Consider the following 56646-nt stretch of genomic DNA (forward strand, 5'->3'; position numbering starts at 1 on the left):
CAGCGTGCTGGCTGCCTCGGCCGGGGCGGCGACGGCGAGCGTGGTGCCGGCGATGAGCGCGGCGGCGGCCGCGGCGAAGGGGGCTCTCCACCAGCGGGATGGTCGGGACCGGTGACGCGACGGGACGGTAGTGATCATTTGGGGACTGCCTTCGGGAGCGGGGATGGGGCCGACGTGCGGCCCGGTGGACGAGACCGGGCCGCACGACGCACGGGGTTTACGGGGCTGTCAGGTCGAACCGGTTGACGGTGACCGAGCCGCCGAGGGCCTGCGTGGCGTAGTTGAAGATGCCGAAGCGGTAGCCCATGAAGAACTGCCAGTTGTTGTTCAGGGTGAAGGCCGGGCCGAGGTTGGTGAACGTGCTGCCGTCGGTGCTGTACGAGAAGGTGGCCGTACGCCCGGCCCCGGGTTGGATGTTGGCCGTGGCCCGCAGCCAGACCGTGCCGCCGGAGACCGTCGCGCCGGCGGCCTCGGCGCCGGTGCCCGTGGTGGTCCAGCCGGTGGTGGACATGGACAGCCCGTTGGTCATCGAGACCCGGGTGACGCCGTTGTCCTTGCGGATGCCGATCCACGCCGACTGATCGCGCAACATGGCCAGCCCGGACCGGTCGCCGTTGGCCATCGCCGAGTAGTTCAGCTGGATGGTGGCCGTGGACGACGGGCCCTGGATGCGGTGCGTCAGCGTGTTGCGGGCGTTGTACAGGTCGTTGGTGACGGTGGCGGTGGACAGCCGCAGCCCGTTGCCGACGCTGAACTTCGAGGTGTCCGGGTTGTGGTTCCACTCCCAGCGGTGGCCCAGCGTGGGACCGGTGAACGTGTCCGGCCCGATCATCGACTGCACGGTCTTGGTCGTACTGATGTTGGGCTTCGGGTAGGTGGCACCCCAGCGACCGTTGACGGTCTGCAGCACCGGCCAGCCGTCGCCGCTCCAGGTGATCGGGGCCAGGGTGGGCATCCGGCCGCCGGGATAGGCGTCGGTGAAGGCCATGTACCACCAGTCGCCGTTCTGCGTCTGCACCAGGCCGCCCTGGTGCGGGACGCCGCCGCCGGAGATCGGGCCGGGCAGGTCCAGCAGGACCTGGCGCTGCTCGTACGGGCCCCACGGGCTGGTCGAGCGCAGCACGTACTGGCCGTTGGCGGGGCGGGTCAGCCAGATGTAGTAGTAGTTGCCGCGCTTGTACATCCGGGCGCCTTCGAGGGTGCCGATACTCGACGGGGTCTGGTAGACCGTCTGCGCGCGGACCTGCGAGGTGAGGTCGCCGGAGAGCTGCGCGACGCTGATGGTGCCGTTGCCGTAGGCGACGTACGGGGTGTCGTTGTCGAACATCAGGCCGGCGTCGTAATAGCAGTTGTTGATCCGGGCCTTCTTGGACCAGGTGCCGTCGACCGAGGCGGCGGTGTAGACGTAGGTCCGGTTGAACTCGGTGCAGCCCAGCCAGTAGTAGGTGCTGTTGCTGGGACGGTAGTTCAACGTCGACGCCCAGATGCCCTTCACGTACGCCCGGCCACCGTTGAGGTCGTAGGCGTTGGAGTCGAAGTCCAGCCGTGGCACCGAGTGCCCGGCGTACTCCCAGTTGACCAGGTCGTACGAGCGCAGGATGGGCGCGCCGGGCGAGTAGTGCATGGTCGACGCCGAGTAGTAGTAGGCGTCACCGACGCGGATGATGTCGCCGTCGGCGAAGTCCTGCCACACCACCGGGTTGGTGAAGGTCCCGGTCGGCGGCGGCGTGGTCGGGCCCGTTCCCCCGCCGACCCGGACCAGCTGCCACTGCTGGTTGGTGCCGTTCCAGTCGGCGTACTGCACGACGTTGCCGCCGTCGGCGGTCGAGGCGCCCTGCACCTCCACCGCCTTACCGCTGTTGCGGTTGATCAACTGGATGTGACCGTCGATGTCCTGCATGCTGAACTGCTGGTTGGCGGCGTTGTTGTCCGACCACTGCACGATCGCGCCGCCGTCCGCGGTGGAGGCGCCGGAGACGTCCAGCACCTTGCCCGACAGCCGCGACTTGAGCCGGTAGAAGCCACCACCGGAGTCCACGAACTGCCACTGCTGCTGGTTCCCGTCGTTGCGGGCCCACTGGGTGATCCGGGCCCCGTCGGTGGTGGCCAGGTTGTAGACGTCGAGCGCTTTCCCGCTGTTGCGGTTGACCAGGACGTACCAGGCATTCGGGTCCACGACGGCGGCCGAGGCCGAGGGGGCGGCGACCACCGTGACGGCAATACCGGTCAGCAGTGCCAGTACGGCGGTAATCGCCAGATACCCGCGTCGCCAACGCTTGTTGAGGGGTGTGCCGCGTGCGCGCATTCGCCGCTCCTCGCCGTTGTCTTCCCGAAGAAGTTAACGTTCACATCTTATCGATGACGGATGCCACCCAGCCGAGCAGGAAGGGGCGTAGACATCAGACATTCAAGGATGGCAATGTTGCCAGAGTGTTTCGCCAGGCTCAAGGGCGACAGCCGCCGAAAGTTCTCCGATCCGACGTTTTGCCTGGTGAGAACGCTGCATTTGGATCCGGCGGGCCGATTGCGACGGGGTGCCGGTGACGACTGAACCGCCTCTCGGCGTCACTGATCCACCTCGGGAGGTCCGTCGTAACACTTTTTCCGTGCCATTCTCCGGGCTCCGGAGTGTCGATTTGCACGGATGACGACCGGGAAATCGTGGGCGACCATTCGGCGACCACCGTTCCCGGACCCATTCGGGCAGCCGCCGGGCCCGCCCGGAAAATTGCGTACGGAATGGCGGCCGCAACGGATCGGGCCCGGTGATGAGTTTTCCCGCCCGCACCCGTCACACCTACGACACGACCGGACGAGGCGGAGGATGACGTGATGGGTACGGACACACGGTTGGAGGAGCTCGGCGTGAGCGGTCTGGGTGAGGTCGATGAGCCGGCGTTCTCGGGGCTGGCGGAGCGGCACCGGCGGGAGCTGCACGTGCACTGCTACCGGATGCTCGGGTCGTTCGAGGACGCCGAGGACGCCGTGCAGGAGACGTTCCTGCGGGCCTGGCGGCGGCGGGAGACCTTCGAGGGGCGGTCGACGTTCCGGGCCTGGCTGTACCGGATCGCCACCAACACCTGTCTGGACCTGCTGGCCAAGCACCGCCCGGAGCCCGCGACCGGCGGCGAGGTGCGGTGGCTGCAGCCGTACCCGGACCGGTTGCTCGACGAGCTGCCCGCGGGCGATGCGGACGAGCCGGAGACCGTCGCCGTGGCGCGCGAGACGATCGAGCTGGCGTACCTGGTAGCGGTCCAGCACCTGGCGCCGCGCCCGCGGGCCGTGCTGATCCTGCGGGACGTGCTCGGCTGGCCGGCCAAGGAAGTCGCGGAGCTGCTCGGGGACTCCGTCAACTCGGTGAACAGCGCGCTGCAGCGGGCCCGCGCCGGCATGCGGGAGCACCTGCCCGCCGAGCGGCAGGACTGGACCGGTGGGCAGCAGGATGCCGAGCTGCGTGAACTGCTGCGTCGTTTCACCGACGCCAGCGTGGCCGCGGACATCCCGACGCTCACCACGATGCTGCGCGACGACATCCGCTACTCGATGCCGCCCACGCCGGGTGTGTACGTCGGCCTCGACGCGGTCGTGAACAGCTGGATCGAGGACGGCTACGAGGGCATGCAGGGCCTGCGCCCCGTTCCCACCTCCGTGAACCGGCAGCCCGCCGTCGCCTACTACCACTGGCGGGCGGAGGAGGGCGCGTACCTGCCGCTGGCGATCGACGTTCTGCGCATCAGCGGCGGGGCGATCACCGAGGTCTTCATCTTCGACGCCGACCAGTTCCCGCGGCTCGGGCTGCCGGAACGCCTGCCGGCGGACGGCACGGAGTAGTCCCGGTGCGCACGATCGCACTGCGCGGTGGCGCGCGGTTCGCGGTGGTCGCGGCGGAGTGGCACGACGCGTTCGCCGTCGTCACCCGCGGACGCGTGCAGCTGGAGCTGCGCGACGGCGGACCGGGGCCGGTCCTCGGGCGCGACGCCGGGTTCTGGCTCCGCGGCACCGGCGTCCGCGCCCTGCGCAACCCCGGCCGCCGCACGGCCACGGTGCGCATCGTCACCCGCACACCGGAGACCTCACCGATGGAGGAAAGACACGACCAGCATGGATGACACCGGGCGCGCACGGCACCGGGCGGTGATGATCCCCGCCCCGGCGCGCGGTCTGCGCGCCCGGGCCGGTTGAACGTCCGGCCGGAGCAGCAACCGCTGCTCCGGCCGGACGGGCACTGCACCGGTCAGGCGGGCAGGGTGACCCGGCCCGGGACCGGACGCTGGGTGGTCGTGGTGTCGCCCAGCTGCCCGTTGGCGTTGTTGCCCCAGCACCACAGGCTGTCGTCGGCGCGGAAGCCGCAGATGTGGTAGCCGGGTGCGAAGTCGCCCGTCCACGTGGTGACGGCATCGACCCGGGTGGGGGTGTTGCGGTGGGTCGTGGTCCCGTCGCCGAGCTGGCCCGTCGAGTTGTTGCCCCAGCACCACAGCGAACTGTCGGTGCGGACCGCGCACGCCGTGTCGAAGCCCGCCCGTACCGTGCTCCAGCTGGTGGCGTTGCCGACCTGGACCGGGGTGGTCTGGTGGGTTCCGCTGACGCCGAGCTGGCCGTACCCGTTCTCACCCCAGCACCACAGGGTGCCCTCGGCGCGGACGGCGCAGCTGTAGGCGTAGCCGGCGGTCACGCCGGTCCACGTGGTCGCGGTGCCGACCTGCGTCGGCGTGTCCCGGTAGCTCAGACCGCCGACACCGAGCTGTCCGTCCGTGTTGTTGCCCCAGCACCACAGGGTGCCTTCGGTGCGGACGGCGCAGGTGTGCGCGTAGCCGGTCGCGACATCCGCCCAGGTGGTGGCCGTGCCGACCCGCAGCGGCGCGGTCGCGAGGTAGGTGTCCGAGCTCATGCCCAGCTGCGCGAACCGGTTGAAGCCCCAGCACCACAGGCTGCCGTCGGTGCGGGTGGCGCAGGTGTGGCTGTCGCCGGCACTGACGCTGGCCCAGGTGGTGGCGTCGCCGACCTGCACCGGGGCGGTCCGCCTCGTGGTGGTGCCGTCACCGAGCTGGCCCCGGAAGTTGTTGCCCCAGCACCACAGGGTGCCGTCGGTGCGGATCCCACAGGTGTAGCTGGTGCCGGCGTCGAGGCTGGCCCAGCTGGCGGCGGTGCCGATCTGCACCGGGGCCGTCCGGGCCGTGGTGGTGCCGTCGCCCAGCTCGCCGAAGAAGTTGCTGCCCCAGCACCACAGTGTGGCGTCGGTGCGGACCGCGCAGGTGTGTCCGTACCCGGCGGCGACCTCGGAGACCGCCGCGGCGCTCAGCGCGGCCGGGGCCACGCTCGCGGAGGCCGGGGCGGCGAGGCCGGCGATGCTCAGCGCGGCGATGCCGGTGGCCGTGGCGACCATGGCGAGGATCCCGCGCAGGCGGCCGCGGGGTCCCGCCGCCGGATCCCGGGGCGCGTGCTGGGGCACCGCGCTGTGCGCGGCGCCGGTTCGGAGACGCCCGAAAGTGAAGCGGCGTTTCATGTGGACTCCTTGAGCCGGCTGAGGACCCGTCGGCAGGGGATGCCGGGGTCGACGAGGAGACGACCCCGCGCCGGAACTCGCCCGGAGCGTCACCGTCACGCGCCCTTGCATCGCTGCCGGACCGGGCTGAGGACACGAGATGCGGCGACAGCGGTGACGCCTGATCCGGAGATTGCCAGAATGTTTCGAGACATTCAAGAGTTTCCGTGGAAGCGCTCCCATGGACTTTGCCGGAGGGCCCGGCATAACGTCTCCGAGCTGGCGTTCCCGGTCCGAAACTATCGATCGGCATTGCCGGCGATCGATCGTCGCCGACGCTCAACCGGCCGGTGTGGAGGATCGCTGTCGGCGGGCGGCGGCCAGGATGAGGTAGCTGCTTGCCGTCCAGGTGTAGGCGCGGTCCCGCAGCCCGGTGCCGGTCTCGGCGTCGAAGTTCTCCGCGAAGCCGGACTTCTCGCACAGGGCCCGGAACTGCCGGCTGATGGTGTCGGCGAGCTCCAGCCGGCCGGCCCGGCGCAGGCCGTCCTCGATGAGGACGGTCGACGGGGCCCAGATGGGTCCGCGCCAGTAACCGTCGGCGTGGTAGTCCGGTGAGTCGGGAGGCTCGGTGGCCAGGCCGTGGTCGGTGAGATGCCCGGCGATGCGGGTGGCCAGCGCGTCGCTGACCTCGGCGGGCAGGTCGTCGCCGAGGACGATGGGCATCAGGTCGAGCAGGCTGGTGCTGAGGCGTACCCGTCCGGACAGCGGGGCGCGCGAGACGAAGCGTCCGTCCTGCCAGAGTTCGCGCAGCAGAGCCGCCCTGAGCGTGTCGGCGGCCTCCCTCCAGCCCCGGGCGTCGTCCGGGCGGCCGAGATCGCCGGCGAGTACCGCCAGCTCCCGCAGCTGCAGCACGAGGAAGGCGGACAGGTCGGCGGTCTCGATGACCCGGTCCTGGTCGAAGGTGGTGGCGTTGTCCCAGCCGCTGTCGTTGCCGTGGTGGTAGTGCGGCAGCTCGTGGCCGGGCGCCCGCCGGTGGTCGAGCCAGAACCGGGTCCAGGCCGACAGCCGGGCGTACGCCTGCGTCAGTTGCGCCTCGTCGAGGGCCAGGTGCCGCCGCAGCCGGTGCAGTGCCCAGCCGTGGATGGGCGGCTTGACGAAGTTGTGCAGCACCTCGGAGTGGGCGACCGAGTCGGGCAGCGCGCCGGCCGGGTCCTGGTGGTCGAACGGCAGCTGGAACTGGTCCCAGGCCAGCCCGGGAACACCGGCGGCGAGGGCCAGGGCGTTGAAGCAGTGGTCCCAGCTCCAGACCTTGTCCATCCAGTGCTTGGACATCAGCACGCCCGGCCGGGTGAGGAAGCCGGCCGGGTCCACGGTGGCCGACCACAGCACGTACGCGGCCAGCTCGGCGGCGGGCGTCTCGGCGCTGCGCCACGGCGCCACCGCGTCCACGAAGGCGGCGAAGTGGCGCCGCGCCGCCTCGGCGGTGGCGGCGAAGGAGGACCCGGTGAACGGGGGGCGGCCGGTCCGGTACTCCTCGATCGCTATCTCCCAGTCCGGGGCCGGGGAGAGGGTCAGCCCGCGGTCGCCCGAGCCCAGCGCCTCGACCCCGGTGGCGTCGCCGACGGTTCCGGTGAGCACGGTGATCCGGTAACGGCGCCCGGTCTCGTACGAGGTGAGCACGTGAGCGCCGGTGACCGGGTCCCGGTAGAGGTAGGCGCCACTGAACGGGGTGAGCGTGCCGGCGGCGACCAGCAGGCGCAGGCCCAGGCCGGTGCCGCGGATCCGGACCGTGTCGGCGTTCTGGAAGGCCAGCTCGATCCGGCCGGTGGTCTCCGGATCGCTGTCGTCCCGCCAGGTCAGCAACGACGGTGTGGCGATGACGGTTGTCGCGGCCCGCGCCCCGCCCCGCAGCGGCACCAGGCGCAGGACGGGGTGCAGACCGGTCTGATGCGAGACCAGATGCAGGTCGTCGGCGTAGGTCTGCTCGGCGATCAGCGGGGAGATGTTCAACCACGATCCGCGGTACGAGAACGGGATGTCGCGGACGGCGAAGGTGGGGCCCTGCACGGTGCCTGCTTTCTCCGATACGGGTGCCGGTCAGTCCTTGACGGCACCGGCGGTGACCCCGGCCGCGACGTACCGCTGCGCGATGACGAGCAGGATCGTGGCGGGGACGGAGGCGATCACGGCGGTGGCCATGATCGCGTTCCATTGCTGGTTGTTGTTGCCGATGTAGTGGTAGATGCCGAGGGTGACGGGCTGATGGGCGCCGCCGCCGGCCAGCGTGCTGGCGAAGATGAAGTCCGACCAGGCCCAGAGGAAGGCGAACAGGCTGACGGTGACCACGGCGTTGCGGCTGACCGGCATGACCACCGAGACGAAGGTCCGCCATCGCGACGCGCCGTCGATGGCGGCGGCCTGGAGCAGCTCGTCGGGCAGGCCGGCCATGAAGGCGGTGAAGATCAGGACCCCGAACGGGACCGCGATCGTCGAGTCGGCCAGGATCAGCCCGGGCAGGGTGTTGAGCACCCCGGCCTTGAGATAGATCGCGTAGAAACCCATCGCCATGATGATGCCCGGGATCATCTGCGCGATCAGCAGGACGAAGGTGATCGCCGGCCGGCCCGCCGGCCGGAGCTTGGCCAGGGAGTATCCGGCCGGAGCGGCCAGCACGACGGTGAGCAGGACGGTGCCGAGCCCGACGAGCAGGCTGGTGCCCAGGTACGGCAGCTGCTGGTCGAGCACGGCCCGGTAGCCCTCGAGGGTGCCGTCGACCGGGAACAGGTGCGGCGGGCTGGCCCGCATGTCGGTGTCGCGGGTGAACGACACGTTGATCATCCAGTAGACCGGGAACAGCATGATCGCCGTCAGCACGACCCCGATGCCGGTCCTGAGGTGCCGGGTCATGCCTGCCTCCGCTGGATCCGGAGGTAGATCAACCCGCAGATCAGCGCCATCACGATGAGCAGATTGCCGACCGCGGCGCCGGGTCCGAACTGCGGCAGCAGATTGCCGAAGCTCAACCGGTACGACCAGGTGGCCAGCGTGGTGGACGAGTCCACCGGCCCACCCCTGGTCATGATCCAGATGATGTCGAAGACCTTGAGCGTGTAGACCAGCCCGAGCAGCAGGGTGATGGCCGAGACCGGGCGCAACAGCGGAAACGTGATCCGCCGGAAGGCCGACCAGCCCGACGCGCCGTCCAGCGCCGCCGCCTCGTAGATCTCGCCCGGGATCGTCCGCAGTCCGCTGTAGAGCACCACCAGGTTGAACGGCACGCCGATCCAGATGTTGGCGATGATCACCGAGACCAGCGACCACCGCGGCGAGGTGAGCCAGTTGACCGGGTCCACCCCGGCCAGCCCGAGAGTCCAGTTGACGATGCCCGAGTCGCTGTTGAGCATCCAGGACCAGGTGGAGGCCGAGACGATCAACGGCAACAGCCACGGTACGAGGAACAGCGCCCGCAGCGTCGCCGACAACCGGAAGTTCTGGGCGAAGAACACGGCCAGGGCCATCCCGATCGCGAACTGGAAGACCAGCGAGACGCCGGTGAACACGACGGTGTGCAGCAACGCCGGCCCGAAGCTGGGATCGGCGAAGATGGTGCGGTAGTTGTCCAGCCCGCTGAACGGGGCGTCACCCCGCACGAACGAACGCACCGTGTAGTGCCGCAGGCTCAGGTCCAGGTTGCGGTAGAGCGGATAGGCGTAGAAGGCCAGCAGGTACACCACGACCGGGGCGAGGAAGCCCCAGGCCGCCAGCTGCCGCGCGCGCCGGACCGACGTCATGACCAGGTCACTTGGTGGCGGAGGCGGCGGTCGCCTGGGCCGCGGTCAGGGCGTCCCCGGGTGACTTCGATCCGCTCAGCGCGGCCTGCACGGCGGTCCAGAGCGGCTCGGAGATCTTCGGGTACCGGGTGCCCAGGTTGTCGCCGGTACGGCCCTTGGCCGCCTTGACCGCGTCCACCCACACTTGCAGCGCGGGGTTCTGGGCGACCTGTTGCTGCTGCACGGCGGCGGTGGGCGCGACGTAGGACAGGGTGGTGTCGGTGGCCAGCAGGTTCTCGCTGCCGGTCAGGCACGCGACGATCTTCGCGGCGGTGGCGTACCGGCCGGTCTCGCTCTGGACCGGGATCGAGACGAACTCGCCGCCGGTGGGCGCGGGCGCGGTGCCACCCGCGCGGGCGGGGACGGGGATGATGCCGTACTCGAAGCCGGCCTTCGCGGCGTTGGCCAGCTGCCAGGTGCCGTTCTCGGCGAACGCGTAGTCGCCGGTGGCGAACTCCTGCCAGCTGGTGGTCTGGGTGTTGTTGATGACCGAGTTGGGCGCGTAACCCTGCTCGAGCCAGTCGGTCCACAGCGTCAGCGCCGAGACGGCCTGCGGGGAGTCGAGCTGGGTCAGCTGGGCCCCGGAGCCCCAGAACCAGGGCAGGAACTGGAAGCTGCCCTCCTCCGTACCGATCGCGGAGAAGGTGATGCCCTTCTTGCCGGCCGCTTTGACCTTGCCGAGCGCGGCGGTCAGCCCGGCCCAGTCGGTGATGGTGGCCGGATCGACCTCGGCGGCGGCCAGGACCTTCTTGTTGTAGTACAGGGCCAGGGTGTTGGCGCCGATCGGCACGCCGTAGGCCCGGCCGCCGACCTGGCCGGCGCTGAGCAGGTTGGGCAGCATCGCGGAGGTGTCGAGCCCGGTGTCCCCGGCGGCCGCCAGGGCCCCGGCCTCGGCCAGCGTGGAGATCACCGGGTTGTCGACGATCAGCACGTCCGGGGAGTTGTCCTGCTGGGCGGCGAGCAGGGCCTTGTTGGTCAGATCGGAGGTGTCGTAGCCGGTGCGCCGCACCGTCACCCCGGCGCCGGCGCCGCACGAGGTCAGCAGCTTCACCCACGCCGACGAGTCGTCGAACTGCGGGTACGGATCCCAGATCTGGTACGTGCCGCCCGCGCCGTCCCCCGAGCCGCCGGAACCGGGCGAGTCGGATGAACACGCGGACAAGGTGATGGTCAGAACGACGGTCAGCGCGCCGGCCGCCGCCCGTCGTCCCCGGCGGGAGATGTCCATGAGGGGCCCCTTTACGGTGGGAGCAGCGAATCGGTTCGACGAATCGATTCGCCGAGACAGTAGAACGCCGCCGGGCATGCGTCAACGCTTGCGTCACGGACTGCTCATACGCCTGAAACGGTATTGACATCTTTCACTCGCTCCGCCTACCTTGGCGGCGAATCGGTTCGACGAACCACCGGCTCGGACCTTTCCGTCATGATGTCCGGGACGTGGGCGGGAGCCCGCACGTCGAGCGCGCAGGAGGCCGCAGATGAACATCGGTGAGATCGCCCGGCGGGCCGGCGTCTCCCGCAGCACCGTGTCCTACGCGCTGAGCGGCAAGCGGCCGGTCACCGAGCAGACCCGGCAGCGGATCCAGGCGGTGATCGACGAGCTCGACTACCGGCCCAACGCCGCGGCCCGGGCGCTCAAGGAAGGACGCACCCGGACGCTGGGCCTGGTCATTCCGCCGGCCAGCCAGCGCCTGACCGACATGCAGCTGAGCTTCGTCGCCAGCGTCGTGGAGGCGGCCGCCCGCGCCGACCTCGACGTGCTGCTGTCCCCCTCCGGCGGCGACCACGACCGGTCCTTCGAACGCGTCGTGTCCGGCCGGCGCGTGGACGGCGTGATCCTCATGGAGATTCGGCTGGAGGACGAACGCGTCGCCCGCCTGCACCAGACCGGCCTGCCGTTCGTCACCATCGGGCACACCGCCAACCCGCACGGCACCTGCTGGGTCGACGTCGACTACGGCACGCTCATCGCCCGCTGCGTGCACCACCTGGCCGACCTGGGCCACCGCGACGTCGCTCTGATCAACCGGTCGGCGGAGCTCGTCGCCGCCGGCTACGGCCCGGCCCACCGGGCCCTCGAGGGCTTCACCGAGGCCGTCACCCAGCGCGGCCTGACCAGCATCATCCTCACCTGCGGCGACGACGCGCCGGCGGGCGAGGAGTGCATCGAACGACTCCGGGCGGACCACCCCGACATCACCGCGGCCGTCACCGTGAACGAGGCGGCGCTGCCGGGGATCCAGCGCGCCCTGGAACGGGCCGGCGTGGTCGTCCCCCGCGACTTCTCCCTCGCCGGGGTGGCCGCGCGCCACTGGGCGGAGGACTTCCGCCCGCCCCTCACCGCCGCCGACGTGCCGACCCTGGAGATGGGCGCGAGCGCGGTGGAGCTGCTCCTCGAACGCATCGCGGCACCCGACGCACCCGTACGGCACCTCCTGCTGACTCCCCCGATCTCCCTGCGCGCCAGCACCGGGCCCGCGCCCGCCCGCTGACCGCGCATCCCCCGATTCCGGGACGAGCCACCGGCTCGCCCCGCGATGGCCGCTGCCGTCCTCGCACCCCGAACAGGAGAACCCCGTGTCCCGACTCCATCGCCTCGCCGCCGGACTGATGGCCGGCGCCCTGCTCCTGGGCTTCCCCGCTCCCGCGCACGCCGCCGACGAGAGCATCAGCGTCGACTTCTCCGTCGCCGGCGGCGTCCCCGCCCAGCGCGCCTCCGGCTGGATCTACGGCATGACCGAGAACGCCGCCGGGCCCGCCGACCACTTCTACACCGACCTCAAGTTCAAGGCGATGCGCGCCGGTGGCGCCCAGCTCGACCAGCCGGGCGGCTGGGTCTCCGGCAAGTACGACCGGCGGTGGAACTCGACCCGGGCCCAGCTGGTGCGGACGGCGGCCCTGGGCGGGACGTTCGTGTTGCTGCCGCACGACCTGTGGGGTGCCGACGGCTACCCCATCACCCGTTTCCCCGGTGACAACGGCGACTGGAGCGACTACGACAGGTTCCTCACCCGCCTGATCGCCGACGTCCGCGCCACCGGCGTGCCGGTGCAGTGGGACATCTGGAACGAGCCCAACCTCGGCCTGTTCTGGAACCGGCCGCAGGCGCAGTACTTCGAACTGTGGCGCCGCACCTACCAGCGGCTGCGTACCGAGATGCCGGGCACGGCGATCGTCGGACCCAGCCTCGCCGGCGTGCCGTCGACCAGTGGCTGGTGGACGCAGTACCTGGACTTCGTCAAGGCCGGCAACGTGGTGCCCGACATCTTCAGCTGGCACAGCCTGCCCAGCGACCCCGTGGTCAACGTGGCCGACGCCAACCGCACCCTCGACGCCCGGGGCATCGCCCATCCGCGCCCGTACCAGATCAACGAGTACGGCGCCCCGGCCGAGCAGAACCCGGGTGACGGTTCCTGGTACATCGCCCGGCTCGAACGGGCCGGCGCCGACGGCCTGCGCGCCAACTGGGCGAGCACCGGCAACCTGCACAACGACCTGGCCACCCTGCTGGTCCGCAACTCCGCCGGACAGCATCTGCCCAAGGGCGAGTGGTGGGTGTACCGCTACTACGCCGGCCAGACCGGCGTGATCGCGTCCACCACGCCCAGCGCCTCCTACGACGCGTTCGCCACCAAGGACACCGGCGTCGCCCGGATTCTCGTCGGCGGCGGTGGCACCACCGGCAACGTCGCGGTGCGCCTCAACCGCATCGACGCCACCAGCGGCATCGTGGCCGGCAACCAGGTCCGCGTACGGGTGCAACGCATCCCCTACAACGCCGGCGCGGCCGTGGCCGGTCCCGTCACCGTGTCCGACTCCACCGTCACCCTCTCCGGCAATGCGACCACGGTGAACCTCCCGCACAGCAACGCCGACGACACCTTCACCGTCACGGTGCTGCCCCCGGCCGACCGGAGCTTCCAGACGGTCGCGGTCGCCCAGCACAGCCAGCAGTGCCTGGACAACACCGGCCTGGGCACCGCTGACGGCAACCGGCAGCAGCAGTTCTTCTGCGAGGGCGGCGACCAGCAGCTGTGGAACTTCCGGCCGGTCGCCGGGGTGGCCGACACCTACACCGTGGTGAACCAGCAGAGCGGCAAGTGCCTCGACGTCAGCGCCGCCGGCACCGCGGACGGCACCGCCGTGCAGCAGTGGACCTGCCTGAACGGGGCGGCGAACCAGCAGTTCACCCTGCGCAAGGTCACCTACAGCGGCAACGACGCGCACGACTACCAGCTCGTCGCCCGGCACAGCGGCAAATGCGTCGACGTCAGCGCGATCTCCACCGCGGCGCAGGCGCTCGTCCACCAGTGGGCCTGCAACGCGGCCGGCCAGGGCAACCCGCGCAACCAGACGTGGCGCCTGCTGGGCCGTTGATCATCACGGTCACCCGGCGAGCCGGCCGTCGCTGTTCTCGACGGGGACGGCCGGCTCCCCGGGCTGGTGCACTGTCCCCGTCCGGCCGGGTCCGGCCTCCGGCCGGCGCTGCCGAGGGATCCGGGGCGCCAGCACCGCGGTGCGGCCGGCCCCGGCGGCGGGCCGCAGCACGGTCAGGACGGCCGGCAGCATGGCCGCGGCGGCCAGGGCATAGCCGTCGGCGGAGGGATGGAAGCGGTCCGTTCCGAACAGCCGGTCCGGATCGGCCCGGAACGCGGGATTGAGCAGCTCCGCGAGCGAGACGACGGTCCCGCCCGCACGCTCGACCTCCTCGCGCTGGGCGGTGGCCAGCCGGTGGCTCAGCCACCGCGCCAGCCAGCTCAGGGGTGGCCGGCAGTGCGGCAGCGCGCTCAGGTCGGGGCAGGTGCCGACCACGACCTCGCAGCCCGCGCGACGCAGCTTCCGGACGGCCGCTCCGAGCAGCCGGGCCGGCTCGCGATGGTCCGACAGCTGGGTGACGTCGTTACCACCGATGAAGATGACCGCGAGGTCGGGTGCCAGCGGCAGCGCCTCGTCGACCTGGTGGCGCAGGTCGGTGCTCTCGGCGCCGACGACCGCCAGGACCGACAGCCGCACCCGGCGGCGCAGCCGGCGCGCGACCCCGGCGGCCAGCAGGCCCCCCGTGGTCTCGCTGGACCGGGCGACGCCGTAGCCGGCCGCGAAGGAGTCGCCCAGGACGACCATGGTGAAAGGGTCACGCCGGGACCGGGGCCCGTAGGCCATCTCACCGCGCGGCGGCGGCCCCTGCGGTACGGGAATGCTCCGCCGGGCGGTGATCATCTGTGCCGCCAGCAACCCGGCGGCAGCCGCCGGCAGCCCGAGCAGAACGGAACCGGCGATCCGTTTCGCCGGGGTCAGCCGGGCACGACCCCTGCCTATGGCATTCGGCAAAGCCACTCTCCTCCTGGTGGAAACCTGTCGGCCTCGTGGGGGAAACCTGTCGGCCACGTCCGTCGGCGATTATCCGGCCAACGGTCCACCGGCGTTGTCCCGTCGCACTGCGTGACGGCGCCGACGGGTGCCCGCATCGCCTCACGAAACTCGCCGCGGTGGCGATAGGAAGGGTGTGGCCCCGAGCGTGAGGGATCGGTAATGGTGCGGAAGCTGGCGGTCTGCTTCGCCGTGTGCCTGAGCGTCGCCCTGGTCGGCGCCGTCGGCTACTACCTCGCGGACACCGTTGCCGCCTCGCGGGTGAAGATCCTCGACGAGTTCAGCCTGCGTCCCTCGGACGGCGCCAGAACGATCGCCGGCACCCTCGGGGCCAGCGACGCCAAGACCCGGGCGGCCGCCGGCGCCGCCTTCTCCGGTTCGCGCGCCGAGCTACGCCGCCAGGGCGTGGCCCTCCAGCAGCAGCTCGGCACGCCGTGGCACGCCGTGCTCGGCGCCGACGGCGCGCAGCTGGCCACCTTCCCCTCGTCCCATGACGCGATCATGCGACGCCTGCCGGCCAGTTCCGGGCTCCGCATCGCGAAACAGACCGGGACGCTCTCTTTCGGCGACGTCCTGACGGCCCCGAGCGGTGTGAGCGTGCCCGCCTTCCAACCGTTCGAGGCGCCTGACGGGCGCCGCATGCTGGTGATTCCCATCGCGGTCGACGAGCTGTCGATCCTGGTCTCCAGCGCGTTGAGCCAGCCGCACGCGGGCTCCTTCCTGCTCGACGGGGCCGGAACCGTGATCACCTCGACCGGCCCGGCCGGCTCCGCCGCCACTCCGGATGCCGCCCTGGTGGCGGCGATGCGGACCCGGGACGAGGGCGTCATCGGGGACACGTACTTCTCCTCCGCACCGGTGCCCGGCACGAGTTGGCGGGTGCTCATGACCACGTCGCAGTCGGCCCTGCTGGCTCCGGTCCAGTCGACCGGCCGCGTCGCCTGGCAGATCTTCGGCGCCTTCAGCGTGGCCATGATCGTGATCCTGGTGATCGGGGCCGCCGCGCTCGTCAGCTCCTCCCGGCTGGCCCGGGCCCGCCTGCACGACACGCTCACCGGGCTGCCGACCCGGGCGCTGTTCATGGAGCGGGCCGAGACGGCCGTGCTCGACTGGCGACGCCGGCGGCAGAACGGGGCGGACGGCTGTCTGGCCGCGCTCTTCCTCGACCTCGACGGCTTCAAGCCCGTCAACGACACGTACGGCCATGCCATCGGTGACGAGCTGCTCAAGCAGGTCGCTCTGCGGCTGGCCGACGCCACTCGTCCCGACGACTACGTCGGCCGCTTCGGCGGCGACGAGTTCGTGGTGCTGTGCCACGGTCTGCGCACCGCCGACGACGCGTACGCCGTCGCCGAGCGCATCACCACCTACCTGGCCGACCCGTTCATCATCGGCGACCACACCGTCACGATCGGTGTCTCCATCGGCATCGCCTCCCTCGACGACCTGGACCAGGAGGCCGCCGCGCTGCTGCACCACGCGGATCTCGCCCTGTACCGCGCCAAGGGGAACGGCCGGGGACGGGTGGAACGCTTCACGCCCGACATGGCCGATCAGCGCCCCTGAGCCCACGCCCGCGCACCCCGCCGCTTTTTTGGCGAGTCTCGCCACCCGGCAAGCCGGGGTATGATATGCGACACTCGCAGCAAGATCAGCGCCGCGGAAGATCCAGACTGTGGGTCACGAGTCCGCGCGACGGCCAGGAGGGATCACGATGCGATCTCTGGCAGGCCGCTACCGGGTCGAGCAGGCGGTCGGCCACGGTGGCAGCGCCGTCGTGCACAGCGGCTACGACCGTACGCTCAAGCGTCGCGTCGCGATCAAGCTGTTCTCGCCGTACCGGCCCGACAGCAGCGCGCCGTCCGCCGACGTGCTGCGCGAGGCGCGGGCCGCCGCGGCGCTCAACCACCCGAACGTCGCCCGCGTCTACGACTACGGCGAGGCCACCGACGACGCCGATCAGCGGGTCCCGTACCTGGTGATGGAGTTCCTCGACGGTGACACCCTGGCCGACCGGATCGCCGCGACCGGCGCGTTCGCCTGGTCCCGCGCCGCCGAGATCTGCGCCGACGTCGCCGCGGCCCTGGCTGCCGCGCACGCCCGCGACCTGGTGCACCGCGACGTGAAGCCCCGCAACGTCATGCTCACCCCGGCCGGCGTGAAGGTCCTCGACTTCGGCATCGCGGCCATGGCCGGTCAGCACAGCTTCGACGCCCACGGGCAGCTCTGGGGCACTCCGGCCACTCTCGCGCCCGAGCAGTTGCGCGGCGAGCCGACGTACCCCGCGGCCGACGTCTACGCCCTCGGCCTGCTGCTGTTCGAATGCCTCACCGGCACCCGGGCCTGGCCGGGCACCAGCGTCGGCGACATTCTCGCCGCCCGCTACCAGCAGCGGGCGCCGCGGCTGCCCGGCATCGCCGGGCTGCCCCGCGACCTCGTCCGGCTGTACGAGGCGTGCATCGACGACGACCCGGCCCGGCGCCCGGCCGCGGCCGAGGTCGCCGAGATCCTGCGGCGGGCCGCCGGCAAGGCCCCGACCGTACGCCCGGCAGCCGCCCTCACCCGCACCATCGCGCCGGTTCGGCGGAAACGCTCCCGCAGCCGCACCGCCATCACCGCCTCGATAGCCGTGGCCGCGGCCTTCGTCAGCGTCATCGGCCTGCAGGTCGCCAACGGGTATTCGACGCCGGGCGGGCGTGAGGCGGAGGCGGCCGTCGACGGCGCCCCCGTGCCCCGGGCGCCGCAGCCCGCTCCCAAGCCCACGGTGACCTCGACCCAGCCTGTCCCCGACGTCCCGGCGGACGCCGAGCGCCCGGTGCGCCGGATCACCGACACCTGGACCCGCGAGGCCACGGCACCGCCGCAGCAACCGAAGCCCAAGCCGAAGCCGAAACCGTCGAGCCAGGCACCGACCGCGGCGCCGACGACCCCACCGGCCGGACCCGGTCAGACGCCGAGTGACCCGCCGCCGACCACGACGGAGCCGGACCCGGAGCCGGAGCCGACCGTTCCCCCGGCCACCACCGAGCCCCCCGTCGACCCGACGGATCCCCCGGAGGATCCGGAGCCGGAGGACCCGCCGCCGGGCGACGGACAGCCGGTGCGGGACGTCGTGCTCGCCGAGTCCTGAGGCGCGTTCAGCCCCGGCGGGCTGTGACGATCCAGGCCCGGGAGTCGAAGTACACACCGCTGTCCGTGGCGTGGGCGTCGAGCGTGGCGCGCAGCCGCGCGCGGGCCTGCTCGGCAGCCTCGGCGTCGAGGCCGGCGAGCAGGTCCTGGGATTCCCACAGGCCCAGCACGGCAGCGAGGGCGGTCGCGCTGTCCCGGCCGTAGTAGACGGGCTCGTGCACGTCGGTGAAGCCGGCGTCCGTGAAGCCGGCCGCGGCCAGGATGCCCTCCGTGACGGCCGGGTCGGCCAGGGAGAACGGATCCGGGCCGCGGGTCGGCACGGCGGCCGGGGTGAGCGCCCGGCGGATCGCGGTCGCCCACTCGTTGCGGTCGCGGTCCTGCCAGACCAGCAGCACCAGGCGCGCGCCGGGGCGCAGGGCGCGCCCGATGTTGGTGAACGCGGCGACCGGGTCGGCGAAGAACATCGTGCCGAACCGGCTGATGCAAAGGTCGAAATGCGCCGGCGGGAAAGGGTGGATCTGGGCGTCCGCCTGCTGGAACGTGATGGTGCGCAGCCCCTGCTCGTCGCTGAGCCGGCGGGCCCGCTCCAGCATCTGCGCGGAGACGTCGACGCCGGTCACGCTTCCGTGGACGGCGGCGCGGGCGGCCTCGCGAGTGGTCTGCCCGGTCCCACAGCCGATGTCGAGCACCCGGTCGTGAGCGCCGACGCGGGCGGCGGCCCGGAAGACCTCGTTGTGCAGGCGCAGTTCAGCGTCGTAGTCGAATATCTCGGACATCACCGTCACCGGATCCTCTCGGGGCTCAGCGGTGACGTTAGAGCCGCAGGCACATCGAGAAAAGCGATTGTTCGCGATCAAGTCGATCGCGCTCAGCGATGGCTCGCCTGCTGGACCAGATCAGCCGCGGCCTCGACAGCGATCTCGATGGTCCGTGCCGCCAGCGGTGAGTGGCTGCGACCGGCCTGCCAGAGCAGGAACACCTCGCGGGGCGCGAGTGCGGGCCGCAGCTCGTGCACGCTGAGCCGATCGTCGAACCGGACGCCGGAGCCGTGCACGGCCAGCCAGGGCAGCACCGCCGAGCCCATCCCGGCCCGCACCATCGACAGGATCGTGTCGTCACCGGCGCTGCGGAAGACGATCCGCGGGCGGGCGCCACCCCGCGCCAGCGCCAGCTCCAGCCTGGGCTGGTCGCACACCGGCGGGTACGCCACCAGGGGCGCACCGTCGAGCTGCCCGACCCGGACCGGGCCGGCGGGGAAGTCACCCGGGCGGGCGACGAGCACGTACGGATCGTCGAGCAGCTTGACGTGATCGACGTCGCCGTCGAGCCGCCCGTCGTAGAAGAGCAGGTCGAGATCGTCGATCCGGGGCTGCTGCCCCGGCACCTCCTCGGTCATTCTGATGTCGCAGTCCGGGTGCTCCTCGCGCAGCCGGCGCACGACGGTCGGCACCATCACGTTGGACACGCTCTGAAAGGTGCCGATGTCGATCCGGCCGTCCCCGGCCCGGAACCGCTCGACGGCTCCGGTCAGCGCGTCCGCCCCGGCCAGCAGGTCACGCCCGTGCTCGAGCACGACGGCGCCGAGCGGGGTGATCCGGACCGGCCGGGGACCGCCGGGCCGGTCGAACACCGGGCCCCCGACCGCCTTCTCCAGCGCGGCGACATGCTGGCTGATGGTCGACTGGGTGTAACCGAGCCGGGTGGCCGCCCGCCCGAAAGAGCCCTCCTCGGCAATCGCCGCCATGGTGGCGAGATGCCGCAACTCGATGGCGCTCACGGCGACGACTGCTTCGGAGTGTGAGACGGCACCCGCCGAGCATGGCACCTGGAGCGAGCTCACTCCAGCATGCCCACCGTGACCCGGCCGCCGGAACCCGACCGACTTCTGCCGTCAGAGACAAAAGTTCGAGGGATCACACCAGAACGCTTGACGACATGTCCCGACACAAGTAAACAATCCTTATCATTCATCGGGGGATGTCGATGGGGGAACTCGTGAACACAATCGCCGCAGCCCTGGTGGCTCTGCTCGTAGCGCCGGCCTTCTCCGCACCCCCTGCCTACTCGACCGCGGAGGCCGGCAACCCCTTCGTCGACGGCCGGTACGCCGATCCCGACGTCGCCGTCTACAACGACCGCTACTGGGTGTTCCCCACCGCCTCCCGCCCCTACGCCGAGCAGACCTATCTGGACGCCTTCTCCTCCGCCGACCTGGTCACCTGGACCAAGCACCCGAACGTGCTGACCACCGCGAACGTCTCCTGGGCCAGGTACGCGGTCTGGGCCCCCGCGCCGATCCAGCGCAACGGCCGGTACTACCTCTACTTCGCCGCGAACGACATCCAGAACAACAACCAGCTCGGCGGCATCGGCGTCGCGGTGGCGGACCGCCCCGAGGGCCCCTACGTGGACGCCATCGGCCGGCCGCTCATCGACCGGTTCGTCAACGGCGCGCAGCCGATCGACCAGGACGTGTTCATCGACGACGACGGGCAGGCCTACATCTACTACGGCGGTCACGGCCACGCCAACGTCGCCCGGCTCAACAGCGACATGACCAGCCTGGGCACGTTCGCCGACGGCACCGTGTTCAAGGAGATCACCCCGGCCGGGTACGTCGAGGGCCCGCAGATGCTCAAGCGCAACGGCAAGTACTACCTGATGTGGTCCGAGGGCGGCTGGACCGGCCCGGACTACTCCGTCGCGTACGCCATGTCGGACTCACCCACCGGCCCGTTCCAGCGCCTCGACAAGATCCTGGCGCAGGACGCCGCGGTCGCGCGCGGCGCCGGCCACAACTCGGTCCTGAACATCCCGGGCACCGACACCTGGTACACGTTCTACCACCGCCGGCCGCTGGGCGAGACCGACGGCAACGCCCGCTACCTGGCCTACGACCGGATGAACTTCCATGCCGACGGCACCGTCCAGCGGGTCAAGATGCTGGTCAAGGACAACTTCGACGACAACAACGCGATCGGCTGGAAGACGTACGGCGGCTCGTGGACGGCCACCGGCGGGCAGTACCGGGCCCAGCACTCGTACGGCGGCAAGTCGCTGCTGACCGACAACCACACGAACGCGGTCTACGACGCCGACGTCACGGTCACCTCCGGCGGGGGCGACGCCGGCCTGGTCTTCCGGGCCACCTCCCCCGCCGTCGGCACCGACAGCTACCGCGGCTACTACGCGGGTATCAGCCCGGCGGGCCAGGTCGTCCTGGGCAAGGCGGACAACAACTGGACCCGGCTCGGCGCCGCACCCCTGTCCGTCGCCGTGGGCACGCGCTACCACCTGCGGGTCGAAGCGGTGGGCACGACCCTGAAGGTGTTCGTGAACGACATGGCCAGCCCGAGGATCACCGTCACCGACGGTACGTACGCCGCGGGCTCCTCGGGGGTGCGCGTCTACAACGCCGCGGCGGCCTTCGACAACCTCGCGGTCACGAACCGGTGAGGCCGGCGATGCGGTAGCCGACCCCGGCCTGGGTGGTGATGATCGGCGGCTCGCCGAGCTTGCGGCGCAGCCGCCCGATCGTCACCGTGACGGTGTTGGTGAACGGGTCGGCGTTCTCGTCCCAGACCTGCTCCAGCAGCGACTCCGCGCTCAGGAACGCCGGCGCCGCCCGCAGCAGGGCCTCCAGCAGGGCGAACTCCTTGACCGACAGGTCCAGCCGGCGGCCGTCGCGGGTGGCGGTGCGCCGGGCCGGGTCGAGCTCCAGGCCGGCCGCGCGCAGCGTCCTCGGCCGCGCCGACGGGCGGCGGCGGGCCAGGGCGCGGACCCGCAGCACCAGCTCGGGGAAGTGGAACGGCTTGGCCAGGTAGTCGTCGGCGCCGAGGGTCAGGCCGGTGACCCGGTCGCCGGGCGCGTCGGCCGCGGTCAGCATCAGGACCATCGGGCGCTCGTCCCGCTCAGTGATCATCTGGCACAGCATGTCGCCGTGCAGGCCGGGCAGGTCGCGGTCGAGGACCACCACCTCGTACGGGGCGAGCTCCAGTTTCCCGGCCGCGGTCAGACCGTCCAGCGCGACGTCGACGGCCATCCCCTGGTCGCGCAGGCCCTCGGCGATCACCTCGGCCAGCGCTCGCGCGTCCTCGACCACCAGCACCCTCACGCGGCGCCCGCCGGCATCAGCGGCAGCCGGATGGCCACGTGCAGGCCGCCCTCGGGCCGGGCCCGCAGCACCAGCGTGCCTCCGTGCGCCGCCGCGACGGCCGCCACGATGGACAGTCCCAGTCCGGCGCCGGCGCCGGCGGTCCGCTCCACCCCGAGCCGCTGGAACGGCCGGCCGAGCCGGGCGACCTGATCCGGGTCCAGCGGCGGGCCGCCGGTCTCGACGGCCAGCAGCGCGGTGCCGGCCTCGGCCGCGGCGACCACCCGGATCCAGCCGTCCGGCACGTTGTGGGTGATCGCGTTGTCGATCACGTTGCCGGTCATCCGGGCGAGCAGCACGGCATTGCCGTGGGTCCAGGCGTCCGGCCGCACGTCGACCCGCACCGTCAGCCGCTCGGCCGCGATGTCGGCGGCGCGGGCGGACAGCACCTCGGTGACCAGCTCGCCCAGCGAGACCGGCGCCCGGTCGGCGAGCGCGCCGTGCTGGGTGCGGGCCAGCGTGAGGAAGCCGTCGAGCAGCCCGTCGACCCGGTCCAGCTCGGTGCGCAGCCGGTCGGCGAGTGCCACCGTCTGCGGCGGCACCGGCCCGGGTTTCGCGACCGCGACGTCCAGCGAGGCCCGCATCGTGGCCAGCGGGGTACGCAGCTCGTGGGAGGCGTTGGCGACGAACCGGCGCTGCGCCGCGAACGCCTGCTCCAGCCGTTCGAGCAGCTCGTCGATGGTGTCGGCGAGCGCCTTGACCTCGTCGTCGGGGCCCGGCGCGGCGAGCCGCCGGTGCAGGTTGTCGGCGGTGATCGCCCGGGTGGCGGCGGTGATCGTCCGCAGTGGCCGCAGCACCCGCCCGGCGACCGACCGGCCGAGCAGCACCGAGGCCACTGCCATCACGGTCAGCGCGATCACCGAACCGGCGAGCAGCTGCCGCGCCTGGTCCTGGTGCACGGCCTGCAGCTGGGCCTCCAGCTCGGCGATCCGCCCGGCGGCGGAGCCGGTCGGCTGCTGCGGCGCGGGCCCGGCCGGGGTGCTGGTCCGGGAGATGGTGATGAAGCCGGTCAGGCCGAGCAGCGCGACGCCGGACAGCATGAACAGCACCACGTACATGATCGTGAACTGCCGCCGAGCCGTCCGCATACCGTTCCCCCTGCCGCGCCGCCGACCGGCACGGGACCAGCATGCCGGTCCGCACCTAACAGCGGAATGACGGTGCGCGTTCGGCCGCCGTTACGGCGCGCTCCGTAGAACCGGGGCCATGGAACCCACGATCGAGGTCACCGGCCTCCGCAAACGGTACGGGCGCACGGTCGCCCTGGACGGCATGTCCTGCACGGTACGGCCGGGACACGTCACCGGCTTCGTCGGCCCGAACGGCGCCGGCAAGTCCACCACCATGCGGGTGGTTCTCGGCCTCGCCGCCCCGGACGCCGGGACCGCGCTCGTCGGCGGCGTGCCGTACCGGACGTTGCGCCGGCCGCTGACCCACGTGGGGGCGCTGCTCGACGCCGGGGCCCTGCAGCCGAGCCGTTCCGCCCGCAACCACCTGCTCTGGCTGGCCCGGTCGCAGGGCTTCGCCGCCCGGCGGGTCGACGAGGTGCTGGAGCAGACCGGCCTGGGCGGGGCCGGCCGCCGCCGGGCCGGTGGCTTCTCGCTGGGTATGCGCCAGCGGCTCGGGATCGCCGCCGCACTGCTCGGCGATCCACCGGTGCTGATGCTGGACGAGCCGTTCAACGGCCTGGACCCGGAGGGGATCGTGTGGATGCGCGGGTTGCTGGGGACCCTGGCCGCGCAGGGGCGGGCCGTGCTGGTCTCCAGCCACCTGATGAGCGAGTTGCAGCACATAGCCGCGCACGTGGTCATCATCGGCCGGGGCCGGGTGCTGGCCGACACCACCGTGTCCGAGCTGCTGGCGGCGGCACCGTCGCTCGAGGAGGCCTACTTCGCGCTGACCCGCGACGCGGTCGACTTCCGCGGGGAGGCGGCCCGATGAGCGACTTCGGACGGCTCGTACGGGCCGAATGGACCAAGTTCCGGACGGTCCGCGGCTGGGTGCTCGGCACGGTGGCCGCGGCCCTGGTGACCGTGCTGCTGGGGTTGTTCGTCGCGTCGAACAGCATCTCGTCCTGCTCGAACGGGACGGTGGACATCGAGTGCCCGGCCCTGCCGCTGGGGCCGGACGGCCAGCCGGTCCGCGACAAGTTCTTCTTCGTGCACCGCACGCTGGCCGGCGACGGCGCCATCACCGTACGGGTGACCTCGATGCAAGGCGTGATCACCTACCCGCCGCCGGACCACGACAAGATCGTCCCGGGTCTGGTGGAGTGGTCCAAGGCCGGCGTCATCGCCAAGGTCGGCACCGCCGAGGGTTCCCGCTACGTGGCCCTGATGGTCACCGCGGAACACGGCGTCCGGATGCAGCACGACTTCGTCCACGACACCGCGGGCCGGCCCGGCGCTGTCTCCGCGGGCACCCCGCGCTGGCTGCGACTGACCCGTGCCGGGGACAGGGTCACCGGCGAGGAGTCGGCCGACGGCGCCGCCTGGACGGAGGTCGGCACCGCGACGTTGGCCGGCCCCGTCGAGCTCGGGCTCTTCGTCACCTCACCGAGCGACCTCACCGTCAACAACGGTGCCGGCGGCGGCAGTGTCCAGGCCCGGCTGGCCACGGCGACCGCCACCTTCGACAACGTCACCGCCACCGGCACCCCGCCCGGCGACGACTGGCGGCGCGACGACGTCGGCGCCGAGCTGAACCCGGACGGCACCCTGCACCACCCGGGCGGCGTCGAACAGGCGGGCGGGGTCCTGACGGTGTCGGGCAACGGTGACATCGCACCGCTGGCCGGCGAGTCCGGGCCCGGGGTCCAGCTGGTGCTGATCGGACTGGTCGTCGGCCTGATCGTGGTGATCGTGGTGGCCGCCGTCAACGGCTCCGGCGAACTCCGGCGCGGCCTGATCGGGGTGACGCTGCTGGCCAGTCCGCGGCGAGGCCGCGTGGTGGCGGCCAAGGCCGTCGTGCTCGGCGCCGTCGCGTTCGTCACCGGTACGGCGGCCGCCGCGCTGGTCATCCCGCTCGCCTGGGCGGTACTGACGGACAACGGCTTCCGGCAGCCGGGGTTGCCGCTGCCCACCCTGGTTCGGGTGGCCGTCGGAACCGGTCTGCTCGTCGCCGGCACGGCACTGCTGGCACTGGGGCTGGGGCTGCTGCTCCGGCGGGGACTGGCCGCGGTCGGCCTCGCCGTGGCGGTGGTCGTGCTCCCGTACCTGATGGCGGTGATCGGCGGCCTGCCGCCCGCGGCCGCGGAGTGGCTGCTGCGGCTGACCCCGGCCGCGGCCTTCGCGATCCAGCAGGTCGTGCCCGAGTACGCGCACGTGCTGGCCGGTTACACGCCCGCGTCCGGCTACTACCCGCTACCGGCGTGGGCCGGCCTGGCCGTCCTGGCCGGGTACGCCGCCCTGGCCCTGGGCCTGGCGACCGCGCGGCTGCGCCGGAGCGACGTGTGAGCCGGGTGCTGTACGCGGAGTGGACGAAGCTGCGGACCGAACCGGCGGCCCTGTGGCTGGTGCCGTGCTTCGTGGTGGTGACCGTGCTGATGAGCCTGTTCGCGGTCGCGTCGGCGAGCTGCGGCCAGGGCGGATGTGGCATCGATCCGGCGGTGCTGAGCCTGGCCGGGGTGCAGCTCGGCCAGGCTCTGGTCGTGCTGCCGGCCGTGCTGACGATCGGCGGCGAGCACAGCACGGGCCTGCTCCGCACGACTTTGACCGCCACGCCCCGCCGGATCGTCGTCCTGGCCGCGAAGGCGGTCCTGACCGGCGGGCTGGCCCTGGTCGCCGGGACGGCGGCCGTGCTGGGCTGCGTGGCCGTCGGCCGGGCGGTGCTGCCCGGCAACGGCATCGCAGCGCTGTCCCTGACCGACGGCCCGATGCTGCGGGCCACCGCCGGGTCGGTGCTCTACCTGGTGCTGATCGGGCTCCTGGCGCTCGGCGTCGCCGCCGTGATCCGGGACGCGGCGGCGTCGGCGGGAGCGGTGCTGGCCCTGCTCTACGCCGTACCGCTGATCGCGGCGGTGATCAACGATCCGGAGCTGCAACGCACGCTGCGCCGCTTCGCGCCGATGACCGCAGGTCTCGCCGTCCAGGCCACCACCGACCTGCAACGCCAGCCGATCGGACCCTGGGCGGGCCTCGCCGTCCTGGCCGCCTGGTCCGCCGCAGCCCTGCTCTGCGGCGGACTGGCGTTCCGGCTCCGCGACCCCTGACCGGGCCGGCCGCTCAGGTGCGTTGCCGGGCCATCCACTGCCAGATGCGGGTGCCGTCGATGCGCGGGTCGTTGCGGGCCACGTAGATCCACGACCAGTGGCCGGGGAACTGGTGGCCGTCCCAGACGACGCGGTCGTACAGCGACAGCAGGGAGCCGTCGATGAGCTCGTGGGCGTGGACGGTGTTGGGCTCCGGCGGCACCGTGTCGTCGTCGCGGGAGGTGACCAGCCAGGTCGGTGTCCGGATGGCCCGCAGCTCGGCGTCGGTGATCATGGTGGGGCCGCCGGGCTGCAGGGACTCGACGACGCCGCAGATGGGCACGGACGCCGCGAACAGGTCCGGGTAGACCGTGGTCATCTTCAGGCTCATGTAGCCGCCGTTGCTGGCGCCGACCACGTGGATCCGCTCGCGGTCGATCGGGTGCCGGCGCGCGACCTCGCGGACGATCTGGCGGATCAGGGGTGCGAAGCGGTCGCCGTCCTCGAGCCAGAAGGAGGTGCTCTGCGGGGCCACGACGTAGGCGCCGGAGAAGATCCGCTGAGCTTCCGGGGTGGCGAAGCCCAGCGCACCGCGGTTAGCGCGCAGCGTGGTCTCGTTGTCGTAGTAGTTGTCGGGCAGGGAGGCGCCCTCGCCCCCGCCGTGCAGCCAGACGACGAGCGGGCGCCGGCCGCGACCGGCGTAGCGGCGGGACGGTTGGTACAGCCGGTACTTCATCCCCGAGGCGGAGACGCGGTGACCGAACGCGTCCACCTCGGGGTTGGACAGCCGGCCCTGGACGAACTCGGTGAGGGTGACCGGGCGGCGTCCCCGTACGGTGAAGGGGGCGTGCTGGGTGATCGTGTAGGTGAGGTCGAGCCGCACGTTGCGGCCCCGGCTCAGGATGTAGCCGAGGGTGCCGCCGCCGGTCTGACCTTCGGCGTAGGCCAGGTCGAGCACGATGTTGCCGTGGTGGTCGAGCCGGACGGCGGTCACCGCCCGGTCCAGGTCGTACTCGCTGAAGATCTGGTCGCCCGGCGCGATCGGGATCGGGCTGGTCGCCGTGGCGTGCACGGTGAAGGTGCCGGTGGTCAAACTGGCCGGATCGATGCGGCCGAGCCCGGCAGTGGCGATGGTGAGCGACGTGACCTGCTCGCCGCCGTCCAGGGTCTGGGCGTTGAGGGTGAATCGCGCTCTGGTGGCCGGGTGGCCGCCGGCCTGCGCGGCCGCACCCGGCACCGCCAGCCCCACGGCGGCGCCGGCCCCGGCGGCCAGGACGGATCGACGGCTGATCGACGTGGCCATACGGCCTCCCTGTTTCGATCGCGTGACGTTCGTTGCAGTGACATCGGTCTATCACGGTCGCCGCACCGAGCGGAAGACTGCCGGAGAGCTCCTCATCGCTCGGTGGGAACGGCCAGCCGGCGCAGCGCCACCTTGGCGAACTTGCCTGTCGCGGTCTTCGGGATCTCCGCCACGAAGCGGAACTCGTCGGGCACCCACCACGAGGCCACCCGGCCGGCGAGGTGCGCCCGCAGGTCCTCGGCGGTGAGCGCCCGTCCCGGTGCGAGGACCACGCAGGCGAGCGGGCGCTCACCCCAGCGCTGATCGGGTACGGCGACGACGGCGGCCTCGAGCACGTCCGGGTGCGCCATGATCTCGTTCTCCAGGGTGACCGACGAGATCCACTCCCCGCCCGACTTGACGAGGTCCTTGGTGCGGTCGACGATCCGCAGGTAGCCGTCGGCGTCCATCGTGGCGATGTCGCCGGTACGCAACCAGCCGTCCGCGGTGAGGTTCGCCTCGCCGGCACCGGCGCCGAAATAGCCGGCCGCGATGGTCGGCCCGCTGACCTGCACCTCTCCGGGAGTGCTGCCGTCGTGGGCCACGATCGCGCCCTCCTCGCCGACGAGCCGCACCTCCGTCAGCGGGACCGGCCGGCCGGGCGAGCACAGCACCTCGCGCCGCGCGGTGGCGTCGAGCCCGTCGTGGACCGTCGCGAGCCGCGCGCAGGTGACCAGCGGGCTGGTCTCGGTCATCCCCCACGAACTGCTCAGGGTGACCCCGGCGGTCTCCTCGTACTCCCGGGCCAGCGAGACCGGCAGGGCGCTGCCGCCGCTGACGGTCATCCGCAGCGCGGAAAGGTCGAGGCCCGGCAGCAGCGGCTCGAGCGCGCGCCAGATCGCGGGCACGGCGGCGGTGAACGTGACGCGGTGCCGGGTCAGCTGCGACGCGAGCGCGTCCGGGCTCATCCGCGGGCCCGGCAGCACCAGCTCGGCACCGGCCATCGCGGCGGCGTACGGCAGTCCCCAGGCGTTGACGTGGAACATCGGCACGATCGGCAGGACCACGTCCCGCTCGCTGATCGCGAAGCTGTCGGCCGCGAGCAGGGCCAGCGTGTGCAGCACGATGGACCGGTGGCTGTAGAGCACGCCCTTGGGCCGTCCGGTCGTGCCGGAGGTGTAGCACAGGCCGGCGGCGTCGTCCTCGGCGACGACGGCCGGGGCCACCGGCTGCGGCACCCGGGCGAGCAGCTCCTCGTAGTCGAGCACCCGGGCGTCGTCCGGGATCGGCTCGTCGCCGCCGTCGTCCATGACCACGACGTGGCGCACGGTGGGCGCCGGCCCGATCACCGGCCACACCGTGGGCAGCAGGGACCGGTCGACGAAGAGCACGTCGTCGGCCGCGTCGGCGATGATGCCGGTCAGCTCGGCGGCGAAGAGGCGATGGTTGAGCGTGTGCAGCACCCGCCCCGCGCTCGGCACCGCGAAGTAGAGCTCCAGGTGACGCTGGGAGTTCCACCCGAAGGTCCCGATCCGGGCGCCGGGCGGCACCTCGAGCAGGTCGAGCATGCCGGCCAGCCGCCGGGCCCGGGCGACGACCTCCCCCCAGGTGGCGGTGACCTCGCCGGCCGCGGTGGCGGTGACCACCCGTTTGCGGGCGAACAGTCCCTCGGCGCGGCGCATCAGCATGCCGACGTCGAGGGCCCGGTCCTGCATCAGGCCGCGCATGGCTCAGGCAGCCGGGACGTCGACGCGGATGGCGAGCAGGCGGGCCTCGGTCGCGGCCTTGCGGGCCTCGTCGTGGAAGTCCGGGGCGGCGCACGCGTACAGGGTGCGTCCGTCGGCGCCGCCCAGGCCGCAGGCGTAGACCGGGGTGCCGGGGCGGATCTCGTCGGTGATCGTGCCGCCCTCGGTCACCCGGATCAGGCGGCTGCCGGTCGCGTCGGCGATCCACAGCGCCCCCTCGGCGTCGAGGCAGGCGCCGTCCCCGGCGACGGTCAGCGCCGGCAACGTCTTCTCCAGCGAGCGGTCGGTGGGCAGCGGCCCGAACTCGGCCCAGACCCGGCGGTTGATGAGCCGGCCGTCATCGGTGAGGTCGAAGGCGCTGACCCGGTCGCCGAAGGTCTCCACGACCAGCAGGACACCGTCGGCCGTGATCGCGCTGCCGTTGGGGAACCAGAGGTCGTCGGCGACCTCGGTGACGGCGCCGTCGGGGTCGACGCGGTGCAGCGACGTCGGCTCGATCGGGGCGCCGGCCATCAGATCGAACCCGAAATTGCCCACGTACGCGCGGCCCTGCGCGTCGACGCACATGTCGTTGGCGAGCCCCTTGGCGTACGGGGACAGATCGGCGTGCGTGACCAGCGTGCCGTCCGGCTCGCGGCGCAGCACCCGGCGCTCGGTCATGGCCACGACCAGCAGCCGGCCGTCGGGCAGCCAGCCCAGCCCGGACGGCTGCCCCGGCACCTCGGCCTCCACCCGCAGGTCGGAGCCGTCCGCACGGGCCGAGGAGACGCGGTAGCCGTAGAAGTCGGAGAACCAGATCCGGCCCTCGTGCCAGCGGGGCGCCTCCAGGAAGTGGGCGTCCGAGACGACAGTGGTGGGTGAGTCACTCATGGTGTCCTCCTTCGAGCGTGGGTCACAGGGACAGGCCGCCGTCGACCGCGAGGACGGCGCCGGTGATGTAGGACGCCTCGTCGGAGGCCAGGAACGCCACGGCGGCGGCCATCTCGGAGGTGTCGGCGAAGCGGCCCATCGGGATCGCCGCGGTCAGTTCGGCGAGCTTGCCGGGCGGGACCGAGTCGATCATCCGGGTCCGCGCGTTCGGTGAGATCGCGTTGACGGTCGTACCGAAACGCGCCAGCTCCTTCGCGGTCGTCTTGGTGAATCCGATGATCCCGGCCTTGGCCATCGCGTAGTTGGACTGGCCCGGATTGCCGCGCAGTCCCGTGTACGAGGTCACGTTGATGATCCGCCCCCGGTGCTGCCGGCGGAAGTGCGGCACGGCCGCCCGGGTGAACCGGAAGGTGCCGCCCGCGTGCACCGCCATCACGGCCTCGTAGTCGCTGTCGCTGAGCTTCCACACCACGCCGTCGCGCAGGATCCCGGCGTTGTTGACGAGCACGTCGATCCGGCCGGTCTCGGCCACCACCCGGGCGACGACGGCGTCGACCTGCGCGCTGTCGCTGACGTCGGCGGCCAGCGCGACCGCCCCGATCTCGCCCGCGGTCGCCGTGACGACCTCGGGCTCGACGTCCACGAGATAGACCGCGGCGCCCGCGGCCCGGAAGTGCTCGCCGATCGCGCGGCCCACGCCGCGGGCGCCACCGGTGACGAGCACCGTACGACCGGAGAAGTCGAAGCTGAGGTTCCCCATCACGCCTCCACCGGCCGGGTCCGGGCCCGGACGCGTTCCAGTGCCCGCCGCAGGCCCGGTGAGTCGATGGCGACGACCACGGCGAGCAGCGCCGCGTAGAACAGCTGGGTCGAGTAGTCCGGCAGGTAGGCGACGGCCACGATCTGCGCGAGCAGCGCCACCGACAGCGCACCGGCCAGCAGCCCGGTCGCGGTGCCGCGCCCGCCGGCCAGCGACGCCCCGCCGAGCAGCGCGGCCACGGCGGCGATGAGCAGCGGCCGGAGCCCGGGATCGGGATTGGCCGAGGCGAAGCTGAAGCTCAGCAGCGCGCCGCCGAGGGCCGCGAGCGTGCCCGAGGTGGTGAACAGCAGCACCAGCTTGCGCTCCACCCGGACCCCGGCGACCCGGCTGGCCCGGCGGTCGCCGCCGATCGCGCGCAGTTCCGCACCCAGCCGGGTGCCGCCGAGCACGACCGCCACCAGCACGAAGGCGGCCAGCGTGAGCAGACTTCGCGGGGAGAAGACGCCGGCCACCGTCTGGTCGACCCACAGGGTCGCGTCGCGGTTGGTGAAGGTGACGCTGAGACCGCCGGAGATCGCGTACGCGAGCCCGAGCAGCGCGATGTACGCCGCGAGCGTCACCGGCACCGACGGCACCCGCAGCCACGCGATCAGCGCGCCCTGCACGGCTCCGACGGCAGCGCCGACGGCCACCGCGACCAGCAGTCCGAGCACCGCCGAGGACTGGCCGGCCTGCACCGCGATCATCCCGCCCACGGCGTAGGTCCCCACCACCGACAGGTCGAACTCCCCGGCGATCATCGTGAGGCCGACGGCCAGCGCGAGCAGCCCGATCTGGGCGAAGCCCTGCAGGGCGTTGTAGACGTCGAAGGTGGTCAGCGGTGACCCGGTGCCGAGCGGCGTGAGCACGAAGGCGACCACCACCAGCAGCAGCGCCGCGGCGGGAACCAGTCGCTCCTGCCTGATCGCCGCCCTCATCGCCGGCCCCGCAGATGGACGAGGACCACGACAGCGAGCACGAGAAGTCCCTTCACCAGGATCTGCACCCCGGTCTCATAGCCGCGCAGGAGCAGGACGTCGGAGATGACCGAGATCAGCAGGGCGCCGCCGAGGGTGCGCAGCGCGGAACCCTTCCCGCCGGCGATGGCGGTGCCGCCGACCAGGACCGCGGCGATGGCGTCGAGGGTGAGCGTGCCGGCGAGGTTGGTGGTCGCGCTGGTGTTGAACGACGCCAGGAAGACCCCGGTGACGGCCAGGCACAGGCCGAAGAACGCCCAGGCCACGACCGTCACCCGGCCCACCGGCAGGCCGGCCGCGCGGGCCGCGGCGCGGTTCTCCCCGACCAGGTACAGCTGCCGTCCGGCGGTGGTGCGCCGCAGGATCCACTCGGCCAGCACGGCCAGCACCAGCAGGACGTAGACCGCGAGCGGCAGTCCCAGCGGCGTCGCGTTGAGGATCTCGTAGCCGCCGGCCGCGGCGCTCACCGGTGTCCCGCCGCTGAACCAGATCGCGCCGCCGCCGATGGCGAACCCCGCGGCGATGGTCAGCACGATCGGGTTGGCCTCCCAGTAGCCGACCGCGAGGCCCTGCACGGCGGTGACGACCACCCCGGTGAGCAGGGCGAGCAGCGTGGCCACGGTCAGCCCGCGGTCCAGGGTCGCGAGGAAGACCATGGCGACGACCGTCGCCGTCTGCGAGGCCGCCATGGAGACCGCCGATCCGGCGATCATCACCAGCGTCGCCCCGATCGCGGTGATGCCGACCAGCGCGGCCGAGGCCAGGATGGCGCGGGCGTTGCCGAGGGTGAGGAAGCGTTCCGTGGTGACGGCGACCGGCAGCAGCACCACCACGAGGACGGCCAGAGCCACGGCCAGCCGGCCCGGCCGGGCCCGTCGCGCGCGCACCGCGGCGGCCGGTGGCGCCGTCAGCAGGCTCATCATGCCGCGTCCTTCCCTTCGGTCATGTCCCGCATGAGAACCGCGCCGTCCGCCCCGCCCGGGTAGGTGTCGACCACCCGGCCGTCGCGCATGGTGAGGATGACGTCGCCGAGTTCCAGCAGCTCCTCGAGCTCGGTGGAGGCGAAGACGACCACCAGGCCCGCCTCGGCGGCGTCGCGCAGCAGCCGGTGGATGGCGGCCCGGCCGCCGATGTCGACGCCGCGGGTCGGCTCGTCCAGCAGCAGCACGTGGACGTCCGGCCGGCCCAGCGACCGGCCGACGAACACCTTCTGCTGGTTGCCGCCGCTGAGCGTGAGCACCGGGTCGGCGAGCCGGTCCGGCGGCAGGCCGGCCAGCTCGGCCAGGGACCGGGCGGTACGCCGTTCCCGGCCGGCGGCGACGAGCGGGCCCCGGCCCAGCCGGTCCAGCCGGGTGGCCACGAGGTTGCCCGCCACCGGCTTGTCCAGGAACAGGCCCTCACCCTTGCGGTCGTTGGACACGAAGGCGATCCCCGCGCGGGCCGCACCGACCGGACTGCGGAACGCGACAGCGCGGTCGCGCAGCTGCACACTGCCGGTCGCCCGGGCGTGCAGGCCCGCGAGGGCCCGCAGCACGTCCGACGCGCCGCTGCCGAGTTGCCCGGCCAGCGCGTAGATCCGGCCCGCGCGGGCGGTCAGCGTGAAGTCCGCGAGCCGTCCCGGCACCCGCAGGTGCTCGATCCGCAGGGCGTGGGTGAGGTCCGGGTCGGGCCGCCGGGAGGTCTCCAGGCGGTGCGGCGTCTCGCCGAGCATGTGCACGATGAGGCGGTCCACGGTCAGGTCGGCGGCCGGGGCGGTGACCACCCGCCGGCCGTCGCGCAGCACCGTGACGGTGTCACAGAGCTCCAGGACCTCGGGCAGCCGGTGCGAGACGAAGATGACGGCACAGCCGCGAGCGGCCACCCGGCGTACCGCGGCGAAGACCCGCCTGCTCTCCGCCTCGCTGAGCGTGGCGGTCGGCTCGTCCAGGATCACCACCCGCGCGCGCTGGCTGAGGGCCTTGGCGATCTCGACGAGCTGGCGTTCGCCCATGCTCAGCGTGGCGACGAGCTGACCGGGCCGGAGCCGGTCGAGACCCATCTCGTCGAGCAGCTCCCGGCAGCGGCGCACCGCGGCCCGGCGGCGGGTGACCAGCGGGGCGTCGATGTCGCCGAGGGTCATGTTCTCCAGCACGGTCAGCGCGGGGACCACGCTGAGCTCCTGGTCGACCAGGGCGACGCCGAGACGCTGCGCCACCTGACGGCTGCGCAGGTCGGCCGCCTCCCCGTCGAGCACGATGCGGCCGGCGTCGGGCGCGAGCTGCCCCGACAGCATCCTGACGACAGTGCTCTTCCCGGCGCCGTTGTGCCCGCACAGGGCGTGGATCTCGCCCGCCCCGACGGTGAAGGAGACCTCCCGCACCGCCGGGACGCCGGCGAAGCTGCGCGCGAGGGCGTCGACGACGACCAGCGGCCCGCTCACGCCTGGCTGCACTGTTCCTCGAACTGCGCGACGGTCGCCTTCGTGACGCGGTCCTCCTTGACCAGTTCGCTCTTCGGCGGGTTCTCGCCCTTGAAGTAGCGGGTGACGTAGGAGGCGGTCTGCTTGGCGATGGTGACCGGGTCCTCGGTCGCGGTGCCGTACATCTCGCCGGTCTTGATCGCCGCGATGCCCGCCTTGAAGCAGTTGCCGCCGGTGACGACCAGCCCGTCGGTCCCGCCGACCCTGCACCCGGCCTGCTTCGCAGCCTGCACGATCGGCAGGGCCATGTAGTCGGCCATGCCGTAGGCGGCCTGGATGCCGTCGCAGCCGTGCTTGGCGAACAGCTGCTGGGCGACCTTGCCGGAGGCGGTGGGATCCCAGTTGGTGTCCTGGTCCTCGATGACCTGGTACTGCGCGGCGGTGGCCATCACCTTGCCGAAGCCGCTCATCCGGTCCTGGGTGACCAGCATGGCCTTGGTGCCGGACAGCACGATCACCTTGCCCGACTCCCGGCCCTGGGCCTTGAGCCCCTCGACGATGTTCTGGGCCGCGAACTCCCCCAGCTTCACGTTGTCGGAGAGCACCGACATGACGTCGTCCTGGACCGCCGGGTCGGGCCGGCCGTCGACGATGAGCACCGGGACCCCGGCCTGCTTGGCCTTCTGGATCGGGACCACGGTCGCCGTGGTGTCCCACAGCGCGGCGACGATCAGGCTCGGCTTCTGCGAGACCGCCTGGTTGAAGTTCTGCACCTGGGTGCCGGCGTCCATGCTGGTGAGGTCGTTGATCTTCACGCCCGACGAGGCCAGCTCGGCCTTGAAGGTCTTGTTGTACGCGGCCCCCCAGGGGCTGGCGTCGCCGTAGCCGACGAAGGCGATGGTCTTGCCCTGCGTCCCGCCCCCACCGGCGGCGGTACCCGCGCCGGAGGAGCCCCCGCCGCAGGCTGAGGCGGCCAGAGCCGTACTCAGAGCACCGATCAGAAGTCCGGCACGCAGTGATCGAGTCCGCATCATTGGCTCTCCTTCAGAGTCGTACGCGGCCGGTGGCGCCCGCTGACTAAGCGCATAGTTACCTGGTAATCTGCGTGTGTCAACCGTCACATCTCGGTGACGGCCGGGAAACGGAGCACCTGGGCGGTTCGTACCTCCGCCCGGGGTGCGTAGGGTCGCCGCAGCGGCGAGAAAAGAAGGCGGTCACCCGATGGCGAAGCGACGGCAGGCCCGTTTCACCACCCAGGACCTGGAAGGACTCCCGGAGCTGGACGACGAGTCCCCGACCCTGTGGGACGAGTCCCGGGGCGAGGTGCCGCGCAAGCTGCTCACCTCGGCGGTGCGCTGCTTCGCCTCGAACGGCTTCCACGCGACCACCACCCGGGACATCTCCAGCGGGGTCGGCCTGAGCCCGGGCGCGCTGTACGTGCACTTCCCCTCGAAGGAGGACGTCCTCTTCGAGATCATCCGGACCGCGCACCGGCGGGTCCTCAGCTACGTCAGCGAGCCGGCCGTGCTCACCGTCGAGGACCCCGTGCGCCACCTGCGGGCCCTGGTCGCCCGCTACACCGAGTGGCACGCCCGCCACCACGTCGCCGCGCGGGTCAGCCAGTACGAGCTCGCCGGGCTCTCCGCGGCCCACTACGAGGAGATCGTCGAGGTGCGGCACGAGACCAACGTCGTCTTCCGCGCCGCGGTCGAGCGGGGCGTCACGACCGGCGTCTTCGCCGACATCGACGTCAAGCGGGTCTCCCGGGCGATCCTCTCGCTGGGGATCGACCTGATCCGGTGGTACCGCCTCGACGGCTCCGACTCCCCCGGACAGCTGGGCGAGTTCACCGCCCAGCTCGCCCTGAAGATGGTCATGACCCCGGACATCGACCTGGAGGCGGCCGGCGTGGGCGCTCAGTCCACCAGCGCCGAGTAGACCAGCTGACTCAGCTGCTGCCGTACGGGATAGGTGTTCGACGGCATGAACTGGGTGAAGAACATCGCGGTCACCCGGTCCACCGGGTCCACCCAGAACGCCGTGCTGGCTATCCCGCCCCAGGAGAACTCGCCCGCGTTGGTCGAGGAGCGGCCCGGCACCGGGTCCTGGGTGACGGCGAACCCGAACCCGAACCCCACACCCTCCAGCGACGTCTCGGCGAACCCGCCGGTCGACAGGGCGGCGAGGTCCCGCCCGCCGGGCAGGTGGTTGCGGGTCATCAACCGCACGGTCCGGCTGCCGAGGACCCGACGGCCGTCGAGTTCGCCGCCGTTCAGCAGCATCTGAGTGAAGCGGTGGTAGTCGGCGGCGGTACAGATGAGCCCGTGACCGCCGGCGTGCAGGACGGGTGGGCGGAGTGCGTGCCGCGCCAGGTCCCCGGCCGGCACCGGCCGACCGGTGACCGGGTCGGCCACGTACAGAGTGGCGAGTCCCGCGGCGTCGGTCTCCGGCACCCAGCGCCGCACCTCGGTCATGGCCAGCGGGGCGAAGATCCGTTCCTGGAGGACGGTGTCGAAATCCTGTCCGGTCACCACTTCGACGAGCCGGGCCAGCACGTCGGTGGCGACCGAGTAGCCCCAGGCGGTGCCCGGCTGGAACAGCAGCGGCAGGTCCGCGTACCGGTCGACGGTCGTGGCAAGATCCAGGCCGGCGTCGGTCAGGTCGAATCCGGCCTCGCGGTACAGCCGGTCCACCACCGAGGTGTGCAGGAAGCCGTAGGTCAGTCCGGCGGTGTGGCTCAGCAGGTGCCAGATCCGGATGGGCTCCACGGCCGGCACCGTGTACGGCTTGAGCGCGGAACCCTTGTCGTACACCCGCATGTCGGCGAAGGCCGGCAACCACCGGCTGATCTCGTCGGTCAGCTGGAACCGGCCCTCCTCCCACAGAGTCATCGCCGCGACCGACGTGATCGGCTTGGTCATCGAGAAGATGCGCCACAGCGTGCCGGCCTCGACCGGCGTGCCGGCTTCCATGTCGCGGTGGCCGTAGACGCTGTTGTGGGCGATCCGGCCGTGCCGCGTCACGACGATCTGCCAGCCCGGGAGCAGTCCCTCGTCGACGTACCGCCGGAAATGCCGATCGATCCTCAGCAACCGCCCGGGGTCGAAGCCGTCGGTGCTCATCGGGCCGGCGAGGGCGGGAACGGCGGATCCGGCCGGCACACCGTCCCCGGCGCGGGCGGCCTCGCGGTCAGCAGGTAGTGGCTCACGTGCCGGTCCACGCAGGCGTTGCGTTGCAGGTGGAAGGCGACGTGTCCCCATCCCGCGTACGACAGCAGCCGCGAGTTCGGCAGCAACCGGGAGGCCCCGACGGCGCCCGCGTAGGGGGTGGCCGGGTCGAAGTAGTTGCCCACGATGAGCACCGGCGCCGCCGTGCGTGTGGTCCACGGCCCGTGGTAGCTGTCCTGACCGGCGCGGGCCGGCCAGGAGCGGCACTGACTCCACACCCAGTTGTAGATGCGGCCGAAGTAGCCGTACTGCCGCTCGGCGCGATCCGCGGCGTCCTGCCAGACCCGGAAGGATCGGGGGTTGACCGTGTCGGAGCAGGCCACGCCCGGCTTGCCCTCCACCTCGTTCGGATACTTCTCCGGCGCCGATCTGGCGGCTGTCCGTGGCGACGCCGGCGACAGCTGCTTCTCCAGATCGGCCAGGAAGGATCCCAGGCCGGGCCAGCTCGCCGCGTTGAACACCGCTCCCAGCGCGGCGCCGATCAGGTCGTTGTAGCTCAAGCTCCGCGGCTGTCCGGTGGCGGGATCGACGATCGTCACCGGGGCCGCCCGGAGGCGGCCGGCCAGTCGCGCGAAGCGGGCGCTCGACCGCCCCGAGAAGGCGCAGGCGGCGCCGGCCGCGTCACAGACCCGGAAGAACTCGTCCAGGGTCCGGCCCGCGCCGTCGGCCGCCGCCATCCGGGAGGCGGTCGGCGTGGTCCGCGCCGCGCCGCCGGGACCCCGGGTGGCCACGACCGGGTCGATGACACCGTCGATCACCAGGGCCCGGAACTTCCCCGGGAACAGGTTGGCGTAGGTTTGCCCGAGCAGGGAACCGTAGGAATATCCGAGGTAGGTCAGCCTCCTGTCGCTCAGGTGAACCCGAAGTCGTTCGAGGTCCCGGGCGACGTCCGCGCTCGACATGTGGTCAAGGACCGGCCCGCCGCGCCGGGCGCACGCGGCCGACAGTTTGTCGTCGGCCTGGCGCCAGACGTTCTCCTCGGCCGGTGTCTCCGGATAGAGGAACGGCGCGCGGTCCGCGCGCGCCTGCTCGGCCGTGTCGTAGCAGCGCAGTGCGGTGCTACCGGCCAGACCGCGCGAGTCGAAGCCGACGATGTCGAAGCGGGCCCGCAGCTCGGCCGGCAGGTCCCGGAAGCCGGCCTGGACGAAGGCGACCCCGGACAGGCCCGGCCCACCGGGGTTGACGACCAGGGATCCGATGCGCCGCGCCGGATCGGTGGCGCGCATCCGGGTCAGCGCGATGCTGATCTGCTCCCCGCGCGGCTCGTCATGGTCCAGCGGCACGGGGACGGTGGCGCATTCGAAGCCGGCCGCGCACGGCGTCCAGCGGACCGGAGCCGGACCGGCGGAGGCGGGCGTGGGCGAGGCGGCCAGGACCAGAGCGATGAGGGCGCTGCCCAGGGCAGCCTGACGGATCACGGCTGGGCCGGTTCGGGCACGGTCTCATCCGGTACGGCAGGTGCACCGTCACCCGGCACCTTCTCCCGCCGTATCGCCAGGGCCAGCACGGGCACCAGCGCGAGACCGGCACACGCCGCCCCGGCGATCACGTAGTACGGGGCGAACAAGCTGCCGGTGGCGTCCTCGATACGGCCGTACACGAAGGGTCCGACGAAGCCGCCGGTGATGCCGAGCGTGTTGATGAACGCCAGCCCCGCCGCGGCCAGCAGCCCCGACATCCGGGACATGGCGACCGACCAGAACAGCGGCAGGGTGCCGAGGGCGAAGAAGCTGGACAGGAAGATCAGCACGACCCGCCAGACCGCGTTGGTGGACAGCAGGAAGCCGGTCATGATGAGCAGCGTGGCGCCCGCGCAGATGCCGATGAGCAGCACCTCGTGGCCGTAGCGGCGCTTGAGCCAGGGGAAGAGCAGCACGCCCGCCAGGCCCGCGATGCCGCCGCTGCCGGCGACGACTCCGATCAGGAACGAGCTCTCCAGGCCGAGCGCCTGCAGCACGGCCGGGAAGTTGAAGCCCACGCCCGAGCTGATCGCCTGGTTGACGAAGTAGATCGCGGCCAGCACCAGGATCACCGGGCGGCCGAAGGCCAGCCGCAGATTGCCGCGCACCCGGGTCGCCGAGGGCGCGTCGTCGCCGACCGCCCGCTCGGTCAGGACGGCCGCCTCCTGCGGCGTGAGCCACTTCGCGTCGCCGGGCCGGTCCGGCAGGGTGAACCAGACCAGTCCGCCGACCAGGATCGTGACGAGCCCCTCGATCAGGAACATCCACTGCCAGCCGTGCAGGCCGCCGGCGCCGTCCAGCTCCATGAGGGCGCCGCCCATCGGTGAGCCGATGAAGATGGCGATGCAGGGCGCGGTGTAGATCAGGCCCACCATCGTCACGCGGTGCTTCTGGGAGAACCAGAGCGTCACCATGTACATCAGCGCCGGGAACAGACCCGCCTCGGCGGCGCCGAGCAGCAGGCGCAGGACGTAGAACGACGCCTCGTTCTGCACGAACATCATGGCGGCGGACACCGCGCCCCAGCTGATCGCGATCCGGGTGATCCACACCCGCGGACCGACGCGGTACAGCACCAGATTGCTCGGCACTTCGAGCAACGCGTAACTGACGAAGAACAGGCCCGCGCCGAGGCCGTAGGCAGCCGCGCTGATGCCGACGTCGGCCTCCAGCGCCGTCTTCGCGAGGGCGACGTTGGTCCGGTCGACGTAGGACATGAAGTAGGCGATGCCGATGATCGGCAACAGCCGGATCATCGCCTTCCTGGTGGCCGGCTCGTGCAGTGCGGCCCGGGCGTCGGTCATGCGATGCCTCCGCATATGCTCGCTGATCAGGCATACTACTGAGTATTACGTTATGACCATCGATGTATTGTGTCAACGGTCACAGTCGTGATCGGACACGATAGGCTGGCCGCGGACTTGGAGGTGCTCCTGTTGAGCGCGACCCCGGAGGTGGCCGCCGACGTCCGCGCGAAGATCCTCGACGCGGCGGCCGAGGCGTTCATGCGCAACGGCTTCGCCGGCACCACGATCGACGACATCGCCCGCGACGTCCGGGCCACCAAGGGCCTGATCTACTACCACTTCCGGTCCAAGTTCGACATCTTCCTGGCGGTCTACGGCGAGGGCATGCGCCGGGTCCGCGAACGCGTCGAGCCGCACACCACCGGGCCCGGGGCGGCCCGCGACCGGCTGGTGGCCATGTCGGTGGCCCACCTGCTCAACCTGATGGAGGCCCTGGCCTACCACCACGTCGTGCACCAGGCCGTACGGGGCGAGGTGTCGGCGGCACTGAAGGCGCGCCAGCTCGAGGCGCTCAAGGACCTCAACCGGCTGCGCAGTGACTACGAGAAGATGTTCCTCGCCGCCGTGGTCGAGGGCGTCGAGGACGGCTCTCTGCGCCCGGTGGAGCCCAGCCTGGCCGCCCGCACGCTGCTCAGCAACCTCAACGCGGTCGACATGTGGTACCGCCGGATCGAGGGCCAGAGCGCCGGCGAGCTGCACGACCTCGCCGTGCGGATCGTCGACCTGCTGATCGGTGGCCTGGCCACGAACCGGTGACGGCGGGCACCGTCACGCGGAGCCGCGTTGCACCAGCCTGGTGGGCAGGATGATGGACGAGCGTTCCTGGCCGGCGATCAGGCCCAGGAGCATCCGGGTCATCTCCTTGCCCAGGTCCTGGATCGACTGGTGGACAGTGGTCAACGGCGGCTCGGTCCGCTCGGCGATCTGCAGGTCGTCGAAGCCGACCACGGCGACATCGGCCGGCACGGACCGGCCGGCCTCGGCCAGGACGCGCAGGGCACCGGCCGCCATGTTGTCGCTGGCGGCGAACACGGCGTCGAGGTCGGGATGGCGGTCGAGCAGTGTCCTCATCGCCGCGGCCCCGCCGGCCTCGGTGAAGTCGCCCTCGGCCGTGCCGTGCGGAGTCAGTCCGGCCATGATCATCGCTTCCCGGTAACCGCGGTAGCGGGCCTCGCCGACCTCGGTGCAGATCTGGCCCGTGATGGTGACGACCCGGGTCCGGCCCAGGCCGATGAGATGCTCGGTGGCCAGCCGCGCGCCGCCGGCGTTGTCGGAGTCGACGTACCACTGCGGCTCGAAATGCAACGGCCGGCCGCCGTAGACGGCGGGCACGCCGGCCTGGCGCACGATGTGGGTCAGCGGATCGTCGCCGCGCAGCGCCATCAGCATGACGCCGTCGACGCCGCGGGTCTGCAGCAGGTTGGTCAGCCGGGACCGGCCCCGGCCGGAACTGGCCAGGCACAGCAGTAGGTGCAGGTCCGTCTCCTCCAGCGCCGCGGAAACCCCGACGATGACCTGGGCGAAGAACGGATCGGCGAACAGCTCGGGATCGTCGTGCGAGACCGCGAGGGCGACGATGCCCGTCTGCCGGGTGGCCAGCGCCCGGGCGGTGCGGTCGGGCAGGTAGCCCATCTCCTTGATGGCGCGCTCGACGGCATCGCGGGTGGCCCGGCTGACGTGCGGGGCCTTGTTGATGACCCGGGACGCCGCCGAACGGGACACTCCGGCACGCTCGGCCACCTGGTCGAGGGTGGGCTGCCGCCGGGGTGCCGCTGCTGCCATCGCGATGCCGAGCCTTTCCTGTCCGACGTCGGGGCAGGCCCCGGGTGGAGCCGACGGCCTTGATCCAGCCCGATCGATGGTATCGACCGCGGGTGGGTCCGTCGACGCGGTCCCTCGGCCCACCCGGCCGGCACAACTGGAAGCGGTCCCAGCAAGACGGCGACACGGGTGCAGTTCCGGCAGGCCGTGCCGGTCGTCCCCTTGACAATAGCCCGGAATCTGCTCAGCATCAGATCGACATACGTGACTGGAAGCGCTTCCAGTTTCCGTCCGCCGCGGGCGACGGGTACGCGTCCACCGGCGACCACCCGTCACCGCCGTTCCGGCTCCGCGGCACCGCTTGCCGATGCTCTTCCGACGCTCAGGAGACCTGCCGATGAAACGACCGACCCGTCCGAGAACGCTGGCCGCCGCGCTGGCGCTGGCCATCCCCGCGATCCTGCTCGGCGCGAGCCCGGCCCACGCCGATCCGGTCAGCCAGACCAGCGGCTTCTACGTGAACCCGAACTCCAGTCCCGCGGCGTGGGTGGCCGCCAACAGCGGCGACGGTCGCGCCGCCGCGATCCGGAGCCAGATCGCCCAGCGGCCGATGGCCAGCTGGTTCGGCAACTGGAGCGGCGACATCGCGGGCGCGGTGAGCCGGTACGTCGGTGCCGCCGACGCCGTCGACAAGCTTCCCCTGCTGGTGGCCTACAACATCCCCGGCCGGGATGCCTGCGGCGGCCACTCCGGCGGGGGCGCCGGCAGTGTCGGGGCCTACGACGCGTGGATCTCCTCCTTCGCCTCCGCCATCGGCAACCGGCCCGCCGTGGTGGTCCTCGAACCGGACTCGCTGGGCGACTTCAGCTGCATGAGCCAGGCGCAGATCAACGACCGCGTGGGCATGCTCTCGCGCGCCGCCAACCAGTTCCGCTCGAAGGCGCCCAACACCTGGGCCTACCTCGACGCCGGCAACCCCGGCTGGATCGACGCCCAGACGATGGCGCAGCGCCTCAACCTGGCCGGCGTGGCCAACGCCCACGGCTTCGCGCTCAACGTGTCGAACTACTTCCCCACCGGCGAGAACAGCAACTACGGCAACCGGGTGGCCGCCGCGCTGCGGAACTACGGCTACACCAAGCCGTTCGTGATCGACACCAGCCGCAACGGCAACGGCGCGAACGGCCAGTGGTGCAACCCGGGCGGTCGCCGGATCGGCACCCCGACCCAGCTGGGCGGCGGCGCGGAGATGCTGCTGTGGCTCAAGACCCCCGGTGAGTCCGACGGCAACTGCGGGGTCGGCTCCGGCTCCACCGCCGGGCAGTTCCTGCCCGAGGTCGCCTACAAGATGATCTACGGCTACTAGCCCGCGTCATGACGGGGTGACGAGCCCGCTCCGGCGCCGCATCCGGCGGATGCGGCCCGGTGCGGCGCTCAGAGAAACTCGCTGCGGTAGGTCGAGGCCAGCTCGCCGGCGCGGCGGCGCTGGTCGGCGCGCTCGTCGTCGGTCAGCTGCGGCGGCGGCGCGTCCCAGCCGTCGACGATCGTGCCGACCTTCGTGAAGTACTCGTCCTGCCCGGCCGGGGTGCACATGCACAGCATGCGGGCCGGTGCGCCGGAGGTGTTGCGGAAGAAGTGCGGTGCGTTGGCCGGGATGTTGACGGTGGATCCGGCCTTCACGACGTGCTTCTCGCCGCGGAAGGTGAACTCGAGCTCTCCTTCGAGGACGGTGAACATCTCCTCGAAGTCGTGCCGGTGCGGCGGCGGGCCGCCACCGTCGGGCACGGGCATGTCGATGAGGCAGTACTGGCCGTTGGTCTGGGCGCCGGTGATCAGCATGGCGTAGGTGTTGCCGACCAGGGACACGAATGTCGTTGCCGGATCCTCGGGGCCGGCCACGGTCAGCGTACGGGCCGGGTCGTCATCGGGAATCATCGTTTGCCTTCCTTCGGGTCGGTCGTTGCCTCAGGCAGCGACGGTGACGGTGACTTTGCCGCTCGGCAGGGCGCCGGTGGCGGCCCGGGCGTGCAGCGCGGGCAGGTCGGCCAGCGGGACCCGCTCGGCGATGTCGATGTGCAGCCGGCCGGCGTCGACCTCGGTGACCAGCTGCGCGAGCTGATCGGCGTCGCTGCGGACGAACAGGTTGATCCCCGTGACGCCGCGCTTGTCGTCGGCGGGCGCGGGCATCCACACCGTCGTGTTGACCAGGGTGCCGCCGTCGCGGATCAGGGTGACCAGCGCGCCGAGCTGCTCGGGGTCGACGGGGGCCAGGTTGAGCACGACATCCACCGGCTCGGTGACGGCGCTGGTGACGTCGGCGGTGGTGTGGTCGATGACCTGCTCGGCGCCGGCGGTCCGGACGCGCCCGCTGCTGCGCGGGCCGGTCACCGCGATGACGTGGGCGCCGACTTTTTCGGCGAGCTGGACGGCGTACCCGCCGACCGCCCCACCGGCCCCGTTGATCAGGACGCGCTGCCCGGCGGTCAGCTTGGCGCGCTCGAACAGCGCCTGCCAGGCGGTGAGGCCGACGATCGGCAGCGCGGCGGCGTCGGCCAGCGGCACGGTCGTGGGCGCCGCGGTCAGGGCCTCAGCGGGAGCGATCACGTACTCGGCGGCGGCGCCGGCCCCGGCCATGGGCAGGAAGCCGATGACCCGGTCACCGACGGCGAGGCTGTCGACGCCCGCACCGAGGACGTCGACGGTGCCGGCCACGTCGATGCCCGGCGTGTGGGGCAGCGCGACGGGAATCGGGCCCTGCATGTTGCCGCCGCGGATGTTCGCGTCGACACCGTTGAACGTGGTCGCGGCCACCCGCAGCCGCACCTGCCCGGCACCGGGGACGGGCTGGTCGATGTCCTCGTAGCGCAGGACCTCGGGGCCACCGAACTCGTGGAAACGTACTGCCTTCATGACACTCGCCCTCTCCGTTTGCTTCGATTCCGAAGCACTCACTGACCATAGCGCTGCTTTGAATTCGAAGCAAGGTTCCGAGCTGTGACCGACCACCGTGTCGGACGGCATCGTCTACGCCGTCGACCACGGCGCGACCGTCATCACGATGAGCCTCGGTGGCGCCTATTCAGCCTCCTACGATGCCGCCGTCAAGTACGCCACCGACCACAACGTGGTCGTCATCGCCGCCGCCGGCAACAACCGCGCGCAGGGCAACGCCATGCTGTGGCCGGCCGCCTCGCCCGGAGTGGAAAGCGTCGCCGCCACCGGCTCCTCCGACGTCACCGCCTCGTTCAGCAACTCCAGCGGCACCGCCGACATCGCGGCGCCCGGCGTCGGCATCATCAGCACCGATACCGGCGGCGCCTACAGCTTCAAGCAGGGCACCTCGATGGCCACTCCCCACGTCGCCGCCGCAGCCGCCCTCTACCGTGCCACCCATCCCGGTAGCACCGAGGCCGGCACCCGCGCGGCGCTGGAGAGCACCGCCATCGACATCGAGGGCCCCGGCCGCGACGCCGCCAGCGGCGCCGGCCTGCTCAACCTCACCGCGCTGCTGTCCGCCACCCCGGGCGGTCCCGTCACCCCGCCGAGCACTCCCCCGGTCACCACTGCGCCGGTCACCCCGGCCCCGAGCGTGCCCGTCAGGCTGGTCGTCACCCCGGCCGCCACCGCCATCTCGCTGGCCTGGGCCGCCTCGGGGAAGACCGCCACCACCCCCGCCGCCACCTCGTACGTGGTCCGCCGCAACGGCGTCACCCTGGCCACCTCCCGCAGTGCGTCCTATGTGGACAGGGCGATCACCGCCGCCACCAACTACACCTACACCGTGGCTGCCGTCGCCGGCGGAACCACCTCGGCCCCCAGCGTCGCGGTGCCGGCCTACCTGGCCCCGGCCGCCCCCACCAAGCTGACCGTCACCACGTCGGCCACCACGATCACGCTCCGCTGGACCGCCCCGGCGGGCCGGCCCGGCACGTACGTCATCTACCGCGACGGCCAGCGGTTCGCCACCACCACCGTGGCGTCCTTCACCGACCAGGCGGGCACCAACCACAGCTACGCGGTGTCGGCCGCCAACCCGGCCGGAGAATCGCCCAGGACCGATTCCCTGGTGGCCTACCTCGCCCCGGCCGCCCCCACGACGCTTGCGGCCCTCCCGGTCGCCACGGCGGTCAAGCTGTCCTGGCGGGCTCCGGTCGCCAGGCCCGCTGTCTCCGGCACCCCGGCCTCCTACACGGTCTACCGCGACGGTGCGCAGCTCGCGACCGTCACCACGCTCACGTACACCGACTCCATCCTCACAGCCGGGACCAACCCCACGTACACGGTGTCGGCCGCGAACCCCGCCGGGCAGTCCGCCCGGAGCACCCCGGCGACGGCCTTCAAGGCGCCCGCGCGGCCGGTCGGCGTCACCGCCGCAGCCGCGGCCGGGGCCGTCAAACTCGCCTGGCGGGCGCCCGTGGCCAACGCCACCACCAGCGCCGCCACCGCCTACACCGTCCACCGCGACGGCGTACCGCTGGCCACCACCGCCGGCCTCAGCTACGTCGACAGGTCGGCAGCGGCCAACGTCACCTACAAGTACACAGTCGTGGCGACCAACGCGGCAGGTGCCGGTCCGGCCTCGGCGGTGGTGCAACGCTCCTGGGCCCGTACCGGTTGATCAAAGCTCGCGAAGTCTTGCCCGATCCTCCCGGTGGTCCGATCATGGCTCCGCAGCCGGGATAGCGTGCCCGGCAGCGGGTGACAGGGCAACGACAGGCGCGTGAGGTATGTGTGGCCACCATCGGACTCTTCGGACGCCATGCTGAGCTGGAGCGGCTCTCCCACTTCCTGGACGACGTACGGCAGCACGGCGGCGCGCGCCTGATCTGCGGTGACCCGGGGGTCGGCAAGTCCGCCCTGATGAGCGCCGCGGCCGAGCTCGCCGGGGCGGCGGGGATGCGGGTGCTGCGCGCTTCCGGGTCCGAGTTCGAGGCCGACGTCAGCTACGCCTGTCTCAACCAGCTGTTCCTGCCCGTGCTCCCGGGGCTCGAACGCCTTCCGGCCGGTCCGCGGGAGGCACTGTCGGTGGCGCTCGGCTTCGGCGCCGGTACGCCGCCGGACGTGCTGCTGGTCTGCAATGCCGCGCTCCTGCTCCTCAACGAGCTGGCCGCCGACATCCCGGTCGTCCTGCTGGTCGACGACGTGCACTGGATCGACCGGGCCAGCGCCGTGGTGCTGGGCTTCGTCACCCGGCGGCTGGCCGGGCGCCGGGCCGGCCTGCTGGCGTCGACCAGGGCCGGAACGGGCAGCTTCCTCGACCGGCGCGGCCTGTCCGAGCAGGTCGTCGAGCCGCTGGACGAGCAGGCGGCCGGGCAGCTGGTGGCCGCCAACCATCCGGAGATGCCGGCGCGGGTCCGGCACCGGCTGCTGGACCTCGCGCAGGGCAATCCGCTCGCCCTGATCGAGCTGCCCGCCACGTTGCTGGGCGCCGCACGGCGTACGGTGGCACAGCCCGAGCTGGTGCCGCTCAGCGACCGGCTCCAGGCGATCTTCGCCGCACGCCTCGTCGGCCTGCCCGAGCCGACCCGGCAGCTCCTGCTGCTCGCCACCTTCGAGAGCACCGGTGACGTCCGGGTGCTGCGGGCTGCCCTGCCCGACGGGGTCAGCCTGGCCGATCTGGCCCCGGCCGAGCGCGCACAGCTGGTCCACGTGGACGATGCCACGGCGCGGGTCGCGTTCCGGCATCCGCTGATCCGGTCGGCCATCGTGGCGGTGTCCACCCACGAGGAGCGCCGCACGGCCCACGCCGCCCTGGCCGGCGCCCTGGGCGACGACCGGGAACGCCGCGCGTGGCACCTGGCGGCGGCCGCGGCCGGCCCGGACGAGATGGTGGCGGAGCTGCTGGAGGACGCGGCGCACCGGGTCATGCTGCGCGGGGACGCGTTCGCCGCCACCGCCGCCCTGGTCCGCGCGGCCGAGCTGAGCACGACGAACGCGGGCCGGGGGCGGCGGCTCGCGGAAGCCGCGTACATCGGCGCGGAGGCCGGCGGTGTCGACGACGCCGGGTCGCTGCTGCGCGATGCCCGGCGGGCGGTCCCGGACACCGCCGGCTCCCTGCACGCGGCCAACGCGGCCGCGTTCCTCATGCTCAACGGCGACGGCGATGTCTCCACCGCGCACCGGCTGCTGGTCGGGGCCATCGAGGCCGGCGACCACGGCTACCGCTGCGATGACCCCGCGCTGGTCGAGGCGGTGCACACCCTGCTGCTGGTGAGCTGGTACGGCAGCACGCCCGAGCACTGGGAGCCCTACTTCCGGGTGCTGCGCAGACTCCGCCCCGGGCCACCCGAGGTGCTGGCCCTGGTCAGTGAGACCTTCCCCGACCCTGCACGCACCGGGGCAGCCGCGTTGCCGCGCATCGACGCGATCCTCCGGTCGCTCGCCGACGAGACCGACCCCACCCGGATCGTGCGGGTGGGCACGGCCTCGGTCTATCTGGACCGGCTGGGCGACTGCCGGGAGCCCTCCTGGCGGCTCGTGCGGCAGGGGCGCGACGGCGGACCGCCGCGCCGGCACCTCGGTGCCCTGATGCATCTGTGCCTGGACGACTTCCTGGTGGGCCGGTGGGACGAGGACGAGGAACTCGCTCTGGAGGGGCAGCGGATCTGTGACACCAGCGGCTTCCCGTTCTTCGCGTGGTACTTCCGGTACAACCGGGCGCTGGTCGCCGCCGGCCGGGGCCGGTTCGACGAGGCGTACGCGCTCGCCGACGAGATCACCCACTGGGCGCTGCCGCGCGGGGTGTCGGCCGCGGCCCTGTTCGCCCACCACCCGCGCGCGCTGGCCGCGGCCGGTCAGGGTGATCACGAAGCCGCTTTCCGGCACGCCGCGGCCATGAGCCCGCCCGGTGTCCTGGCCCCGTACGTGCCGCACTGCACCTGGGTCATGTTCGACCTGGTCGAGGCGGCGGTGCGGACCGGGCGCACGGCCGAGGCCCGGGCCCACGTCGAGGCGATGCGGGCCGCGGACGTGGGGGCGTTGTCGGGGCGGATGGCCCTGCTCCAGGCGGGCGCCGAGGCGCTGGTCGAGGCGGGCGACGAGCCGGTGGCCGGCCTGGAGGCATTGCTGGCCGGGCCAGCCGCCGAGCGCTGGCTGTTCGACGCCTCCCGGGTCCGGCTGGCAGTCGGCGAGCGGCTGCGCCGTACCCGCTCCTCGGCCCGGGCTCGCCGGCACCTGCTCACCGCGTGCGACGGTTTCGCCGCCATGGCGGCCGAGCCGTGGCTCGCCCGCACCCGGGCCGAGCTGCGGGCTGCCGGGCACCGGCCGGCCGAGCAGCCGGCGGGTGAGCTGACCGCCCTGACGGCCCAGGAACGCCAGATCGCCCAGCTCGCGGCGAGCGGCCTGACCAACAAGCAGATCGCCGGACGGCTGTATCTCTCGCACCGCACGATCGGCGCCCACCTGTACCGGATCTTTCCCAAGCTGGGGGTCACGTCCCGTGCCGGGCTGCGGGATGCTCTCTCGCCGCCTGCTGATGGGCCGACTGGGCACTGAGCCGGCCGGCCTGGTCCTCCTTGGTCTCCAGCAGCCGCTCCAGCAGCCGCCGGGTGGTGGGGTCGTCGTCGCCGACCCAGCGCACGGCCTCCTGCAGGGTCTGGACGAGGATCCGCGCCCCGACGAGGTTCTGCGTCACGATGGCGGTGAGATCGCCGTCGGGGAAGGCGCGGAAGGCGATCCGGGACCGGGCGCCCAGGTGCTGCGGGTCGTACTCGCCGGTGGCACCGAGCTGACGGATCCGCGCCGCGAGCAGTCGCGCGCTGTCACGGTCCCGGTCCGCGCAGGCGCGGAGGAAGTCCGCGAGCGGCCGCGCCGACGGTGCGGGGACGGCCGCGGCGTGCTGCTCGTACTGCAGAGCGGACACGACCATGCTGGCCAGCAGCACGTTGAGCAGCCGGGTGCCCGCCGTCAGGTCGGTGCGGTTGGACGGCGTCACCGGCCCGTCGTCCAGATCGCACAACGCACGGTCGCGGACCTCACGCGTCCGCAGCACGGCCGGCTGCGACCCGGGGTGTTCCCGTCCTGATGGCCTCGTCACGCCTTCGATGGTCGAGCACCGGACGCCGCGGCGCATCTGTCGGATGACCTAAGCCGCACCGGCCGCACCGGCCGGAAATCCGGCAGTCGGATGACTGAGCAAGATCCATCCGGACGCCCCCAGATTGGAGCTGCGACCAGCGGAACCGATCGAGGAGTTGCCCGATGACCATCAACCACGGCTTCCACGCCACCATGACGGCCCGGCCCGGCCAGGGCGGCGCGGTGATCGAGCTGCTGCTCGGCGCGCCGTCGCTGGCCGAGGACGACTGTGTCGTCTTCCTGGTCGGCCGCTCGGCCGGCGACCCGGACGTCGTCCACGTCACCGAAGGCTGGACCAGCGCCGACGCGCACAGCCGGTTCTTCGCGACCGTCGCGGCCCGGGAGCTGGTGGCCGGGCTCCAGCCGCTGCTGGCCGGCGAGTCGCAGTACACCGACGAGGTTCCGGTCGGCGGCAAGGCCGCGATCTGAGCACTCCCCTGCCCCGCGAACCCCTTCAGCGACAGGACTCCACCATGACGCAGCACCGTCCACCCTTCGACCCCGAGCTGGGCCGGCTCCTGACCGGCCTGCCGCCCGTACCGGAACTCACCGCCGAGGTCCTCGCCCAGCTCCGCCCGTACTCGTCGGGCCCGGTCGAACCCCTGCTCGCGGGCCGCGCCGTCGACCGGCGCGAGGTCAGCATCACCGGTACGGCCGGCGACCCGATCGCCCTGTCGGTCCTCCGTCCGTCCGGTGCCGCCCGCCCGTCCGGCGCCCCGTGCGTGTACTGGATGCACGGCGGCGGCATGGTCATGGGTGACCGCTTCTCCCAGCTCGACATCCCGCTGGAGTGGCTCGACGAGTTCGGCGCGGTCGTGGTCTCCGTGGAGTACCGGCTGGCACCGGAGCACACCGGCACGAGCCTGGTCGACGACTGCTATCGCGGCCTGCTCTGGGTCGCCGAGCACGCCGGCGAGCTCGGCATCGACCCGGCCCGCATCGTCGTGGCCGGGGCCAGCGCCGGCGGCGGCCTCACCGCCGGGGTCGCCCTGCTGGCCCGCGACCGCGGCACCCCGGCGCTCGCCGCCCAGGTGCTGATCTGTCCCATGCTCGACCACCGCAACAACACCGTCTCCAGCCACCAGTACGCCGGCGGTCCGGGCGTCTGGACCCGCGAGATGAACGCGTTCGGCTGGCGGTCGGTGCTCGGCGACCTCGATCCCGCCACCGTGCCCGGCTGCGTCTCCCCCGCGCTCGCCGACGACCTGTCCGGCCTGCCGGCCACCTACATCGACACGGGCTCGGCCGAGGTGTTCCGCGACGAGGACGTCGCCTACGCCAATCGCATCTGGGCTGCCGGGGGCATCGCCGAGCTGCACGTCTGGGCCGGCGGTTTCCACGGGTTCGACGCGTTGTACCCGCACGCGCGGTTGTCCGCCGCGGCCCGCCGTACCCGTACCGAATGGCTGGCCCGGGTCCTGGACCCGGCCGACGCTGCGCAAGGAGCTGTGTGATGACCGCCGAGCACCGGGCCACGTTCCTGCGCGAGTTCCTGCGGGACCCCTTCACCGTCGCCGCGGTGGCCCCGAGCGGCGTACCGCTGGCCGACCGGGTCACCGCGCCCGTACCCCGCACCGGCGAGCCGGTGGTGGTCGAACTCGGTCCCGGCACCGGCGCGTTCACCGCCGCGGTCCAGCGGCGCCTCGGTGGCCGCGGGCACCACATCGCCGTCGAGATCAACCCGCGCTTCGCGGGCCTGCTGGCCGGCCGGTACCCGCGGGTCGACGTCGCCGTGGCCGACGCCCGTGATCTGCGCGAGGTGCTGGCCGCACGGGGGCACCGGCACGCGGACGTCATCGTGAGCGGGCTGCCGTGGGCCGCGTTCGCCGGCGGGCAGCAGGACGAGCTGCTGGGCGCGGTCACCGACACGCTCGCCCCGGGTGGCGCGTTCACCACGTTCGCGTACACGCTCGCCCGCTGGGCCCCGCCCGCCCGCCGGCTGCGCCGGTCCCTGGACGCCCGGTTCGACGAGGTCGTGACCGGCCGGACGGTGTGGGCCAACGTGCCGCCGGCCTTCGTCTACTTCTGCCGTCGGCCCCGGGTATCCGTGCGGCCGCCCGTCCTGGTCCCGGCCTAGCGTGGTGGCGCGACAAAAGCTGCCGGCGAGGGTGCACCCGGCCGGCGAGGGTCACCGGGCCACGCCGTTCGAGCTCTTCTTCGACCTGGTGTACGTCTTCGCGACGACACAGATCACCGCCTACCTGGCCCACGAGCACACCGCGTACGGCGTCGTGCAGGGGATGCTCGTGCTCGCGCTGCTGTGGGGCACGTGGTCCGGCTACACCTGGCTGGGCAACCACTCCCGGGCCGACAAGGGTCTGCTGCGTTCGGGCATGGTCGTCGCGATGGCGGCCATGTTCGTGGTCGCCCTGGCCATCCCCGAGGCGTGGCACGACGCCCCGGGCGGCCTGCCCGGCCCGCTGGTGCTGGTGGGCGCCTACCTGCTCGTCCGGTGGGTGCATCTCACGGTCTACGCGGTGGCCGCGGCCGGTGACGCCGGGCTGCGGCACCAGATCACCATCACCTGGCTGCCCGTGCTGGTGAGCGCGGTGCTGCTGGTGACCGGGGCGCTGCTGGGCGGCCGGGCCCAGCTGGTGCTGTTCGCCGTGGCCCTGCTGGTGGACTGGGCCGGCATCTACCTCACCGCCCGGCACGGCGAGTGGCGGCTGCACAGCCCGGCGCACCTGGCCGAACGGCACGGCCTGTTCATCATCCTGGCGCTGGGTGAGTCGGTCGTGGCGATCGGGGTGGGCGCGGCCGGTCAGCCGGTCAGCGTGTCTCTGCTGGTCGCCGCGGTGCTCGGTGTCGGGGTCGCGGTCGGCCTGTGGTGGCTGTACTTCGACGTGGCGTCGTCCGCGGCCGAGCGCCGGCTGCTGCGGGAGCAGGGCCGGGCCCGGGTCAGACTGGCCGTCGACGCCTACACGTACGGGCACTTCCCGCTCGTCGCCGGCATCGTGCTGACCGCGCTGGGCATCGAGGGCGTGGTGGCCCACGCCGGCGACACCGAGCCGCTGGGCACCTGGTACGCGTTGCCACTGCTCGGTGGGGCGGCACTGCACCTCGGCGGACATCTGCTGGTCGCGTACCGGATGCACGCCGTGCTGTGGGCGCCCCGGCTGGCGGCGGCCGTCGTGTTGCTCGCCGCCGTTCCGGTGGCCGCGGCTCTGCCGCCGATGGCCGGCCTCGCCGGCCTGGTCGCCGTGCTGACCGTGCTGGCCGCCGTCGAGACGATCCGGTCTCGATAGGTTGTCGGTCATGACCGACGTACGCCTGGAGCCGATGACCGAGGACCAGTACCAGCCGTGGCGGACCGAGGCCGAGGCCCACTACGCGCGGAGCGTCATCGCGTCGGGCGGGCCGGCCCCGGACGCGGCCCGCAAGGCCGCCGAGACCTACGCGCGGCTGCTTCCCGACGAGTTCGCCACCCCGGACAACCATTTCTGGTACGCCTACGACGGCGACCGCCGGGTCGGTTTCCTGTGGATCGCCGTCACCGAGGACACCGCGGTCGTCCACAACATCGCCGTCGAAGCCGACGTCCGCCGCCGGGGGTACGGGCGCGCGATCATGCTGGCCGCCGAGCGCTGGTGCCACGACAACTCCCTGCGGCGGATCAGCCTGCGCGTCTTCGCCCACAACACCGGCGCCCGGGCCCTCTACGAGCAGCTGGGCTTCGCCGAGACCAGCCGCGCCATGGCCAAGGACCTGTGACCTGACGGCCGGGCCGGGTCCCGGTCCGGCGTAATCTCAGCCCATGCGTCTGCTGGCTGGTATGGCCCGGTCCACCGCGACGGCCGGCGGGACCGTCCGGATCGGTTCCGTCTCGCTCTCGCCGGAGCAGCTGCTCGCCGGTGCGGGCGCGGTCGCCGACGACGTCCGCGGCGAACCGGTCGTGGCGGTGCACGCCACCGCGAGCGCCGAGACCGTGGTGGCGATCGTCGGGGCCATGCTCGGCGGCGCCGCGGTCGTGCCGGTGCCACCCGACTCCGGGCCGCGGGAACGGGCGCACATCCTGCGCGACTCCGGAGCGACGCTGCTGCTGGCCGCCGACTCGGACCTGGCCGCCGAGATCCGCGTCCAGCCGGTCGACCTGCGCCGCCGGTCGGACAACCGGCACCCCGAGCCGGAGCCCGGGCAGACCGCGCTGATCATGTACACGAGCGGCACCACGGGCGCGCCGAAGGGTGCGGTGCTCTCGCACCGCGCGCTCGAGGCCGGTATCGACGCGCTCGCCGACGCCTGGGCGTGGCATCCCGACGACGTGCTCGTGCACGGCCTTCCGCTGTTCCACGTGCACGGACTCGTCCTCGGCGTCCTGGGCGCGCTGCGCGTCGGCTGCCGCCTGCACCACACCGGACGCCCGGACCCCGAGGCGTACGCGGCCGCGGCCGGCACCCTCTACTTCGGCGTGCCGACGGTCTGGTCCCGGGTTTGCGCACAGCCGGCCGCGGCCGAGCGCTTGCGCGCCGCCCGGTTGCTGGTCTCCGGCAGCGCAGCCCTGCCCACCCCGCTGTTCGCGCGCATGCACGAGCTGACCGGCCACCGCCCGGTCGAGCGCTACGGCATGACCGAAACCCTGATCACCCTGAGCAACCGCGCCGACGACCCCGGACGCGCGTCCGGCCTGGTCGGCACGCCGGTCGCGGGGGTCGAGGCCCGGGTGGTGGGCGAGGACGGTGCCCCCGTGCCGGCCGACGGCGAGTCCATCGGCGAGCTGTGGGTCCGCGGCCCCATGCTCTTCGACGGCTACCTGGGCCTTCCGGAGGTCACCGCCCGGTCGCTGGACGCCGAGGGCTGGTTCCGGACCGGCGACATCGCCGCGACGACACCGGGCGGCGCGTACCGCATCGTCGGCCGCCGGTCCATCGACATGATCAAGAGCGGCGGTTACCGGATCGGCGCCGGCGAGGTCGAGGACGCCCTGCTGGCCCACCCGGCCGTCCGCGAGGCCGCGGTGATCGGCACTCCGGACGACGACCTGGGCCAGCAGGTCACCGCGTTCGTGGTGGCCGACGCGGTGACCGCCGGCGACCTCGTCGACTTCGTGGCCCGCACGCTGTCGGCCCACAAACGACCCCGCCAGGTCAGATTCGTCGACGCGCTCCCCCGCAACGCGATGGGCAAGGTGCAGAAGCACCTGCTGACATCCTGAGCACCCGCCATCAGGCGACGGCGGTGGCCTCCAGTTCCACCATGAGGCTCGGGAGCGCCAGCCGGGTCACACCGAGCATCGTGGTGGGTGGCGCCGCCCCGGCCGTGCCCAGTCGCGCCGCCAGGACGCCGTAGTGCTCGAAGAGCCGGTCGACGTCGGTGGTGCAGACGGTGAGCCGGACGACGTCGGCCAGGGCCATGCCGGCCCCGGCGAGAACGGCCTCCAGGTTGTCGAGGCTCAGCGTCAGCTGGGCCGCCATGTCGCCGTCGTGCCGGGCCTGGCCGTCGCTGCTCATCGCGGCCTGCCCGGCGCAGTACAGGGTCCGGGTGTTCCCGGACACGAGCTCCGCCTGGTGGTATCCCAGGGCGGCCGACCAGGTCCAAGGGTTGACTGCCGATCGTTCCATGACTGTCTCCGCTCCGTTCGTCGAAAGTGGGGGCAAGCGGAACTCTGGCAGCCGATACACGACACCCTGTGTCATGTATTGCTGCCATAGTCGGGGGATGCGTGCGGACCGGCTGGTCTCCCTGGTGCTGCTGCTGCGCCGGCACGGCCGGCTGAGCGCGGCCACGCTGGCCCGTGAGCTGGAGGTGTCCACCCGCACCGTGCTGCGCGACATCGAGGCGCTGTCCGCGGCCGGCGTCCCGGTCTACGCCGAACGGGGCCGGCGCGGCGGTTTCGCCTTGCTGCCCGGCTTCCGCACCGAGCTCACCGGGCTCAGCCACGACGAGGCGCTCGCCCTGCTGGTGGCCGGGTCGCGGCGTGGCGCGCAGGTGTTCGGCCTCGGTTCGGCGCTGGCTTCGGCCATGCTCAAGGTGGTCGACGCACTGCCCGAGAGCTACCGGGACACCGCCTCCGACGCGGTCGCCCGCCTGCTCATCGACCCGCAGACCGATCTGCTGGCCCGCCGGCAGGAGTCCGAGGAGATTCCCGACAGCATCGTGGCCGCGGTCCGGCGCGCGGTCTTCGCCGGGCACAAGCTGCGCATCCGCTATGCGGCTGCGGGGCGGGCGGCGCAGTGGCGCACGGTGGATCCGATCGGCCTGGTCACCGTACGGGAACAGGGTTATCTGCTGGCCACGAGGTCCGGCGCGGATCGCACCTACCGGTTGTCCCGCCTGCTGGCCGCCGAGGAGCTCGCCGAACCGGCACAGCGACCGGACCGGGTCGATCTGGACCGGGCCTGGCAGGAACGCAGCCGGCAGTTCCGCACCGGCGGCGAGTCGGTCGTCGCGGAGGTACGGGTCGACGCCGCGCGCCGCGAGGAGCTGATGGGCACCGCGCTGGAGGTCCGGGACGAGGAGTCCGGCTCGGACGGCCGGCTGCGGCTGGAGGTGGTCTTCCAGGATCGCCGCCATGCCGAGTGGGCGCTGTGGCAGCTCGGCACCAGCGCCGAGGCGCTGGCTCCGCCGTGGTTGCGTGCCGCCCTGCGCCAGCGG

General features: G+C 72.3%; 49 protein-coding genes (1 of these 49 only partly in view). 22 read left to right on the forward strand and 27 right to left on the reverse strand.

Going from position 1 to position 56646, the window contains the following annotated elements:
- Window positions 1-217 precede the first annotated feature (217 nt).
- A complete protein-coding gene (locus Aau02nite_RS09320; protein WP_212987930.1) occupies window positions 218-2305 on the reverse strand; it encodes a family 43 glycosylhydrolase in 2088 nt (695 codons plus the stop codon).
- 524 nt (window positions 2306-2829) lie between these two features.
- Here Aau02nite_RS09320 and Aau02nite_RS09325 point away from each other — a divergent pair.
- Window positions 2830-3831 carry an RNA polymerase subunit sigma-70 gene (locus Aau02nite_RS09325; protein WP_438841116.1) on the forward strand — a complete coding sequence of 334 codons (1002 nt, stop codon included), beginning with the start codon at window positions 2830-2832 and terminating at the stop codon, window positions 3829-3831.
- A 5-nt stretch (window positions 3832-3836) separates the two neighbouring features.
- Window positions 3837-4109, forward strand: coding sequence for a hypothetical protein (locus tag Aau02nite_RS09330; RefSeq protein WP_246595017.1), 273 nt, complete (start codon window positions 3837-3839; stop codon window positions 4107-4109).
- 125 nt (window positions 4110-4234) lie between these two features.
- Here the strand turns inward: Aau02nite_RS09330 and Aau02nite_RS09335 are convergent, their stop codons facing one another.
- The 5 genes from Aau02nite_RS09335 to Aau02nite_RS09355 form a co-directional block, all read right to left on the reverse strand.
- The gene (locus Aau02nite_RS09335; protein WP_438841120.1) at window positions 4235-5383 is read right to left on the reverse strand and encodes an RCC1 domain-containing protein; all 1149 of its coding nucleotides are present in this window, start codon (window positions 5381-5383) and stop codon (window positions 4235-4237) included.
- A 438-nt stretch (window positions 5384-5821) separates the two neighbouring features.
- A complete protein-coding gene (locus Aau02nite_RS09340; RefSeq protein ID WP_212987933.1) occupies window positions 5822-7549 on the reverse strand; it encodes an MGH1-like glycoside hydrolase domain-containing protein in 1728 nt (575 codons plus the stop codon).
- A gap of 30 nt (window positions 7550-7579) precedes the next feature.
- Complete coding sequence (locus tag Aau02nite_RS09345; RefSeq protein WP_212987934.1) at window positions 7580-8389, reverse strand: carbohydrate ABC transporter permease; 810 nt, start codon at window positions 8387-8389, stop codon at window positions 7580-7582.
- Entirely contained in the window at window positions 8386-9273 is an 888-nt protein-coding gene (locus tag Aau02nite_RS09350; RefSeq protein WP_212987935.1) for a carbohydrate ABC transporter permease, read from the reverse strand. The genes Aau02nite_RS09345 and Aau02nite_RS09350 overlap by 4 nt, the downstream gene beginning before the upstream one ends.
- A gap of 7 nt (window positions 9274-9280) precedes the next feature.
- Complete coding sequence (locus Aau02nite_RS09355; RefSeq protein ID WP_212987936.1) at window positions 9281-10540, reverse strand: sugar ABC transporter substrate-binding protein; 1260 nt, start codon at window positions 10538-10540, stop codon at window positions 9281-9283.
- Between the two features lie 253 nt (window positions 10541-10793).
- Here Aau02nite_RS09355 and Aau02nite_RS09360 point away from each other — a divergent pair, with 253 nt between their 5' ends.
- Together Aau02nite_RS09360 and Aau02nite_RS09365 are read left to right on the forward strand one after the other, a co-directional pair.
- Window positions 10794-11807, forward strand: a complete 1014-nt coding sequence (locus Aau02nite_RS09360; RefSeq protein ID WP_212987937.1) for a LacI family DNA-binding transcriptional regulator — start codon at window positions 10794-10796, stop codon at window positions 11805-11807.
- A gap of 85 nt (window positions 11808-11892) precedes the next feature.
- A complete protein-coding gene (locus Aau02nite_RS09365; RefSeq protein WP_246595018.1) occupies window positions 11893-13692 on the forward strand; it encodes an RICIN domain-containing protein in 1800 nt (599 codons plus the stop codon).
- A 9-nt stretch (window positions 13693-13701) separates the two neighbouring features.
- Here Aau02nite_RS09365 and Aau02nite_RS09370 read toward each other — a convergent pair whose 3' ends face one another.
- Window positions 13702-14643, reverse strand: a complete 942-nt coding sequence (locus tag Aau02nite_RS09370; RefSeq protein ID WP_212987938.1) for an SGNH/GDSL hydrolase family protein — start codon at window positions 14641-14643, stop codon at window positions 13702-13704.
- A gap of 201 nt (window positions 14644-14844) precedes the next feature.
- Between Aau02nite_RS09370 and Aau02nite_RS09375 the strand changes: the two genes are divergently transcribed.
- Both Aau02nite_RS09375 and Aau02nite_RS09380 read left to right on the forward strand, forming a co-directional pair.
- Entirely contained in the window at window positions 14845-16248 is a 1404-nt protein-coding gene (locus tag Aau02nite_RS09375; RefSeq protein ID WP_212987939.1) for a GGDEF domain-containing protein, read from the forward strand.
- A gap of 148 nt (window positions 16249-16396) precedes the next feature.
- Window positions 16397-17812, forward strand: coding sequence for a serine/threonine-protein kinase (locus Aau02nite_RS09380; RefSeq protein WP_212987940.1), 1416 nt, complete (start codon window positions 16397-16399; stop codon window positions 17810-17812).
- 7 nt (window positions 17813-17819) lie between these two features.
- Here the strand turns inward: Aau02nite_RS09380 and Aau02nite_RS09385 are convergent, their stop codons facing one another.
- Together Aau02nite_RS09385 and Aau02nite_RS09390 are read right to left on the reverse strand one after the other, a co-directional pair.
- A complete protein-coding gene (locus tag Aau02nite_RS09385; protein WP_212987941.1) occupies window positions 17820-18587 on the reverse strand; it encodes a class I SAM-dependent methyltransferase in 768 nt (255 codons plus the stop codon).
- A 92-nt stretch (window positions 18588-18679) separates the two neighbouring features.
- Entirely contained in the window at window positions 18680-19588 is a 909-nt protein-coding gene (locus Aau02nite_RS09390) for a LysR family transcriptional regulator (RefSeq protein WP_212987942.1), read from the reverse strand.
- A 218-nt stretch (window positions 19589-19806) separates the two neighbouring features.
- Here Aau02nite_RS09390 and Aau02nite_RS09395 point away from each other — a divergent pair, with 218 nt between their 5' ends.
- Window positions 19807-21267 (forward strand): family 43 glycosylhydrolase, encoded by a 1461-nt coding sequence (locus tag Aau02nite_RS09395; RefSeq protein ID WP_246595019.1) that lies wholly within the window; start codon window positions 19807-19809, stop codon window positions 21265-21267.
- Here Aau02nite_RS09395 and Aau02nite_RS09400 read toward each other — a convergent pair.
- Window positions 21254-21925 (reverse strand): response regulator transcription factor, encoded by a 672-nt coding sequence (locus Aau02nite_RS09400; RefSeq protein ID WP_212987944.1) that lies wholly within the window; start codon window positions 21923-21925, stop codon window positions 21254-21256. The genes Aau02nite_RS09395 and Aau02nite_RS09400 overlap by 14 nt on opposite strands.
- Complete coding sequence (locus Aau02nite_RS09405; protein ID WP_212987945.1) at window positions 21922-23052, reverse strand: sensor histidine kinase; 1131 nt, start codon at window positions 23050-23052, stop codon at window positions 21922-21924. Before Aau02nite_RS09405 ends, Aau02nite_RS09400 begins: the two co-directional genes overlap by 4 nt.
- A gap of 118 nt (window positions 23053-23170) precedes the next feature.
- Here Aau02nite_RS09405 and Aau02nite_RS09410 point away from each other — a divergent pair, with 118 nt between their 5' ends.
- Genes Aau02nite_RS09410 through Aau02nite_RS09420 form a run of 3 tightly spaced genes read left to right on the forward strand, consistent with a single transcriptional unit; the run spans window position 23171 to window position 26174 of the window.
- Window positions 23171-23905, forward strand: coding sequence for an ABC transporter ATP-binding protein (locus tag Aau02nite_RS09410; protein ID WP_212987946.1), 735 nt, complete (start codon window positions 23171-23173; stop codon window positions 23903-23905).
- Window positions 23902-25419 carry a DUF1349 domain-containing protein gene (locus Aau02nite_RS09415; protein ID WP_212987947.1) on the forward strand — a complete coding sequence of 506 codons (1518 nt, stop codon included), beginning with the start codon at window positions 23902-23904 and terminating at the stop codon, window positions 25417-25419. Before Aau02nite_RS09410 ends, Aau02nite_RS09415 begins: the two co-directional genes overlap by 4 nt.
- Complete coding sequence (locus Aau02nite_RS09420; protein ID WP_212987948.1) at window positions 25416-26174, forward strand: ABC transporter permease; 759 nt, start codon at window positions 25416-25418, stop codon at window positions 26172-26174. The genes Aau02nite_RS09415 and Aau02nite_RS09420 overlap by 4 nt, the downstream gene beginning before the upstream one ends.
- A gap of 13 nt (window positions 26175-26187) precedes the next feature.
- On the opposite strand, the gene Aau02nite_RS09425 is transcribed toward Aau02nite_RS09420, so the two are convergent.
- The 8 genes from Aau02nite_RS09425 to Aau02nite_RS09460 all read right to left on the reverse strand — a co-directional run bounded on the left by Aau02nite_RS09425 (window position 26188) and on the right by Aau02nite_RS09460 (window position 35255).
- Complete coding sequence (locus Aau02nite_RS09425; RefSeq protein ID WP_212987949.1) at window positions 26188-27456, reverse strand: carboxylesterase family protein; 1269 nt, start codon at window positions 27454-27456, stop codon at window positions 26188-26190.
- Between the two features lie 92 nt (window positions 27457-27548).
- A complete protein-coding gene (locus Aau02nite_RS09430) occupies window positions 27549-29162 on the reverse strand; it encodes a long-chain fatty acid--CoA ligase (protein WP_212987950.1) in 1614 nt (537 codons plus the stop codon).
- A 3-nt stretch (window positions 29163-29165) separates the two neighbouring features.
- Window positions 29166-30050 (reverse strand): SMP-30/gluconolactonase/LRE family protein, encoded by an 885-nt coding sequence (locus Aau02nite_RS09435; RefSeq protein WP_212987951.1) that lies wholly within the window; start codon window positions 30048-30050, stop codon window positions 29166-29168.
- 22 nt (window positions 30051-30072) lie between these two features.
- Window positions 30073-30810 (reverse strand): SDR family NAD(P)-dependent oxidoreductase, encoded by a 738-nt coding sequence (locus Aau02nite_RS09440; protein WP_212987952.1) that lies wholly within the window; start codon window positions 30808-30810, stop codon window positions 30073-30075.
- On the reverse strand, window positions 30810-31787 hold the full coding sequence (locus Aau02nite_RS09445) for an ABC transporter permease (RefSeq protein ID WP_212987953.1): 978 nt from the start codon (window positions 31785-31787) through the stop codon (window positions 30810-30812). The genes Aau02nite_RS09440 and Aau02nite_RS09445 overlap by 1 nt, the downstream gene beginning before the upstream one ends.
- Complete coding sequence (locus Aau02nite_RS09450) at window positions 31784-32749, reverse strand: ABC transporter permease (RefSeq protein WP_212987954.1); 966 nt, start codon at window positions 32747-32749, stop codon at window positions 31784-31786. Before Aau02nite_RS09450 ends, Aau02nite_RS09445 begins: the two co-directional genes overlap by 4 nt.
- A complete protein-coding gene (locus Aau02nite_RS09455) occupies window positions 32746-34245 on the reverse strand; it encodes a sugar ABC transporter ATP-binding protein (RefSeq protein WP_212987955.1) in 1500 nt (499 codons plus the stop codon). Before Aau02nite_RS09455 ends, Aau02nite_RS09450 begins: the two co-directional genes overlap by 4 nt.
- On the reverse strand, window positions 34242-35255 hold the full coding sequence (locus tag Aau02nite_RS09460) for a sugar ABC transporter substrate-binding protein (protein WP_212987956.1): 1014 nt from the start codon (window positions 35253-35255) through the stop codon (window positions 34242-34244). Before Aau02nite_RS09460 ends, Aau02nite_RS09455 begins: the two co-directional genes overlap by 4 nt.
- 190 nt (window positions 35256-35445) lie before the next feature.
- Here Aau02nite_RS09460 and Aau02nite_RS09465 point away from each other — a divergent pair, with 190 nt between their 5' ends.
- Window positions 35446-36162 (forward strand): TetR/AcrR family transcriptional regulator, encoded by a 717-nt coding sequence (locus Aau02nite_RS09465; protein ID WP_212987957.1) that lies wholly within the window; start codon window positions 35446-35448, stop codon window positions 36160-36162.
- Here Aau02nite_RS09465 and Aau02nite_RS09470 read toward each other — a convergent pair.
- From Aau02nite_RS09470 to Aau02nite_RS09480, 3 genes are read right to left on the reverse strand one after another with little or no spacing between them, the layout of a single operon-like run.
- Window positions 36141-37346 (reverse strand): serine hydrolase domain-containing protein, encoded by a 1206-nt coding sequence (locus Aau02nite_RS09470; RefSeq protein ID WP_212987958.1) that lies wholly within the window; start codon window positions 37344-37346, stop codon window positions 36141-36143. The two genes, Aau02nite_RS09465 and Aau02nite_RS09470, sit on opposite strands and share 22 nt — an antisense overlap.
- The gene (locus tag Aau02nite_RS09475; protein ID WP_212987959.1) at window positions 37343-38869 is read right to left on the reverse strand and encodes an alpha/beta hydrolase; all 1527 of its coding nucleotides are present in this window, start codon (window positions 38867-38869) and stop codon (window positions 37343-37345) included. The genes Aau02nite_RS09470 and Aau02nite_RS09475 overlap by 4 nt, the downstream gene beginning before the upstream one ends.
- Window positions 38866-40215, reverse strand: coding sequence for an MFS transporter (locus tag Aau02nite_RS09480; protein WP_246595020.1), 1350 nt, complete (start codon window positions 40213-40215; stop codon window positions 38866-38868). Before Aau02nite_RS09480 ends, Aau02nite_RS09475 begins: the two co-directional genes overlap by 4 nt.
- 132 nt (window positions 40216-40347) lie before the next feature.
- Between Aau02nite_RS09480 and Aau02nite_RS09485 the strand changes: the two genes are divergently transcribed.
- Window positions 40348-40974 (forward strand): TetR family transcriptional regulator, encoded by a 627-nt coding sequence (locus tag Aau02nite_RS09485; RefSeq protein ID WP_212987961.1) that lies wholly within the window; start codon window positions 40348-40350, stop codon window positions 40972-40974.
- 12 nt (window positions 40975-40986) lie between these two features.
- Here Aau02nite_RS09485 and Aau02nite_RS09490 read toward each other — a convergent pair whose 3' ends face one another.
- On the reverse strand, window positions 40987-42000 hold the full coding sequence (locus Aau02nite_RS09490; RefSeq protein WP_212987962.1) for a LacI family DNA-binding transcriptional regulator: 1014 nt from the start codon (window positions 41998-42000) through the stop codon (window positions 40987-40989).
- A gap of 376 nt (window positions 42001-42376) precedes the next feature.
- On the opposite strand from Aau02nite_RS09490, the gene Aau02nite_RS09495 reads away from it, so the two are divergent.
- Window positions 42377-43345 (forward strand): glycoside hydrolase family 6 protein, encoded by a 969-nt coding sequence (locus Aau02nite_RS09495; RefSeq protein ID WP_212987963.1) that lies wholly within the window; start codon window positions 42377-42379, stop codon window positions 43343-43345.
- A gap of 68 nt (window positions 43346-43413) precedes the next feature.
- Here Aau02nite_RS09495 and Aau02nite_RS09500 read toward each other — a convergent pair whose 3' ends face one another.
- Entirely contained in the window at window positions 43414-43914 is a 501-nt protein-coding gene (locus Aau02nite_RS09500; RefSeq protein WP_212987964.1) for a cupin domain-containing protein, read from the reverse strand.
- A 30-nt stretch (window positions 43915-43944) separates the two neighbouring features.
- Window positions 43945-44889: an NADP-dependent oxidoreductase gene (locus tag Aau02nite_RS09505; protein WP_212987965.1), complete on the reverse strand. Its 945-nt coding sequence runs from the start codon at window positions 44887-44889 to the stop codon at window positions 43945-43947.
- Between the two features lie 97 nt (window positions 44890-44986).
- On the opposite strand from Aau02nite_RS09505, the gene Aau02nite_RS47290 reads away from it, so the two are divergent.
- Complete coding sequence (locus Aau02nite_RS47290) at window positions 44987-46597, forward strand: S8 family serine peptidase (RefSeq protein WP_212987966.1); 1611 nt, start codon at window positions 44987-44989, stop codon at window positions 46595-46597.
- Window positions 46598-46710: 113 nt separating this feature from the next.
- The gene (locus tag Aau02nite_RS09515) at window positions 46711-49473 is read left to right on the forward strand and encodes a LuxR family transcriptional regulator (protein WP_212987967.1); all 2763 of its coding nucleotides are present in this window, start codon (window positions 46711-46713) and stop codon (window positions 49471-49473) included.
- On the opposite strand, the gene Aau02nite_RS09520 is transcribed toward Aau02nite_RS09515, so the two are convergent.
- Window positions 49409-50014, reverse strand: coding sequence for a ferritin-like domain-containing protein (locus Aau02nite_RS09520; RefSeq protein ID WP_212987968.1), 606 nt, complete (start codon window positions 50012-50014; stop codon window positions 49409-49411). The genes Aau02nite_RS09515 and Aau02nite_RS09520 overlap by 65 nt on opposite strands.
- A 164-nt stretch (window positions 50015-50178) precedes the next feature.
- On the opposite strand from Aau02nite_RS09520, the gene Aau02nite_RS09525 reads away from it, so the two are divergent.
- Genes Aau02nite_RS09525 through Aau02nite_RS09550 form a run of 6 tightly spaced genes read left to right on the forward strand, consistent with a single transcriptional unit; the run spans window position 50179 to window position 55207 of the window.
- Complete coding sequence (locus Aau02nite_RS09525) at window positions 50179-50484, forward strand: putative quinol monooxygenase (RefSeq protein ID WP_212987969.1); 306 nt, start codon at window positions 50179-50181, stop codon at window positions 50482-50484.
- A gap of 44 nt (window positions 50485-50528) precedes the next feature.
- Window positions 50529-51509: an alpha/beta hydrolase gene (locus Aau02nite_RS09530; protein ID WP_212987970.1), complete on the forward strand. Its 981-nt coding sequence runs from the start codon at window positions 50529-50531 to the stop codon at window positions 51507-51509.
- A complete protein-coding gene (locus tag Aau02nite_RS09535) occupies window positions 51509-52132 on the forward strand; it encodes a class I SAM-dependent methyltransferase (protein ID WP_212987971.1) in 624 nt (207 codons plus the stop codon). The genes Aau02nite_RS09530 and Aau02nite_RS09535 overlap by 1 nt, the downstream gene beginning before the upstream one ends.
- A 4-nt stretch (window positions 52133-52136) precedes the next feature.
- Window positions 52137-53300: a low temperature requirement protein A gene (locus Aau02nite_RS09540; RefSeq protein WP_212987972.1), complete on the forward strand. Its 1164-nt coding sequence runs from the start codon at window positions 52137-52139 to the stop codon at window positions 53298-53300.
- 10 nt (window positions 53301-53310) lie between these two features.
- Window positions 53311-53766, forward strand: coding sequence for a GNAT family N-acetyltransferase (locus tag Aau02nite_RS09545; RefSeq protein WP_212987973.1), 456 nt, complete (start codon window positions 53311-53313; stop codon window positions 53764-53766).
- 43 nt (window positions 53767-53809) lie between these two features.
- Complete coding sequence (locus Aau02nite_RS09550; protein WP_212987974.1) at window positions 53810-55207, forward strand: acyl-CoA synthetase; 1398 nt, start codon at window positions 53810-53812, stop codon at window positions 55205-55207.
- Window positions 55208-55217: 10 nt separating this feature from the next.
- Here Aau02nite_RS09550 and Aau02nite_RS09555 read toward each other — a convergent pair whose 3' ends face one another.
- On the reverse strand, window positions 55218-55613 hold the full coding sequence (locus tag Aau02nite_RS09555; protein WP_212987975.1) for a RidA family protein: 396 nt from the start codon (window positions 55611-55613) through the stop codon (window positions 55218-55220).
- A gap of 97 nt (window positions 55614-55710) precedes the next feature.
- Between Aau02nite_RS09555 and Aau02nite_RS09560 the strand changes: the two genes are divergently transcribed.
- Window positions 55711-56646, forward strand: partial view of a helix-turn-helix transcriptional regulator gene (locus Aau02nite_RS09560; RefSeq protein WP_212987976.1) — the 5' portion only. It continues 45 nt past the right edge of the window; only the first 936 of its 981 coding nucleotides appear in the window; it begins with the start codon at window positions 55711-55713; the stop codon falls past the right edge of the window.

The organism is Actinoplanes auranticolor (assembly GCF_018332655.1).
Lineage (GTDB): Bacteria > Actinomycetota > Actinomycetes > Mycobacteriales > Micromonosporaceae > Actinoplanes > Actinoplanes auranticolor.

What these genes read in the sequence shown, in the direction of transcription:
- Aau02nite_RS09320 (WP_212987930.1), bottom strand. Translation starts at nt 2,305, where the DNA reads ATGCGCGCACGCGGCACACCCCTCAACAAGCGTTGGCGACGCGGGTAT.
- Aau02nite_RS09335 (WP_438841120.1), bottom strand. Translation starts at nt 5,383, where the DNA reads ATGGTCGCCACGGCCACCGGCATCGCCGCGCTGAGCATCGCCGGCCTC.
- Aau02nite_RS09345 (WP_212987934.1), bottom strand. Translation starts at nt 8,389, where the DNA reads ATGACCCGGCACCTCAGGACCGGCATCGGGGTCGTGCTGACGGCGATC.
- Aau02nite_RS09350 (WP_212987935.1), bottom strand. Translation starts at nt 9,273, where the DNA reads ATGACGTCGGTCCGGCGCGCGCGGCAGCTGGCGGCCTGGGGCTTCCTC.
- Aau02nite_RS09355 (WP_212987936.1), bottom strand. Translation starts at nt 10,540, where the DNA reads ATGGACATCTCCCGCCGGGGACGACGGGCGGCGGCCGGCGCGCTGACC.
- Aau02nite_RS09360 (WP_212987937.1), top strand. Translation starts at nt 10,794, where the DNA reads ATGAACATCGGTGAGATCGCCCGGCGGGCCGGCGTCTCCCGCAGCACC.
- Aau02nite_RS09375 (WP_212987939.1), top strand. Translation starts at nt 14,845, where the DNA reads ATGGTGCGGAAGCTGGCGGTCTGCTTCGCCGTGTGCCTGAGCGTCGCC.
- Aau02nite_RS09380 (WP_212987940.1), top strand. Translation starts at nt 16,397, where the DNA reads ATGCGATCTCTGGCAGGCCGCTACCGGGTCGAGCAGGCGGTCGGCCAC.
- Aau02nite_RS09385 (WP_212987941.1), bottom strand. Translation starts at nt 18,587, where the DNA reads ATGTCCGAGATATTCGACTACGACGCTGAACTGCGCCTGCACAACGAG.
- Aau02nite_RS09405 (WP_212987945.1), bottom strand. Translation starts at nt 23,052, where the DNA reads ATGCGGACGGCTCGGCGGCAGTTCACGATCATGTACGTGGTGCTGTTC.
- Aau02nite_RS09410 (WP_212987946.1), top strand. Translation starts at nt 23,171, where the DNA reads ATGGAACCCACGATCGAGGTCACCGGCCTCCGCAAACGGTACGGGCGC.
- Aau02nite_RS09415 (WP_212987947.1), top strand. Translation starts at nt 23,902, where the DNA reads ATGAGCGACTTCGGACGGCTCGTACGGGCCGAATGGACCAAGTTCCGG.
- Aau02nite_RS09425 (WP_212987949.1), bottom strand. Translation starts at nt 27,456, where the DNA reads ATGGCCACGTCGATCAGCCGTCGATCCGTCCTGGCCGCCGGGGCCGGC.
- Aau02nite_RS09430 (WP_212987950.1), bottom strand. Translation starts at nt 29,162, where the DNA reads ATGCGCGGCCTGATGCAGGACCGGGCCCTCGACGTCGGCATGCTGATG.
- Aau02nite_RS09435 (WP_212987951.1), bottom strand. Translation starts at nt 30,050, where the DNA reads ATGAGTGACTCACCCACCACTGTCGTCTCGGACGCCCACTTCCTGGAG.
- Aau02nite_RS09440 (WP_212987952.1), bottom strand. Translation starts at nt 30,810, where the DNA reads ATGGGGAACCTCAGCTTCGACTTCTCCGGTCGTACGGTGCTCGTCACC.
- Aau02nite_RS09445 (WP_212987953.1), bottom strand. Translation starts at nt 31,787, where the DNA reads ATGAGGGCGGCGATCAGGCAGGAGCGACTGGTTCCCGCCGCGGCGCTG.
- Aau02nite_RS09450 (WP_212987954.1), bottom strand. Translation starts at nt 32,749, where the DNA reads ATGATGAGCCTGCTGACGGCGCCACCGGCCGCCGCGGTGCGCGCGCGA.
- Aau02nite_RS09460 (WP_212987956.1), bottom strand. Translation starts at nt 35,255, where the DNA reads ATGCGGACTCGATCACTGCGTGCCGGACTTCTGATCGGTGCTCTGAGT.
- Aau02nite_RS09465 (WP_212987957.1), top strand. Translation starts at nt 35,446, where the DNA reads ATGGCGAAGCGACGGCAGGCCCGTTTCACCACCCAGGACCTGGAAGGA.
- Aau02nite_RS09470 (WP_212987958.1), bottom strand. Translation starts at nt 37,346, where the DNA reads ATGAGCACCGACGGCTTCGACCCCGGGCGGTTGCTGAGGATCGATCGG.
- Aau02nite_RS09480 (WP_246595020.1), bottom strand. Translation starts at nt 40,215, where the DNA reads ATGACCGACGCCCGGGCCGCACTGCACGAGCCGGCCACCAGGAAGGCG.
- Aau02nite_RS09490 (WP_212987962.1), bottom strand. Translation starts at nt 42,000, where the DNA reads ATGGCAGCAGCGGCACCCCGGCGGCAGCCCACCCTCGACCAGGTGGCC.
- Aau02nite_RS09495 (WP_212987963.1), top strand. Translation starts at nt 42,377, where the DNA reads ATGAAACGACCGACCCGTCCGAGAACGCTGGCCGCCGCGCTGGCGCTG.
- Aau02nite_RS09500 (WP_212987964.1), bottom strand. Translation starts at nt 43,914, where the DNA reads ATGATTCCCGATGACGACCCGGCCCGTACGCTGACCGTGGCCGGCCCC.
- Aau02nite_RS09505 (WP_212987965.1), bottom strand. Translation starts at nt 44,889, where the DNA reads ATGAAGGCAGTACGTTTCCACGAGTTCGGTGGCCCCGAGGTCCTGCGC.
- Aau02nite_RS09525 (WP_212987969.1), top strand. Translation starts at nt 50,179, where the DNA reads ATGACCATCAACCACGGCTTCCACGCCACCATGACGGCCCGGCCCGGC.
- Aau02nite_RS09530 (WP_212987970.1), top strand. Translation starts at nt 50,529, where the DNA reads ATGACGCAGCACCGTCCACCCTTCGACCCCGAGCTGGGCCGGCTCCTG.
- Aau02nite_RS09535 (WP_212987971.1), top strand. Translation starts at nt 51,509, where the DNA reads ATGACCGCCGAGCACCGGGCCACGTTCCTGCGCGAGTTCCTGCGGGAC.
- Aau02nite_RS09545 (WP_212987973.1), top strand. Translation starts at nt 53,311, where the DNA reads ATGACCGACGTACGCCTGGAGCCGATGACCGAGGACCAGTACCAGCCG.
- Aau02nite_RS09550 (WP_212987974.1), top strand. Translation starts at nt 53,810, where the DNA reads ATGCGTCTGCTGGCTGGTATGGCCCGGTCCACCGCGACGGCCGGCGGG.
- Aau02nite_RS09555 (WP_212987975.1), bottom strand. Translation starts at nt 55,613, where the DNA reads ATGGAACGATCGGCAGTCAACCCTTGGACCTGGTCGGCCGCCCTGGGA.